The organism is Streptomyces sp. NPDC006207, from assembly GCF_040613835.1.
Taxonomy (GTDB): Bacteria; Actinomycetota; Actinomycetes; order Streptomycetales; family Streptomycetaceae; genus Actinacidiphila.
The window spans coordinates 113246-170217 of sequence record NZ_JBEXSX010000013.1; the positions used below are offsets into that span (position 1 = coordinate 113246).

The 56972-nt window shown below is 72.5% G+C and carries 47 protein-coding genes and 2 tRNA genes (1 of these 49 cut by a window edge); 21 read left to right on the top strand and 28 right to left on the bottom strand.

The genetic code is table 11. The features are described 5' to 3' along the window. Positions 1-115: 115 nt before the first annotated feature. From ABZ312_RS13435 to ABZ312_RS13465, 7 genes are all read right to left on the bottom strand, one after another. Entirely contained in the window at positions 116-1132 is a 1017-nt protein-coding gene (locus tag ABZ312_RS13435; protein ID WP_500322875.1) for an N-acetylglucosamine kinase, read from the bottom strand. Beyond that, the gene (locus ABZ312_RS13440) at positions 1123-2385 is read right to left on the bottom strand and encodes a 6-phospho-beta-glucosidase (protein WP_500437654.1); all 1263 of its coding nucleotides are present in this window, start codon (positions 2383-2385) and stop codon (positions 1123-1125) included. The genes ABZ312_RS13435 and ABZ312_RS13440 overlap by 10 nt, the downstream gene beginning before the upstream one ends. Continuing rightward, positions 2382-3287 (bottom strand): carbohydrate ABC transporter permease, encoded by a 906-nt coding sequence (locus tag ABZ312_RS13445; protein ID WP_500322877.1) that lies wholly within the window; start codon positions 3285-3287, stop codon positions 2382-2384. Before ABZ312_RS13445 ends, ABZ312_RS13440 begins: the two co-directional genes overlap by 4 nt. Positions 3288-3292: 5 nt before the next feature. Continuing rightward, positions 3293-4240 carry a carbohydrate ABC transporter permease gene (locus ABZ312_RS13450; RefSeq protein ID WP_500322878.1) on the bottom strand — a complete coding sequence of 316 codons (948 nt, stop codon included), beginning with the start codon at positions 4238-4240 and terminating at the stop codon, positions 3293-3295. Beyond that, positions 4240-5577, bottom strand: coding sequence for an ABC transporter substrate-binding protein (locus ABZ312_RS13455; RefSeq protein ID WP_500322879.1), 1338 nt, complete (start codon positions 5575-5577; stop codon positions 4240-4242). Before ABZ312_RS13455 ends, ABZ312_RS13450 begins: the two co-directional genes overlap by 1 nt. A 110-nt stretch (positions 5578-5687) precedes the next feature. Next, on the bottom strand, positions 5688-6854 hold the full coding sequence (locus tag ABZ312_RS13460; protein WP_500322881.1) for an ROK family transcriptional regulator: 1167 nt from the start codon (positions 6852-6854) through the stop codon (positions 5688-5690). A gap of 322 nt (positions 6855-7176) precedes the next feature. Then, complete coding sequence (locus ABZ312_RS13465; RefSeq protein ID WP_500437656.1) at positions 7177-8235, bottom strand: mechanosensitive ion channel family protein; 1059 nt, start codon at positions 8233-8235, stop codon at positions 7177-7179. Between the two features lie 233 nt (positions 8236-8468). Between ABZ312_RS13465 and ABZ312_RS13470 the strand changes: the two genes are divergently transcribed. Next, a complete protein-coding gene (locus ABZ312_RS13470; protein WP_499511921.1) occupies positions 8469-9005 on the top strand; it encodes an HNH endonuclease in 537 nt (178 codons plus the stop codon). 102 nt (positions 9006-9107) lie between these two features. Here the strand turns inward: ABZ312_RS13470 and ABZ312_RS13475 are convergent, their stop codons facing one another. The 4 genes from ABZ312_RS13475 to ABZ312_RS13490 form a co-directional block, all read right to left on the bottom strand. Then, positions 9108-10496, bottom strand: coding sequence for an FtsX-like permease family protein (locus tag ABZ312_RS13475; protein WP_500437658.1), 1389 nt, complete (start codon positions 10494-10496; stop codon positions 9108-9110). Beyond that, entirely contained in the window at positions 10493-11203 is a 711-nt protein-coding gene (locus ABZ312_RS13480; protein WP_500360833.1) for an ABC transporter ATP-binding protein, read from the bottom strand. The genes ABZ312_RS13475 and ABZ312_RS13480 overlap by 4 nt, the downstream gene beginning before the upstream one ends. Beyond that, positions 11200-11739 carry a PadR family transcriptional regulator gene (locus tag ABZ312_RS13485; RefSeq protein WP_499511918.1) on the bottom strand — a complete coding sequence of 180 codons (540 nt, stop codon included), beginning with the start codon at positions 11737-11739 and terminating at the stop codon, positions 11200-11202. Before ABZ312_RS13485 ends, ABZ312_RS13480 begins: the two co-directional genes overlap by 4 nt. 142 nt (positions 11740-11881) lie before the next feature. Continuing rightward, positions 11882-15292, bottom strand: coding sequence for a beta-N-acetylglucosaminidase domain-containing protein (locus ABZ312_RS13490; protein WP_500360503.1), 3411 nt, complete (start codon positions 15290-15292; stop codon positions 11882-11884). 195 nt (positions 15293-15487) lie between these two features. On the opposite strand from ABZ312_RS13490, the gene pepN (ABZ312_RS13495) reads away from it, so the two are divergent. Further along, entirely contained in the window at positions 15488-18058 is a 2571-nt protein-coding gene (gene pepN, locus ABZ312_RS13495; protein ID WP_500360501.1) for an aminopeptidase N, read from the top strand. A gap of 336 nt (positions 18059-18394) precedes the next feature. On the opposite strand, the gene ABZ312_RS13500 is transcribed toward pepN (ABZ312_RS13495), so the two are convergent. From ABZ312_RS13500 to ABZ312_RS13510, 3 genes are all read right to left on the bottom strand, one after another. After that, on the bottom strand, positions 18395-18631 hold the full coding sequence (locus ABZ312_RS13500; RefSeq protein ID WP_499517072.1) for a hypothetical protein: 237 nt from the start codon (positions 18629-18631) through the stop codon (positions 18395-18397). A 48-nt stretch (positions 18632-18679) separates the two neighbouring features. Beyond that, the gene (malQ, locus tag ABZ312_RS13505; protein WP_500322893.1) at positions 18680-20764 is read right to left on the bottom strand and encodes a 4-alpha-glucanotransferase; all 2085 of its coding nucleotides are present in this window, start codon (positions 20762-20764) and stop codon (positions 18680-18682) included. Between the two features lie 402 nt (positions 20765-21166). Continuing rightward, entirely contained in the window at positions 21167-22591 is a 1425-nt protein-coding gene (locus tag ABZ312_RS13510) for an amidase (protein ID WP_500322895.1), read from the bottom strand. Between the two features lie 111 nt (positions 22592-22702). Between ABZ312_RS13510 and ABZ312_RS13515 the strand changes: the two genes are divergently transcribed. The 3 genes from ABZ312_RS13515 to ABZ312_RS13525 are packed head-to-tail and all read left to right on the top strand — an operon-like array spanning position 22703 to position 24401. After that, positions 22703-23227: a sigma-70 family RNA polymerase sigma factor gene (locus ABZ312_RS13515; protein WP_500323053.1), complete on the top strand. Its 525-nt coding sequence runs from the start codon at positions 22703-22705 to the stop codon at positions 23225-23227. 2 nt (positions 23228-23229) lie between these two features. Continuing rightward, positions 23230-23922, top strand: coding sequence for a hypothetical protein (locus ABZ312_RS13520; protein WP_500322896.1), 693 nt, complete (start codon positions 23230-23232; stop codon positions 23920-23922). Between the two features lie 14 nt (positions 23923-23936). Beyond that, complete coding sequence (locus tag ABZ312_RS13525) at positions 23937-24401, top strand: hypothetical protein (RefSeq protein WP_500322897.1); 465 nt, start codon at positions 23937-23939, stop codon at positions 24399-24401. 61 nt (positions 24402-24462) lie between these two features. Here the strand turns inward: ABZ312_RS13525 and ABZ312_RS13530 are convergent, their stop codons facing one another. Then, entirely contained in the window at positions 24463-27762 is a 3300-nt protein-coding gene (locus ABZ312_RS13530) for a S8 family serine peptidase (RefSeq protein ID WP_500437660.1), read from the bottom strand. 411 nt (positions 27763-28173) lie between these two features. On the opposite strand from ABZ312_RS13530, the gene ABZ312_RS13535 reads away from it, so the two are divergent. Continuing rightward, entirely contained in the window at positions 28174-29913 is a 1740-nt protein-coding gene (locus ABZ312_RS13535) for a TIGR03767 family metallophosphoesterase (protein WP_500322899.1), read from the top strand. A 9-nt stretch (positions 29914-29922) separates the two neighbouring features. Here the strand turns inward: ABZ312_RS13535 and ABZ312_RS13540 are convergent, their stop codons facing one another. Together ABZ312_RS13540 and pepN (ABZ312_RS13545) are read right to left on the bottom strand one after the other, a co-directional pair. After that, positions 29923-30897, bottom strand: a complete 975-nt coding sequence (locus ABZ312_RS13540) for a hypothetical protein (RefSeq protein ID WP_500322900.1) — start codon at positions 30895-30897, stop codon at positions 29923-29925. Positions 30898-31142: 245 nt separating this feature from the next. After that, on the bottom strand, positions 31143-33716 hold the full coding sequence (pepN, locus tag ABZ312_RS13545) for an aminopeptidase N (protein ID WP_500437662.1): 2574 nt from the start codon (positions 33714-33716) through the stop codon (positions 31143-31145). 160 nt (positions 33717-33876) lie between these two features. Between pepN (ABZ312_RS13545) and ABZ312_RS13550 the strand changes: the two genes are divergently transcribed. Then, positions 33877-34518 carry a mycothiol-dependent nitroreductase Rv2466c family protein gene (locus tag ABZ312_RS13550; RefSeq protein WP_499511907.1) on the top strand — a complete coding sequence of 214 codons (642 nt, stop codon included), beginning with the start codon at positions 33877-33879 and terminating at the stop codon, positions 34516-34518. 15 nt (positions 34519-34533) lie between these two features. On the opposite strand, the gene ABZ312_RS13555 is transcribed toward ABZ312_RS13550, so the two are convergent. Together ABZ312_RS13555 and ABZ312_RS13560 are read right to left on the bottom strand one after the other, a co-directional pair. After that, complete coding sequence (locus ABZ312_RS13555) at positions 34534-35235, bottom strand: HAD family hydrolase (protein WP_500437663.1); 702 nt, start codon at positions 35233-35235, stop codon at positions 34534-34536. 54 nt (positions 35236-35289) lie between these two features. Beyond that, the gene (locus ABZ312_RS13560) at positions 35290-36219 is read right to left on the bottom strand and encodes a carbohydrate kinase family protein (RefSeq protein WP_500322905.1); all 930 of its coding nucleotides are present in this window, start codon (positions 36217-36219) and stop codon (positions 35290-35292) included. A gap of 263 nt (positions 36220-36482) precedes the next feature. Here ABZ312_RS13560 and ABZ312_RS13565 point away from each other — a divergent pair, with 263 nt between their 5' ends. Continuing rightward, the gene (locus ABZ312_RS13565; protein WP_500322907.1) at positions 36483-37076 is read left to right on the top strand and encodes a biotin transporter BioY; all 594 of its coding nucleotides are present in this window, start codon (positions 36483-36485) and stop codon (positions 37074-37076) included. A 66-nt stretch (positions 37077-37142) separates the two neighbouring features. Here the strand turns inward: ABZ312_RS13565 and ABZ312_RS13570 are convergent, their stop codons facing one another. Continuing rightward, positions 37143-37667, bottom strand: a complete 525-nt coding sequence (locus tag ABZ312_RS13570) for a hypothetical protein (protein ID WP_500322908.1) — start codon at positions 37665-37667, stop codon at positions 37143-37145. Between the two features lie 31 nt (positions 37668-37698). On the opposite strand from ABZ312_RS13570, the gene ABZ312_RS13575 reads away from it, so the two are divergent. Further along, a complete protein-coding gene (locus ABZ312_RS13575; protein WP_500322910.1) occupies positions 37699-38190 on the top strand; it encodes a serine/threonine kinase C-terminal domain-containing protein in 492 nt (163 codons plus the stop codon). On the opposite strand, the gene ABZ312_RS13580 is transcribed toward ABZ312_RS13575, so the two are convergent. Continuing rightward, a complete protein-coding gene (locus ABZ312_RS13580; RefSeq protein WP_500437665.1) occupies positions 38154-39617 on the bottom strand; it encodes an amino acid permease in 1464 nt (487 codons plus the stop codon). The genes ABZ312_RS13575 and ABZ312_RS13580 overlap by 37 nt on opposite strands. Before the next feature lie 140 nt (positions 39618-39757). On the opposite strand from ABZ312_RS13580, the gene ABZ312_RS13585 reads away from it, so the two are divergent. Further along, on the top strand, positions 39758-40246 hold the full coding sequence (locus ABZ312_RS13585) for a ribose-5-phosphate isomerase (RefSeq protein WP_500322912.1): 489 nt from the start codon (positions 39758-39760) through the stop codon (positions 40244-40246). Positions 40247-40253: 7 nt separating this feature from the next. Continuing rightward, positions 40254-41069 carry an Fpg/Nei family DNA glycosylase gene (locus ABZ312_RS13590; RefSeq protein ID WP_500437667.1) on the top strand — a complete coding sequence of 272 codons (816 nt, stop codon included), beginning with the start codon at positions 40254-40256 and terminating at the stop codon, positions 41067-41069. Positions 41070-41149: 80 nt separating this feature from the next. On the opposite strand, the gene ABZ312_RS13595 is transcribed toward ABZ312_RS13590, so the two are convergent. Further along, positions 41150-42379 carry a GNAT family N-acetyltransferase gene (locus ABZ312_RS13595; protein ID WP_500322915.1) on the bottom strand — a complete coding sequence of 410 codons (1230 nt, stop codon included), beginning with the start codon at positions 42377-42379 and terminating at the stop codon, positions 41150-41152. Positions 42380-42507: 128 nt separating this feature from the next. Between ABZ312_RS13595 and ABZ312_RS13600 the strand changes: the two genes are divergently transcribed. After that, positions 42508-43650, top strand: a complete 1143-nt coding sequence (locus tag ABZ312_RS13600) for a PP2C family protein-serine/threonine phosphatase (RefSeq protein ID WP_500322916.1) — start codon at positions 42508-42510, stop codon at positions 43648-43650. Here the strand turns inward: ABZ312_RS13600 and ABZ312_RS13605 are convergent. Then, positions 43631-44797, bottom strand: coding sequence for an acyltransferase family protein (locus tag ABZ312_RS13605; protein ID WP_500322917.1), 1167 nt, complete (start codon positions 44795-44797; stop codon positions 43631-43633). The two genes, ABZ312_RS13600 and ABZ312_RS13605, sit on opposite strands and share 20 nt — an antisense overlap. Before the next feature lie 451 nt (positions 44798-45248). Between ABZ312_RS13605 and ABZ312_RS13610 the strand changes: the two genes are divergently transcribed. Further along, positions 45249-45443 carry a hypothetical protein gene (locus ABZ312_RS13610; protein ID WP_361795409.1) on the top strand — a complete coding sequence of 65 codons (195 nt, stop codon included), beginning with the start codon at positions 45249-45251 and terminating at the stop codon, positions 45441-45443. Positions 45444-45510: 67 nt separating this feature from the next. Here the strand turns inward: ABZ312_RS13610 and ABZ312_RS13615 are convergent, their stop codons facing one another. Beyond that, positions 45511-46515 carry an asparaginase gene (locus ABZ312_RS13615; protein WP_500359001.1) on the bottom strand — a complete coding sequence of 335 codons (1005 nt, stop codon included), beginning with the start codon at positions 46513-46515 and terminating at the stop codon, positions 45511-45513. A 117-nt stretch (positions 46516-46632) separates the two neighbouring features. On the opposite strand from ABZ312_RS13615, the gene ABZ312_RS13620 reads away from it, so the two are divergent. Further along, positions 46633-47085 carry an Lrp/AsnC family transcriptional regulator gene (locus tag ABZ312_RS13620; protein WP_499511894.1) on the top strand — a complete coding sequence of 151 codons (453 nt, stop codon included), beginning with the start codon at positions 46633-46635 and terminating at the stop codon, positions 47083-47085. 36 nt (positions 47086-47121) lie between these two features. Then, complete coding sequence (locus tag ABZ312_RS13625) at positions 47122-48033, top strand: glutaminase (RefSeq protein ID WP_500437669.1); 912 nt, start codon at positions 47122-47124, stop codon at positions 48031-48033. On the opposite strand, the gene ABZ312_RS13630 is transcribed toward ABZ312_RS13625, so the two are convergent. Both ABZ312_RS13630 and ABZ312_RS13635 read right to left on the bottom strand, forming a co-directional pair. Beyond that, positions 48030-48404 (bottom strand): arsenate reductase family protein, encoded by a 375-nt coding sequence (locus ABZ312_RS13630; protein ID WP_500322922.1) that lies wholly within the window; start codon positions 48402-48404, stop codon positions 48030-48032. The genes ABZ312_RS13625 and ABZ312_RS13630 overlap by 4 nt on opposite strands. A gap of 21 nt (positions 48405-48425) precedes the next feature. Further along, complete coding sequence (locus ABZ312_RS13635; RefSeq protein ID WP_500437671.1) at positions 48426-49412, bottom strand: magnesium transporter CorA family protein; 987 nt, start codon at positions 49410-49412, stop codon at positions 48426-48428. 303 nt (positions 49413-49715) lie between these two features. Here ABZ312_RS13635 and ABZ312_RS13640 point away from each other — a divergent pair, with 303 nt between their 5' ends. From ABZ312_RS13640 to ABZ312_RS13650, 3 genes are all read left to right on the top strand, one after another. Next, positions 49716-50078 carry a hypothetical protein gene (locus tag ABZ312_RS13640; protein WP_500437673.1) on the top strand — a complete coding sequence of 121 codons (363 nt, stop codon included), beginning with the start codon at positions 49716-49718 and terminating at the stop codon, positions 50076-50078. Between the two features lie 352 nt (positions 50079-50430). Further along, the gene (locus ABZ312_RS13645) at positions 50431-50754 is read left to right on the top strand and encodes a Ku protein (protein ID WP_500359004.1); all 324 of its coding nucleotides are present in this window, start codon (positions 50431-50433) and stop codon (positions 50752-50754) included. Between the two features lie 611 nt (positions 50755-51365). After that, positions 51366-52673, top strand: a complete 1308-nt coding sequence (locus ABZ312_RS13650; protein ID WP_500437675.1) for an ice-binding family protein — start codon at positions 51366-51368, stop codon at positions 52671-52673. A gap of 384 nt (positions 52674-53057) precedes the next feature. Here ABZ312_RS13650 and ABZ312_RS13655 read toward each other — a convergent pair whose 3' ends face one another. Both ABZ312_RS13655 and ABZ312_RS13660 read right to left on the bottom strand, forming a co-directional pair. Further along, complete coding sequence (locus tag ABZ312_RS13655) at positions 53058-53654, bottom strand: DUF5994 family protein (RefSeq protein WP_500437677.1); 597 nt, start codon at positions 53652-53654, stop codon at positions 53058-53060. Positions 53655-54379: 725 nt separating this feature from the next. Next, positions 54380-54450: transfer RNA gene (locus tag ABZ312_RS13660), tRNA-Gly, on the bottom strand. 111 nt (positions 54451-54561) lie between these two features. On the opposite strand from ABZ312_RS13660, the gene ABZ312_RS13665 reads away from it, so the two are divergent. The 3 genes from ABZ312_RS13665 to ABZ312_RS13675 all read left to right on the top strand — a co-directional run. After that, a tRNA-Pro gene (locus ABZ312_RS13665) sits at positions 54562-54638 on the top strand. 165 nt (positions 54639-54803) lie between these two features. After that, positions 54804-56198 (top strand): trigger factor, encoded by a 1395-nt coding sequence (gene tig / locus ABZ312_RS13670; RefSeq protein WP_500322930.1) that lies wholly within the window; start codon positions 54804-54806, stop codon positions 56196-56198. Positions 56199-56439: 241 nt separating this feature from the next. Then, on the top strand, positions 56440-56972 hold the 5' portion of the coding sequence (locus tag ABZ312_RS13675; RefSeq protein WP_319156002.1) for an ATP-dependent Clp protease proteolytic subunit. It continues 70 nt past the right edge of the window; only the first 533 of its 603 coding nucleotides appear in the window; its start codon is at positions 56440-56442; the stop codon falls past the right edge of the window.

The window sequence follows — 56972 nt, forward strand, 5'->3', positions numbered from 1 at the left end:
TGGATCTTGCCGTCCGTACAGCCCGTCCGCCGCCCGCCTGGTCCCCCCGCGCGCCGCCCCCTCGCAGCTCACCACGCACGGGGAGGGCGTTCGGTTCCCCCGGCGTGCGCGCCGGTTATGACACGGAGCCCACCGATGCGTAGTGCGCCCGCAGCCGGGCGTGCGCCTGCGCCGCCGCGCCGGTGGCGTCCAGGCCCAGCAGGGCGGCGCCCAGCACCGGCGGGGAGGTCACCACCTTGGGGACGGCCTTGGGCGCCGCGGCGGCCAGCAGAGAGATCACGGAGTCCATCAGCAAGGGGTGGCGGGCGGCCAGCACTCCGCCGCCGAGGACGACGTCGGTCTCCTCGTCGAGCAGGTCGAGCCGGCGCAGCGCGACCGTGGCCATGACCACGATCTCCTCGGCCTGCCGCTCCACGATGGCCCGGGCGACCGGGTCGCCGGCCTGCGCGGTCGCGAAGAGGACGGGGGTCAGCTCGTGCTTGCGGGAGATCGCGAGGTGGCCCAGGTGCAGGGCCTCGATCAGGGCGTACATCGAGGTCAGCCCGAAGTGCCCGGGCAGCGCGGCGGCGAGCGCGGTGGCGCCGCCGCGGCCGTCCTCGGCGCGCGCCGCCCACCACAGGGCCTCGTCGGCCAGGCCCGCCCCGCCGCCCCAGTCGCCGGACAGGTGGCCGATGGCCGGGAAGCGGGCCGTGCGCCCGTCCGGGAGCATGCCCGCGCAGTTGATGCCGGCGCCGCACACCACGGCGACCCCGCGCGGCCCGTCGACGCCCGCGCGCAGGAGGGCGAAGGTGTCGTTGGCGACACGGGTGGTCCCGCCCCAGCCCCGGGCGTGGACGGCAAGTTCGAGCTGCTGCTCCTCCACGGGGAGGTCGGCGTTGGCCAGGCACGCGGAGACGTGCCGCACCAGCGGCTCCCCGGGACGCGGGGCGAGGCCGGCGGCGTCGGCGGCCCGCTCGACGATGCGCGCGATCACCTCGACCGCCGCCTCGGTGCCGACGATCTGCGGCTGGAACCCGCCGCCGCGGGCGGTGCCCAACACCGTCCCGTCGGCGGCGACGAGGGTGACGTCGGTCTTGCTGTTGCCCGCGTCGACGGCGAGCACCCCGTCGACGACGAGAGGGTTCAGGCCCACGCGAGGTGCTCCCGGTTGTGCGCGATCAGACGGTCGGTCAGGGCCTCGGCGTACTCGTACTGGCCGACGAGGGGGTGCGAGAGCAGGGCCTTGAAGACCCGGTCGCGCCCGCCGTGCACGGCGGCGCTCAGCGCCAGGTCCTCGTAGGCGGTGACGTTCGCGACCAGACCGCCGAACAGCGGGTCCAGGGGCGGGACGGGCAGCGGGTGCGTCCCGTTCGCGTCCACGGTGGCCGGGACCTCGATGACGGCGTCGTCGGGGAGGAGGGGGAGGGTGCCGTTGTTCAGGGTGTTGACGACCTGGACGTCGCCGGTGTCCCGCAGGAGGGAGGAGGCGAGGGCCACGGCGGCCTCGGAGTAGTAGGCCCCACCGCGCCGGGAGAGCAGCTCCGGCTTCTCGTCGAGGGTCTCGTCCCCGTACATCCCCAGCAGTTCCGCCTCGATGGCGGCCACCTCGGCGGCCCGGGACGGCTTGGTCCGCATCTCCCTCACGACCTCGTCGTGTGCGTAGTAGTAGCGCAGGTAGTACGAGGGCACCACGCTCAGCCGGTCCAGCACCGGGCGGGGCAGGTGGAGGTCGGCGGCGATGGCGTCGGCGTGCTCGGCGAGCAGCTTCGGCAGGACGTCCTCGCCGGCGGGACCGCCGAGCCGGACGCCGCGTTCCCAGGTGAGGTGGTTGAGGCCCACGTGGTCCAGGTGGACGTCCTCGGGCGCCACGCCGAGGAGCCCGGCGAACTTCCGCTGGAAGCCGATGGCGACGTTGCACAGTCCGACGGCCTTGTGACCGGCCTGCAGCAGGGCGCGGGTGACGATGCCGACCGGGTTGGTGAAGTCGATGATCCAGGCACCGGGGGCGGCCCGGCGGACCCGCTCGGCGATGTCCAGCACCACCGGCACCGTGCGCAGCGCCTTGGCCAGCCCGCCCGCGCCGGTGGTCTCCTGGCCGACGCAGCCGCACTCCAGCGGCCACGCCTCGTCCTGCGCCCGGGCGGCCTGGCCGCCCACGCGCAGTTGCAGCAGCACGGCGTCGGCCCCGGCCACGCCCGCGTCCAGGTCCGAGGTGGTGGTCACGGTGCCGGGGTGGCCCTGCCTGGCGAAGATCCGCCGGGCGAGCCCGCCGACCAGCCGCAGCCGGTCCTCGGCGGGGTCGACCAGGACCAGCTCCTCGACCGGCAGGGTCTCCCGCAACCGGGCGAAACCGTCGATGAGTTCCGGGGTGTACGTGGACCCGCCGCCCACGACCGCCAGCTTCATCCTTTGACTCCCGTCAACGTCACGCCTTCGATGAAGGCCTTTTGCGCGAAGAAGAAGACGACGATCACGGGTGCCATGACCAGCACCGTGGCGGCCATCGTCAGGTTCCAGTTGGTGTGGTGGGCGCCCTTGAAGGACTCCAGGCCGTAGCTCAGGGTCCAGGCGGCCGGGTTCTCGCTCGCGTAGATCTGCGGGCCGAAGTAGTCGTTCCAGCAGTAGAAGAACTGGAACAGCGCCACCGCGGCGATGGCGGGCTTGGCCATCGGGAGCACGACGCTCAGCATCGTGCGCAGTTCGCCGCAGCCGTCGACCTTCGCCGCGTCCGTGTACTCCTTGGGGATGGTGAGCAGGAACTGCCGCAGCAGGAAGATGGTGAACGCGTCGCCGAAGGCCATCGGGATGATCAGCGGCCACAGCGTGCCCGACAGGTGCAGCTGCTTCGCCCAGAACAGGTACATGGGCACGATGACGACCTGCGGGGGCAGCATCATCGTGGAGATCACCAGCATCATCGACAGGTTCCGCCCGCGGAAGCGGAACTTGGCCAGCGCGTAGGCGACCGGCGTGCTGGACACGACGGTCAGCACGGTCCCGAGGCCCGCGTACAGCAGGGTGTTGCGCCACCAGGTGAGGAAACCCGGGGCGTCCCAGACGGTGCCGAAGTTGCCCCACTCCCAGGTCCTGGGCCACAGGTCGCGGGTGAGGGCCTGGTTGTCGCTCATCACCGCGGTGAGGAAGACGAAGACGAACGGCAGGACGAAGAAGAGCGCGGCGGCGATGCCGAGGGCGTGCACCGCGATCCAGTGCAGCGCCGCCTTGCGGGCCGCGGTGCGCCGCGCACCGGAGGGGAGTCCGGTGGCGGACGCCGGGGCGGAGGGGGCGAGGGTCGCGTGGGTCGTCATGGGTGTCAGTCCTCCGCCGTCAGGAAGCCGCTGCGGCGGCGCATCAGGAGCGCGGTGAAGGCCATGGAGAGCGCGAAGAGCACGAGGGCGATCACACAGGCCGAGCCGGTGTCGAAGCGCTGGAAGCCGAGGTTGTAGACCAGTTGCGGCAGGGTCAGCGTGGACTTCTCCGGGTAGCCGGGTTCGAACTGCTGGCCGGAGCCGCCGATGATGCCGCTGGCGACCTTCCCGGCGACCAGGGGCTGTGTGTAGTACTGCATCGTCTGGATCACCCCGGTCACGACGGCGAACATCACGATGGGCGAGATGTTCGGCAGCGTGACGTAGCGGAACCGCGACCAGGGGCCGGCGCCGTCCAGCTCGGCGGCCTCGTACTGCTCCTTGGGCACGTCGAGCAGCGCCGCCATGAAGATGACCATGAGGTCGCCGATGCCCCACAGGGCCAGCAGCGTGAGGGCGGGCTTGGACCAGGACGGGTCGTTGAACCAGCCGGGCGTCGGCAGCCCGGCGCTGCCCAGCAGGTGGTTGACCGGCCCGGTGCCGGGGTTGAGCAGGAAGGCGAAGGCCATGGTCGCGGCCACCGGCGGGGCCAGGTAGGGCAGGTAGAAGGCGGTGCGGAACAGCCCCGCACCCGTCTTGATCTTCGTGATCAGCAGCCCGATCCCGAGCCCGAACACGACCCGCAGGCTGACCATGACGACGACCAGCCACAGGGTGTTGCGCAGCGCCGGCCAGAAGAACGGGTAGTCGTTGAAGACGTACGACCAGTTCTTGAGGCCGTTCCAGGTGGGGGCGGTGAAGCCGTCGTACCGCATGAAGGAGAAGTAGACGGTCGAGACCAGCGGGTAGGCGAAGAAGACGCTGAAGCCGATCAACCAGGGCGAGAGGAAGGCGAGGGTGCGAAGCGCCTCGCGGCGGCGCTTCGCCCTCAGCATCGGGTGGACGGTGCTCATCAGCGGGCCTGCGCGATGTCCTTGTCGACCTGCTCGTCGACGCCCTTGAGGCCGGCGGCCAGGTCGGTCTGCTTGCCCGCCTCGTAGGCGTAGCCGAAGTCCTGCAGCGTCAGCTGGTAGGTGCCGCCGTTGACGCTCGCGGGGGTGGTGGTGCTGTTGGGGTTCTGCGCGATCTCCACGAAGGTGCGGAAGAGGGGATCGGCGTCTAGCTCCGGGGACTTCAGCGCGGCCAGCGTGGACGGCACGTTGTGGATGGCGTTGGCGAAGCTCACCACCGCGTGGGTGTCGGTGGTCATGTACTTCACCAGCTCCCAGGCGGCGTTCTTCTTGGCGCTGGTGTTGGCGACGCCGATGATCGTGCCCGACAGGTAGCCCTTGCCGTAGGTGTCGGCCTGGTCGTCCGGCACGGGGAAGGGGGCGACGCCGATCTCGAACTTCGTGCCCGCCTCCCCGGCCATGCCGGCCCGCCACTCGCCGTCGATGGCCATGGCCACCTGGCCGGTGTGGAAGGGGTTCTTGGCGCCCCACTCGTCACCGAAGCCCGACCGGTACTTCTCCAGCTTCTTGAAGCCGCCGAGCGCCTTCACCATGTCCTGCTGCCAGGTGAACATGGCCGCGAAGCCCGGGTCCTTGGCGACGCCGGACTTGCCGTCGGCGTCGAAGTACTTCGCGCCCCACTGCGCGGCCAGGTGCGTGGTGGTGGACTCGTAGCCGTGGAAGTTCGGCATGAATCCGAGCTGGGAGTAGGAGTCGCCCTTGCTCTTGGTGAGCTTGACCGCGTCGGCCTTGAACTCCGAGAGGGTCTTCGGCGGGGAGGTGATCCCGGCGGCCTTGAAGGCGTCCTTGTTGTAGTACAGCCCGTAGGCGTCGCCGAGCAGCGGCAGCGTGCAGCGCTTCCCCTCGAACTGGGTGTACTCCAGCATCGGCTTGGGGAAGGTCGCGGCCGGGTCGATGCCGGACTTCTTCAGGAACGGGTCCAGGTCGGCGAAGGCGTTGGACGAGCAGAACTTGCCGACGTTGTCGGTGGTGAAGGAGGAGACGACGTCCGGGGCGTTGGGGCCGCCGGCCCGCAGCGCCTGGTTGATCTTGTCGTCGGTGATGTTGCCCTGCACCTTGACGTGGATGTTGGGGTGGGCCTTCTCGAACGCCTTGACGTTGGCGTCGATCGCCTTCACCTCGCTCGGCGCGGACCAGCCGTGCCAGAAGGTGATGGTCACGTCCTTGCTGGGGTCGTCGCCTGCGGTGTTGTTGCCGGAGCCCGTGCACGCGCTCGTCAGCAGGGTTATCGCGGCGGCGGCTGCGACGGCGGCCGCGGCCGTCTTGGTGGAACCGGACACTTCGCTTCCTCCGGGGGACTTCGGGCGGTTCGAGGGTGTGCGAGACCGGCGGAGGGACCCGCGGGGGGTCCGTCCGCTGCGTGTGCGGGTGGGTGGATGGGCCGGTGCGTTCAGCGCGAGGTGTCGAACACCTCGTCGCGGGTGGTGGCGAGGGCGCTCTGCAGCGCCCCGGACAGGACGGGGTCGTTCGGTACGCCGCCGAGCACCAGCCGGGGCCGGGGCACGGCCAGGTCGGCCAGTTCGGACTGGACCAGGCAGCGCAGCGGCTCCCCGCCCGCGGCGATCACCCCGCCGGCCAGGACGATCAGTTCGGGGTCGAGGACGGTCACCAGCGAGGCCAGCCCGATGGCGAGCCCGGTGGCGAAGCGCCGCAGCAGCTCCGCGTGCGCGTCGTCGCCGGTCCCCGCCGCCGCGGCGAGCAGCGCCGAGGCGCCCTCGGCCTGGGTGCCCCGTGGCACGGCGAGTCCCAGTTCCCGCGCGATGCGCAGCACCGCGTTGCAGCCGGCCAGTTCCTGGAAGCCGCCGGCGTTGGCCTTGGCGACGTGCCGGACCAGGGGGGTCCCCGGCACCGGCATGAAGCCGACCTCGCCGGCACCGCCGGTCCAGCCGCGGTGCAGCCGGCCGCCGATCACGATGGCCGCGCCGATGCCCTCCTCGTTCCACAGCAGGACGAAGTCGTCGTGGTCCCGGGCCGCGCCGAGCCGCTGCTCGGCGACGGCGGCGAGGTTCACGTCGTTGTCGTACTCCAGGGGGACGGGCAGGGCGGCGGCCAGCTCGTCCAGGAGGGTGGGGGAGTGCCAGCCGGGGAGGTGGCTGGCGTAGCGCAGCCGGCCGGTGCTGGGGTCGAAGGCGCCGGGGGTGCCGACGACGATCCGGTGCAGGTCGGTGCGGTGCAGCCCGGCCGCCTTCACCGCGCCGTCGACGGCCTGGACGACCTGCTCGACGGCGCCGCCCTGGGCGCGCCGGCCGCGGCCGGGGGCGGCGAGCTCGAACACGCCGGTCACCCGGCCGGTGATGTCGGCGACGGCGGCACGGATGCGCTCGGTCGTCACGTCGAGGCCGGCGACGTGCGCGGCCGCGGGGTTGACCGCGTACAGCTGGGCGTTGGGCCCCGGGCGCCCGGCCGTCGTGCCGGTTGCGAGGACCAGCCCGGCCGCTTCGAGACGGGCGAGCAGCTGGGAGGCGGTGGGCTTCGACAGGCCGGTGAGCTTGCCGATCCGGGTACGGGAGAGCGGGCCGTGTTCGATGAGCAGGTCGAGCGCGGCGCGGTCGTTCATCGCCCGCAGTACGCGCGGTGTGCCGGGGGTACCAGGTGTGCCTGGGCTTCCGGGGGTACCGGCCACGGTCTCGTCCTCCCTCGTCGTGACGGCTCGCGCCGCAGGCTACGGCACGGGGCTGATGGGCTGGGTGGGGTCAGGGGGGCTGGTGTGCCCGGTGGTGGTAGTTAGGAAACTTTCCTGTTGGTGAAAGGCAAGGTAGGCGCCCGTGGCCGGAGCGTCAAGGGCGGTTCGCGAGGTCGGCGCCAAAGCGTTACCGGCCGCACCGCGGCACGCAAAAGGGGCGCCGGGCGGTGCCCGGCGCCCCTGGTGGGCGGTGTCGCTACTTGACGGTGCTCGGCTGGGACGGCGCCGGGGCCGTGGCCAGCGGCTGGGCCGCCAGGGCCTGCGGGGAGGCGGGGTTGGCCAGTGCGGACGGCGGGGCGACGGCGGACGAGGGGTCGGCCGGTTCGGCCTCCTCCGCCGCCTGCGGGGTTCCGCCGACGATCGCGATCCCGGCCGCGTCGAAGGCCCGCTTGATCCTCCAGCGCAGTTCCCGGGCGACCGCCGCCGACTTGCCCGGCATCGTCTTGACCTGCGCCTGGATCAGCACCGAGTCCGAGGTCACCGCCTCCAGGCCCAGCACCTCGACCGGCTCCCAGAGCACCTCGTCCCACGGCTGGTCCTTGGCCATGGCGGCGGCGGCCTCCTCGATCACCGTGCGGGCCCGGTCCAGGTCCTCCCCGTAGCCGACCTGGACGTCCACCACGGCCGTCGCCCAGCCCTGGCTGAGGTTGCCGATCCGCTTGACCTCGCCGTTGCGGATGTACCAGATCTCGCCGTTGTCGCCGCGCAGCTTGGTCACCCGCAGTCCGACCTCGACCACGGTGCCGCTGGCGACGCCCGCGTCGATGACGTCGCCGACGCCGTACTGGTCCTCCAGGATCATGAAGACCCCGGAGAGGAAGTCGGTCACCAGGTTCCGCGCGCCGAAGCCGATCGCCACACCGGCCACCCCCGCGCTGGCCAGCAGCGGAGCCAGGTTGATCTTCAGCACGGACAGCACCGTCAGTGCCGCCGTCCCCATGATCACGAACGAGGCCACGCTGCGCAGCACCGAGCCGATCGCCTCGCTGCGCTGCCGCCGCCGCTCGGCGTTGACCAGCAGCCCGCCCAGTGCGCTCGTCGCCGCGACCTCGGCGCCGCGGTTCATGCGCTCGATGAACTTGGTGATCATGCGGCGGACGACGGACCGCAGCACCAGCGCGATCACCATGATCAGCAGGATGCGCAGCCCGGCGGAGAGCCAGTCCGCCCAGTTCTGGCTGATGTAGTCGGCGGCGTCGGTCGCGCTCTTCTGGGCGTCGTCGATCGTCGTGACGGTGGACGGCGAGGGGGACACGGGCGGAAACCTCCGGGTTGGGCAGGCTTCCCACACTAACGGGGGAGGCGAAGTGTCCCGTTGTGTTGTTCGAGCGCGACGTGCGGTGATTCAGGGCATGTAAAAGGGGTGTGGTTGAAAACACCCTCGCTCCGTTACCCGGTCATGGTGGCGCCGTGACCGGGCTTCCGGAGAGACTGTGGGCAGATCGTCCCGGCGCGAGCCACGCGCCGCCGGCGTAAAAGGAGGCACCCGTGCCGCATGTCCTGGTCCTCAACGCGTCGTACGAGCCGCTCGGCGTCGTACCGCTCCGCCGCGCGCTCATCCTCGTGCTGAACAAGAAGGCCGTGTGCCTCGAGGAGTCCGGCGCCTATATGCACAGCGCGACCTGTACTGTCCCCGCTCCGAGTGTCGTCAAGCTCACCAAATTCGTCCGAGTCCCCTTTCGCGGCCCCGTGCCCCTGACCCGGCGGGCGCTGTTCGCGCGGGACGGCGGCCGGTGCGCGTACTGCGGAGGCGTCGCAACCAGCGTCGACCACGTGATCCCGCGCAGCCGCGGAGGCCAGCACACGTGGGACAACGTGGTCGCGGCATGCCGCCGGTGCAACCACCTCAAGGCCGACCGCCATGTCGCCGAGCTCGGCTGGCGGATGCGTAACCAGCCCGCCCCGCCGTCCGGTCTCGCCTGGCGGATCATCGGGACGGGGCATAGGGACCCGCGCTGGCTGCCATACCTGCAGCCATTCGGCGCGGAGGACGCCATGGCCCGGATCGACGGCATATCCGCCTGAGACCGGGCCTTCGTGTTGTCCTGAACCGTCCCGGACCGGGCTCAGGGCCCCGGACCGCACCCCCGTGCCGGTCCGGGGCCCCTTCCCGCGCCCGCCGGCCCCCTACTCGTGGCGCAACTGCGCCGGGTGCACGGTGCGGCGCAGCAGCGGCAGGGAGGTGGCGGTGGCCAGCAGGGCGGCGGCCAGCAGGCCGCCCGTGAGCAGCGCCGGCTCCAGCAGCGGCAGAGGGCGCCGCTCGTGGTGGAGCACGACGGGGAAGACGAGCGCCAGGCCGCAGCCGGCGCCGAGCAGCAGCGCCGGGACGAGGGGCAGCGCCGTCTCCAGCAGCGTGGCGCGCCACAGCACCTTCCGGGGCGTGCCCGCCGCGGCCAGGGCGGCCAGGGTCCGGCGGCGGGTCATGAGCGACTCCACGACGCCCACCGCGACGCCGCTCACGGTGACCGCACTGCCGATCAGGATGGCGAGCCCCGCCAGGTTCCAGCCGCCGATGTAGAAGGCCAGGTCGTCGGCGCTGTAGCCCGGATCCGCGCGCAGTCCGTCCAGCGTCACCCGGCGCATGGCCACCCAGCCCGCCCCCACCAGCGCCGCGAGCATCAGCACCGAGTGGGCCCGGGCCGCGGCCCAGGGGTCGTTGCGCAGCCGTTCCCCGGCGATCAGCAGCACCGGACGGCCCGACCGGGCGGCGAGCCGTCCAGTGAGCAGTGCCAGCCCCGCGCTGCTGTGGAGGAGCCCGTAGACGTACAGGACCACGAACGCCGGCACGACCACTGCGGTCGGCGCGCGGTCCAGCGCCACCCGCGTCCCCGCCAGCATCAGCGCGGTCCCCGCGAGCAGCGCCACCGGGCCCAGCAGCCAGCGGATCGCCCCGCTGCGCGGCGGGCGTCGCTTCGCGACCACGCCCAGCGGGTCGTGCGCCGACCGGCGGAGGGCGAACCGTGCCTCCAAGGTGGCCAGCACCGGCACCCCCAGGACGACCAGGACGGCGGGAAGCCACGGCACCGGCGCGTCGGTGGGCCAGGTCAGCGTCCCGCGGTCGTCCTGCACCGCCGCGACCACGGCCCGCAGCGCGAGGAAGCCCACCAGTCCGGCCACCGCCCCCAGGCCGCCGGCGGCGCCCGCCTCCAGTGCGGCGATCCGCCGGACCTGCCGCGGGGTGGCCCCGGACAGGCGGAGCGCGGCAAGCCGCCGCTCGCGCCGCAGCGCGCCGATGCGGGTGCACTGGCCGAGGAAGGCGACCACCGGGACCAGGAGCAGCAGGAGCACGGCGACGACCCCCGGCCGCAGCCCGGCGAGGTTGAGCAGGTCGTTGGTATAGCGGGGCGGCCCGTCCGCGTACCGGGTGCCGATCACGGCCACGACGGCGGCCGCCAGGGCGAAGCCCGTGCCGATGGCGGCGCCGAGCGCGGTGAGCGCCAGGCGCCACCACTCGCTGCGCGGGGAGCCCCGCAGTAGTGCCCAGGCCAGCAGGGCGTCCCCCCGAAGGCCCCTCACCGGGTCACCTCGGCGGCGGGCTCGTCCTCTGACTCGACGACGCCGTCCCGCACCGTCGCCTCGCGGTCGGCGTACGCCGCGACCTGGGCGTCGTGCGTGATCAGGAGCACGGCGGTACCGGACTCGCGGGCGGCGTGGACCAGGGCGGTCATGACCTGCTCACCGGCGAGGGAGTCCAGGGCCCCGGTCGGCTCGTCCGCGAAGACCGCCTTCGGGCCGGTGACCATCGCACGGGCCAGGGCGACGCGCTGTGCCTGCCCGCCCGACATCTCGCCCGGGCGCAGGGCGGCCTGACCGCGCACGCCGAAGCGCTCCAGCCAGGTGCCCGCACGGTCGTGGGCGGCGGCGCGGGAGGTCCCGGCCAGCAGCAGGGGCAGGGCCACGTTGTCCAGGGCGGTCAGTTCGCCGACCAGTTGGCCGAACTGGAAGACGACGCCGAAGTCGGTGCGCCGCAGCGTGGAGCGGCGGGTCTCCCCGGCCTGGTCGAGCCGCTCCGCGCCGGCCTCGCCGCCCGTGTAGCGGACCTCGCCCTCCTCCGGCCGGACGATGCCCGACATGCAGTGCAGCAGCGTGGACTTCCCGCTGCCGCTCGGGCCGGTGACGGCCAGGACCTCCCCGGGCAGCAGGCGCAGCGAGGCGCCGCGCAGGGCGTCGGTGGTGCCGTACCGCTTGACGAGGCCGCGGGCCTCGATCAGGGATGTGGTCATGCTGAGGTGACCTCCTCGGCCAGGGCGCCGAGGCGCTGCGCGGCGTTGTCGATCCAGCGCAGGTCGGCGTCGAGATGGGTGAGGGCGTAGTCGGCGGAGAGCACGGCCGACAGCGGGGCGCCGGGCGCGGTCTTCACCGCGGTGAGCTCGCGCATCCGGGCGAGGTGGGCTGCGCGCTGCAGGCGCAGGAACGCGGCGGGGTCGCCGTGGCCGGAGGCCATGATCGCCGTGACCTTGGCGAAGATCTCGTTGGCCGCACTGACGGGCGCGGGCGGTACGGGCTCGCCGAGCCAGCTCCGCAGTGCCAGCGAGCCCTGTTCGGTGAGCCGGTAGGTGGTGCGCTCCGGGCCGCCGTCGCTCTCGGTGGCGTCGACCTCGGCGAGGCCGTCGCGCACCAGGCGCTGCAGGCTGGTGTAGACCTGGCCGTAGGCGAGGGGGCGGGCCTGGGGGAAGCGTTCGTCGTGCCGCCGCTTCAGGTCGTAGCCGTGGCCGGGACCGGCGGCGAGCAGCCCCAGCAGGACGTTGCCGGTGCTCATGCGACGCGACCCCCCCTCTCTTCACTCAATACATGTACTCAGTGAATAGTGGCAGACGTGCGACCACCCCGCAACGGTCCGCAACGGTCCGCGGGCGCACGGCGGGCGGCAGGGGTGGGCTGCGGGGGTGGGCGGTCCCGGGTCAGTCGGTGACGGCGTACGCCTGCAACGAGTACAGCGAGTAGCCGTACTTCGTGCCGCGCTCCAACCCCTGCACGCGCAGGAAACGCGTGTCGGAGGGGGCGTCCAGCCGTACGGACTCGGTGCCGCCGCGGCCGTCGGAGATCACCGCCGCGGTGTGCCAGCTCTGCCCGTCGGCCGAGGTCAGGATTGTGTAGCGGGAGGCGTACGCGTCCTGCCAGCGCAGCACCACCCGGCCGATCCTGGCGGCCCGCGGGAGCTCGGCCTGCACCCAGGCGTCGTCCCGCACGGGGGAGGACCAGCGCGTCCCGGGGTCACCGTCGGTCAGCGCCGAGGCCGGGAAGTCGGCGGTCTCGTCACCGGAGGAGGTGGCCGGGGCGCCCGCGGCGAGGTCGGGGCCGCCGGTGCGCGGATAGGCGTGCACCGTGACGGTCTGCCGCACGGTGCGGCCCTCGGCGCGGAACGCCAGCGGCACCTCGTACAGGCCCGGCACCCCGTCCGCGGGCAGGGACAACCGCACCGGCACCACGACCTTGCCGCCGCGCGGCAGTTCCACCTCACCGGGCGTGACGGCCTCGACGCCCTCCGGGGCCTCGGCGGTCAGCGACACCCTGGCGGCGGCGGGCGAGGCGTCGGTCAGCTCCGCGGTGACGGTCGCGGGGGCGCCGCCGAGTTCCAGGTCGGTCTCGGTGCGGTCCAGGGTCATCCGGGCCGCCGGCCGGTCGGCGTACCAGGGCACGATCTCGTGGACGACCGGCGGGTGGGCCCCCGCCGACGGGGTGACCCGCACCGCGTCCGCCCGCAGGCCCTGCGCCGGCAGTTCGGTCCAGCCGCCGCCCAGCGAACCGAGCCGGTGCCAGCCCTGGCCGGGCACCCGCACCTCCACCGACCCGGCGGTACCCGGCCCGGTGTCGGTGAGCACGGTCAGCGCCTCCAGCGGGCGGGCCGAGCCGTACTCCAGGGTCAGCCCCCCGGCGGGCACGCGGACGGTGGTCGTGGCGTCGCCGTCGGCGGCCGCCAGGGACGCGGGGTCGGCGGCGAGGACACCGGAGGTGCCGTCGTCCTCCGTGCCGACGGTGAACTCCCGCACCGTCACGGCGTTCTCCTGAGCGGCGGTCGCGCGCAGCCGCACGTACCGGGCCCGGGTGCCCTCGGGCAGCCGCACGGTCACGCTCCGGTCGTCGTGCACCGTGGCGACGGTCCGCCAGCCGCCCTCGTCGCCCGCTGAGTACTCCAGCACCGCCTCGCGCAGGTAGTCGTCCCGCTCGGGGCCGCGCTGCGCGGCCCCCATGGCGACGCGCACGCTGCGGATCGTGCGGGTGCCGCCCAGGTCGACCCCGAAGGCGTCGTCCTGCTGGGGAGGGGCGTCGCTGGCCCAGGCGGTGCCGTCCTTGCCGTCGGTCATCAGCGACGGGTCGGTGGACCGGGCCGAACCCAGGGTGGCGGTGGCCTTGCGGCCAGCGGTGCGCACGCCGGTCCACGCGTCCGCCGTGGCGAGCGTCTTCGCCAGGAACGGGTCGAGCACCCCGTGGCCCACGGTGGCCGGGCTGTTCGCTATCCGCCGGCGGGCCCGCTCCAGCGCCAGCCGGTCCCGCCACGCGCCGGTGCCGTCACCCGCGCGCAGCGCCACCAGCATGTCGACGGCGTGCTCGCCCGCCGAACCGTACCGGGCCAGCTGGCTCAGCCACGGCCGCACCTCGCCGCCGAAGGAGCCGTCCGCCAGGCCGTCCAGGCGCTCCGGGGCGCCGCGCATCGTGGTGAACGCCCCGCGCAGCCGCCCGGCCGCCTTCTCCAGGCGCTCCCGGCCGCCGTTCGCGTAGGCGTCCAGGAACTCCGCGATGAGCGGCCGCAGATACGCCGACTCGCCCTCGTCCAGCGCCGAGGAGGCCTCGTTGCCCGCGAGGGCGCGCAGGGCGTCACGGGCTCCGGGATCGCGGCCCGCCAGGTCGTCGACGGCCGCGCGCCAGGAGGCCGCACGGTCGTACCCACGCGGGTTCCACGCGTAGTCGGCCACCGTGAACAGTGCGATCCGGGAGGCGGCGGGCTGGCGCATCGCCGTCGCCAGCAGTCCGGCGGACGCCGTCGCGACCGCGGGCTCACGTCCGGTGTAGGGGCCGAGGAAGATCCGGTCCTCGGCGAAGTCGTTGACCGGGTAGTCGTCCATCGTCAGCAGCGGGTGCTGCAGCGCCGCCCGGGCGTCGGCGATCTGCCGCCCGGTGATCTCCCCCGGGACGACGCCGACGCCCGTCCACGCCACCTCCACGCCCCGGTCGAGCACCCGGGCCAGCTCGCCCCGGAAGTCGGTGGCGCCGTCCTGGTAGTACTCCGTCGGCAGCAGCGACAGCGGTACGGCGGCCCCGTGGCGCTCCGCCAGGTGGGCGGCGAGCGCGTTGGCCACGTCGGCCTGCGCCCGGGCCGCGGCCTGCGGGCCGTCGCCGTACGCGTCCGCATCGGCGTCGCAGTGCCACTCGCTGTAGCTCACGTCCTGGAACTGCAACTGGAAGCCGCGCACGCCCAGCGCCCACATCGCGTCGGCCTTGCGCAGCAGCGCACTGCGGTCCTCCTGCGAGGAGAAGCACAGCGCCTGGCCCGGCGACACCGCCCACGCCAGCGTCACGTGGTTGGCCCGGGCCCGCTCGGCCAGGGCGCGGAACTCCGCGCGGCGCGCGGCGGGGTAGGGCTCGCGCCACCGCTCCTGGCGGTAGGGGTCGTCGCCGGGGGCGTACAAGTAGCGGTTCTGCTTGGTGCGGCCGAGGAAGTCCAGCTGGGCGAGCCGCTGCTCCTGGGTCCACGGCTCGCCGTAGAAGCTCTCGGTGACGCCGCGCGTCGCCGCCGCGGGCCAGTCGCGGACGACGACGCCCGCCAGGCCGCGCGCGGTCGTCAACTGCCGCAGCGTCTGCGCCGCGTGGAACAGCCCGTCCTCGCCCGCCCCGTCCATCGCCACGACGGTGCGGCCGCCGGTGCGTCCCACGGCGAGCCGGTAGCCGCCGGAGGGCAGGTCCCCGGTGGGCGCGGCGCCCAGGGCGCGCAGCGCGGTGTCGGCCCGCGCGCCGCCGGCGTAGACCACCAGCCCCCGCGGGTCCGCAGCCCCCTCGTGGAGCGCGGTCACGCCCGCGCCGCGCAGGATGGCGCGGAGGGCGTCCAGGGCGTGGGGGTCGGCCCCGGGCCCGGCGACCAGGGTCGCCGTGTCCGGTACGGCGAGGGTGCCGCCGCGACTGCGCAGCGACTGCGGCTTGGGGTGGACGGCGGGCGCGGCGTCCGCCGTCACGGTGCCGTCCGTGGTGCCGGGCGCCGTCGTCGGGACGAGGGGCGGAGCGGCCAGGGCGGCCGGCGTGGTCCCGAGCACCCCGCCGACGACGGCGGCGACGAGCGCTGCCGTGTGGGTCGCGGCGGTTCTCCTGCCCGGGGTCATGGTCCGACAGCCCATCACCCGCACGGAGCGCGTGTCAACGCAGCGACGCGCCCCTTCCGGCCGGTGCCCGCGGGCCGTACCGCCGGTAGCCGGCGGCGCTCGGGGACACGACCGGCCGGTCGAGGGAAAACCCCCGGCCGTCCCACCCCTCCCGCGTGCGAGGATGGCCGAAAACCCGACGAAGGAGACGGACACGTGCCCGGCACCAACCTCACCCGTGAGGAGGCGCGGCAGCGAGCGCGCCTGCTCACCGTGGACGCGTACGACATCGAGCTCGACCTGAGCGGGGCCCAGGAGGGCGGCACCTTCCGGTCGGTGACCACGGTGCGCTTCGACTCCGCCGAGGCGGGTGCCTCGACCTTCATCGACCTGGTCGCCCCCACGGTCCACGAGGTGGTGCTCAACGGCACCGCGCTGGACCCGGCCGAGGTCTTCGCGGACAGCCGCATCGCCCTGCCGTCGCTGCAGGCCGGCGCCAACGACCTGCGGGTCGTCGCGGACGCGGCGTACACCAACACCGGCGAGGGCCTGCACCGCTTCGTCGACCCGGTCGACAAGCAGGCCTACCTCTACACCCAGTTCGAGGTGCCGGACGCCCGCCGGGTCTTCGCCAACTTCGAGCAGCCCGACCTCAAGGCGAGCTTCACCTTCACCGTGAAGGCCCCGGTCGGCTGGACGGTCATCTCGAACTCCCCGACCCCCGAGCCGGTCGACAACGTCTGGAGCTTCGCGGCCACCCCGCGCATCTCCACGTACATCACCGCGCTGATCGCCGGCCCCTACCACGCCGTGCACAGCACCTGGGAGGGCGAGGGCGGCCGCAGCGTGCCGCTGGGCCTGTACTGCCGTCCCTCACTGACGGAGTTCCTCGACGCCGACGCCATCTTCGAGGTCACCCGGCAGGGCTTCGACTGGTTCGAGGAGAAGTTCGACTTCCCCTACCCCTTCGCCAAGTACGACCAGCTCTTCGTGCCGGAGTTCAACGCCGGCGCGATGGAGAACGCGGGCGCGGTCACCATCCGCGACCAGTACGTCTTCCGCTCCAAGGTGACCGACGCGGCCTACGAGGTGCGCGCCGAGACGATCCTCCACGAGCTGGCCCACATGTGGTTCGGTGACCTGGTCACCATGGAGTGGTGGAACGACCTGTGGCTGAACGAGTCGTTCGCCACCTACACCTCCATCGCCTGCCTGGCCTACGCGCCCGGCAGCCGTTGGCCGCACTCGTGGACCACCTTCGCCAACTCCATGAAGACCTGGGCGTACCGGCAGGACCAGCTGCCGTCCACCCACCCGATCATGGCGGAGATCAACGACCTGCAGGACGTCCAGGTCAACTTCGACGGCATCACCTACGCCAAGGGCGCCTCCGTCCTGAAGCAGCTGGTGGCCTACGTCGGCATGGACGAGTTCTTCACCGGCGTCCAGGCGTACTTCAAGCGCCACGCCTGGAAGAACACCCGTCTGGCCGACCTGCTGTCCGCCCTGGAGGAGACCTCCGGCCGCGACCTGAAGACCTGGTCGAAGAAGTGGCTGGAGACCGCCGGCATCAACATCCTCCGCCCGGAGATCGAGACCGCCGCCGACGGCACCATCACCTCCTTCGCCGTGCGCCAGGAGGCCCCGGCGCTGCCGGCCGGCGCCAAGGGCGAGTCGATCCTGCGGCCGCACCGCATCGCGATCGGCGCCTACGAGCTCCAGGACGGCAAGCTGGTCCGCGTCCAGCGCGTCGAGCTCGACGTCGACGGCGAGCTGACCGCGGTGCCCGAGTTCGTCGGCGTCACGCGCCCGGCGGTCGTGCTGCTCAACGACGACGACCTGTCGTACGCCAAGGTGCGGCTCGACGAGGTCTCGCTGGACACCGTCCGCGAGCACCTCGGCGACTTCACCGAGTCGCTGCCGCGCGCGCTGGTGTGGGCCTCGGCGTGGGACATGACCCGCGACGGCGAACTCGCCACCCGTGACTACCTGGAGCTGGTGCTCTCCGGCATCGGCAAGGAGTCCGACATCGGCGTGGTGCAGTCCCTGCACCGCCAGGTGAAGACGGCGCTGGAGCTGTACGCCGCGCCCGAGTGGCGCGAGACCGGCCTCGCCCGCTGGACCGAGGCGACGCTGGAGCACCTGCGCGCGGCAGCCCCCGGCAGCGACCACCAGCTCGCCTGGGCCCGCGCGTTCACCGCGACGGCCCGCACCAAGGACCAGCTGGACCTGATCGCCGGGCTGCTCGGCGGTACGGAGACGATCGAGGGCCTGGCCGTCGACACCGAGCTGCGCTGGTCCCTCCTGGAGCGGCTGGCCGCCACGGGCCGCGCCGACGAGGAGGCCATCGCCGCCGAGCTCGGCCGGGACGCCACGGCGGCCGGTGAGCGGCACGCGGCGACCGCGCGCGCCGCGCGTCCGACGGCGGAGGCGAAGGCCGGCGCGTGGGCCTCGGTCGTCGAGGCGGAGACGCTCACCAACGCCGTCCAGGAGGCGGTCATCGCCGGCTTCCACGAGCCGGACCAGCGCGAGCTGCTGGCGCCGTACACGCAGCGGTACTTCGCGGCGGTCTCGGACGTCTTCGCCTCCCGGAGCCACGAGATGGCCCAGCAGATCATCGTCGGGCTCTACCCGGCGCTCCAGGTCTCCCAGGACACCCTGGACGCCACCGACGCCTGGCTGGCGGCGGCCGATCCGGCGCCGGCGCTGCGGCGCATGGTGACGGAGTGCCGGGCCGGGGTCGAGCGTGCGCTGAAGGCCCAGGCCGCGGACGCGGCGGCCGGCTGACCGGCGGGCACAGCACTGTGAGGGCCCCCGCGGCGCACCGCCGCGGGGGCCCTCGGGTCTTCCGGGAGTCCTCCGCGCTCTGACCCGGGGGCGCGCGGGGCGCCGCGGGGGCTGCCGCCTCGCGACGTGCCGAGGAACGCTGGGCCGTTCGGGGAGCGCTACGCGCCGTCGCGGGGCCGGTCGCCGGCGATGCGGATGCCTGACGACGGGGGCGCGCCGGGGCCGCCGGACGGGCCGGAACGCTCCCGCGGGCGGTACGACCGGCACGAGGTGCCGGGGAACACCTGAAGCCGGGCCGCGGTGCTCCGCGGCCCGGTCAGCGAGGTGGGAAGGGGATCAGCCCTGGGCCTTGCGGGACTTGTCGGTCGCGACGACCAGACCCGCGATGACGAGGAACAGGGCGATCGGCAGGGCGACGTACAGGCCCAGCGTCTGGAGCACGCTCAGACCGGAACCCGGGTCGTCGCCGTCGTCGCGGGTGTTCGCGAACGCGGGGGACGACATCAGCAGCATCAGCGCCGTACCGGCCGTGACGGCACCGGCGCGCAGGGCGTTCTTGTTGAGCTTGTCCACGCTCTCAAAGTAGCGAACGCTCCGGCGGCCCGCGCGTCCGGGGTGGTGTTACAGCCCGCCGGGCGCCGCCATCGCGGTCCGCACCTCGTGCGCCAGCGCGTGCAGCCGGGGCGAGGCGGTCAGCTGCTCCAGGGTGAGCGGCCGGCCCTCGGCGTCCGCCACCGGCAGCCGCCAGTTGGGGTACTGGTCCCAGGTGCCCGGCAGGTTCTGCGGACGGCGGTCGCCGACCCCGTCCGGCAGCCAGACGCCGACCATGCGGGCCGGCGTCCGCGCCAGGAAGCGGTGGACGGCCTTGACGACCGCCTCCTCGTCGCGGGTGCCCTCCGGTAGCATCCCCAGCCGGCCGAGCAGCGCGAGCCACTCCGCGACCTCCACGGCGTCCTCGGCCTGCTCCACCTCCAGCGGCCGGGTCAGCAGGCCCAGCCGGTGCCGCAGCCCGACGTGCTCCCCGGTCAGCCGGGCCGCCGTCGTCGGCAGGTCGTGGGTGGTCACCGTCGCCAGCGCGTCCGCCCGCCAGGCCGCGGGCGGCAGCGGACGGGCGTGCGCGGAGCCGTGCGCCCCCTCCCAGTCGCGCTCGAACCAGAGCACCGACGTGCCGAGGATGCCCCGGTCGGCCAGTTCCTCGCGGACGCCCGGCTCGACCGTGCCGAGGTCCTCCCCTATGACGACGGCACCGGCGCGCTGCGCCTCCAGCGCGAGGACGCCGAGCATCGCCTCGGCGTCGTAACGGACGTACGCGCCCCGCGTCGGCGGCTCGCCCTCGGGCACCCACCACAGGCGGAAGAGCCCCATCACATGGTCGATGCGCAGGCCTCCCGCGTGCCGCAGCACGTTGCGCAGCAGGTCGCGGTAAGGCGCGTACCCCGTGGCGGCCAGGGCGTCCGGACGCCACGGCGGCAGGCCCCAGTCCTGGCCGTGGGCGTTGAAGGCGTCCGGCGGCGCGCCGACCGACATCCCGTGGGCGAGGGCGTCCTGCAGCGCCCAGGCGTCGGAACCGGAGGGGTGCACGCCGACCGCGAGGTCGTGGACGATGCCGACCGCCATGCCGGCGTCCCGCGCCGAACGCTGGGCTGCGGCCAGTTGCGCGTCCGTCAGCCAGGCCAGCCAGCAGTGGAAGTCGACCTGGTCCAGCCGCTCGCCGCGGAGCCGCGCGACCTGCCCCGAGCGCGGGTCGCGCAGCCCCGCCGGCCAGCCGCGCCACTGCGGGCCGTGCAGCTCGGCCAGCATCGACCAGGTGGCGTGGTCGTCCAGTGCCTGCCCCTGGTCCGCGAGGAAGTCGCAGTACGCGGCCCGCCGTCCCGGCGACAGCGGCACCTTGCGGACCAGCGCCAGCGCCTCGCGCTTCAGCTCCCACACCGCGTCACGGTCGATCAGGGCGTCCTTCAGCAGCACCGAGTCGCGCAGCACGGCCGCCTTGCGCAGCAGGTCCGCGGCCCGCTCGCGGTCGTCGGGGTCGAGGTAGGCGTACTCCGGGATCTCCTCCACCCGCAGGTACACCGGATCGGGGAAGCGCCGAGAGGACGGGCGGTACGGCGACGGGTCCGTGGGATGCCCTGGCACGGCCACGTGCAACGGGTTGACCTGCAGGAAGCCCGCGTGCAGCGCCCGGCCCGTCCAGGCCGCGAGGTCCGCGAGGTCGCCGAGGTCGCCCATGCCCCAGGACCGCGAGGACAGCACGGAGTACAGCTGCGCCATGAAGCCCAGGACCCGCTCCGGGGGCCCGGGCAGCCGTTCCGGCGCCACGACGAGCTGCGCCTGCGCCGTACGCCCGTCGGGGGCCTGCGCGCGCAGCACGTGCCGCCCCACGGGCAGCGGCGTGCCGCCGTCCCAGGTGGTCCCGCCGCCGTCCTCCGTCGTCAGCCGCAGCGCGGTGCCCTCGGGCAGCTGGTGCCGGAGCGGACGTCCCCTGCGCATCACGATGCTGCGGGGGAGCAGCCGCCGCCCCGCACGGTGATCGTGCTCCGCCAGCGCGTTCCGCACCGCCGCCGGGGTCGAGGCGTCGACGCCCAGCGCGGCCAGCACCGCCACGACCGTCCCGTCCGGCACGCGCACCTCGCGGTCCGGCGACGGACGGTAGGTGACGTCCACGCCGTGCAGCGCGGCGAGTCTGTCCCGGTCGGCGGCTTCGGTCATGGGATGCCCTCCTGGGGCGTCATCGCGGGTGCGCTTTCTCCGGACAGCCTCAGCCATACCCACTGCGTGGCCGCACAGTCGCATTCCGTGCACGTGCTCCCACCCAGGAGTGGCGGCACGTCGTGATCCCGGGTTGTGCCGCGAAGCCGCCCGCCCTCACCTACCTCCTCCGTCGGTACCCGTCATGCGCCCATACGACGGGAGGGGGTGTGTCGGGGCGCTCCCCCGGCCGAAGGCTGGGGGAGCGCGCCGGCGCAGCCCCGACTCAGGCACACGGTGCGAGGCCCGCACCGACCGACCGGGGCACTGGGCGGGCGGGCGGGAAATCCGCCCGCCGCAGGCGCAACGGACCCGCACACGAACAACCGGCCCGTACCCGAACGCACCCCGGGCCGCCGCTGCTCACGTGGGTGGCACGTCGAACGCGCGGGCCGTGCGGGCCCGCCAGGGGGAAGCGGCCTCCAGCTGGGCGGAGAGTGCGAGCAGGGGGCCCTCCTCGCCGTGCCGGGCGCCGAGCATCATGCCGATGGGCAACCCCGCCGGGGACCATTCCAGCGGCAGCGACACCGCGGGCAGCCCGGCGATGTTCCAGGGCGCGGTGAACGGCGTGAACGCCAGCTGCGCCGCGAAGTCGGCCTCCGGGTCGGCGTCGTCGCGCAGGGCGCCCACCGGGGCGGGGAGCTGCGCCAGCGTCGGGGTGAGCACCGCGTCGTACGGCTCGGCGGCCTCGGCCAGTTTGCGGCCCACGCCCTGCATCACCCCCAGCGTGCGGGCGTAGTCGAGGCCGCCCACGTCCTGCCCCTGGGCACGCAGCCAGCGGGTGAGCGGCAGCATGTCCCGCTCCCGTTCCGGTGACACGGGCGTCAGCGCCGCCAGTACGGCCCACACCGGGGTGAAAGCGTCGCGGTCGCCGGGGGCGAGCGGCTGCGGCACGTCCACGACCTCGTGACCGAGCCCGGCCAGCAGCGCCGAGGTGCGTTCGTACGCCGCCAGCACCTGAGGGTCGACCCGTACGCCCGCGACGTCCGGCACCGCCCAGCGGGCGATCCGCAGCCGGCGCGGCTCCCGCTCGCACCACTGCAGGAACGACCGCTCCGGCGGCGGCAGCCGGAAGGGGTCTCCGGGCGCGGGCACCGCCAGCACGTCGAGCAGGGCGGCGGTGTCGCGGACCGTGCGCGCGATGGGCCCGTTGACGGCCAGTCCGCTCCCGTCGCCCCACGGCGCGGGGCTGACCCGGCCCCGGCTGGGCTTCAGCCCGACGACCCCGCAGCAGCTCGCCGGGATGCGGATCGAGCCGCCCCCGTCGCTGCCGTGCGCCGCCGCCGCGAGCCCGGCCGCCACGGCCGCAGCCGCGCCGCCGCTGCTGCCGCCGGCGCCGCGCGCGAGGTCGTACGGGGTACGGGCGGGCGGGCCCACGGCGCCCTCGGTGTAGGCGGGCAGCCCGAATTCGGGGGTGCTGGTCTTCCCCGTCAGGACGGTCCCCGCGTCCCGCAGCAGACGGACGAGGTGGGCGTCCTGGTCGGCGACCCGGTCGGCGAAGACCGCCGATCCGGAGGTGAAGCGCACCCCGGCGACCGGCGTCAGGTCCTTCACCGGCACCGGCACGCCGAGCAGCGGAGGCAGCCGCCCGCCCTTCTTGAGCACGCGTTCGGCGCGCCGCGCGTCGGCCAGGGCCCGTTCGGGCGTGACGGTCAGGTAGGCCCCGAGGACGGGGTCGAGCCGCTCGATCCGGTCGAGGTAGTGGGCCGTCAGCTCCACGGGCGACAACGCACCCGCCCGGATGGCCGCGGCCTGCTCCAGCATCGTCAGTTCATGAGGGGCGGACACCCCGCCAGGTTAGGGCCTGCCCCGGGACCGGACGCGAGGTGAACGGTGAGGTGAACGTTTTCCGCCGCTGCTGCGTCATAGGGGAAATCGCGGAAGGGGAGGGGCGTGGCGCTGCTGAGACGGAGGTCCCGGCCGGGGGAGGGGGAGGACCCCCTCGCGCCGGAGCACCTCGATCGCGTACGGGCGGTCCTGGCCCTCGGCGGGGTGCCGGCGGGGGACCTGCAGGACGGGGTGCAGCAGGTGCGGCTGAAGCTGCTGGAGCACCGGGCGGGCGGCCGCGAGCCGCTGCGGGACCCGGGGGCGTGGGCGGCCGTCGCCGCCTCCAACGTGGCGATGGACTGGCACCGTTCGCGACGCCGTCAGCAGCGGCTCGGCGAACGCCTGGCGGCCCTGGCGCCCCGGGACGAGGCCCGGCACGGCGGGGGAGAGGCGCACGTGCTGGCCCTGGCGGTCGCCGACGGCCTGCAGGAACTCCCGCCGCAGCAGCGGCAGGTGCTGACGCTGCGCTTCTACGCGGATCTGCCCGTGGCGCAGATCGCCACGGCGCTCGGTGTCCCGGAGGGCACGGTCAAGAGCCGTTTGCACGCCGCCGTCCGCGCGCTGCGCGGCCGGCTGCACACCAAGGAGGTGGTGTGACGATGAGCGGGAACGAGCACAGGGCATACGCGGCGGATCAGACGGACGAGGCACTGTCGGCCGCCCTCGCGGACGTGCCGCCGGAGGTGTCCGCCGACAGCGAGGCGTACCGGGCGTACGACGCCGCGCGCGCCGACGTGGCCCTGCTGCGCACGCAAGTGCGGCTGATCGGCGACGCCCTCGCCGCACGGCCCGCACCGGCCGTGGAACGACGCCCCCGCGGGCGCAGGGCGCTCGCGCTGTGCCTGGCCGCGGTCGTGGCGGGCGTGGTGGCGGTCACCGGGGTCGTCCTGGCGAGGAACGCGGCCGTGGGCGACCGCTCGGCGGCGGGCGACGCGAAGCCCACGCCGGAGGGCATCGTCGCCTGCGCGCGCGACATCGCCGAGGGCACCGTGCGCGAGGTGACGCCCACCGGGGGGCCGGGGGACCTGCGCGTGGTGATGGACGTCGACCGCCGCCTCAAGCCCGCCGTGGGCGACCCCCGGCTGACGTTCACGATCCACGTCGACGACGACCACGACGACGTGGCCCCGCCCCCCGGACCCGGCTCCCGGGTCCTGGCGATGGTCTCCGTCCTCCCCGGCGAGCCGGTGGACCTGTACGAGGGCGCCGCGGACATCGCCTCCGCCCGCGCCTGGATGGAGAAGGCACTTGCGGCCTCCCGGGGCCTGCCGTGCGAGAGCGACACCGGATGAGAGGGGTGAAGGACATGGGACGCAGGACGGGACCGGCCCTCACTGCGGCGGCGCTGCTCGCGCTCGCCGCGCTCGCCGGCTGCGGGGCCGGCAGCGGCGAGACCGGCTCCGAGTCGGTCCGCAGCACCGACGCGGAAGTGCTGGCCTGCACCGAACTCGTCGCCGAGGGGACGGTGCTGCGGGTGACGCCCGCGGAGGGACCGGACCGGGTGTCGGTGCGGATGGAGGTGGACCGCTACCTCAAGGGGGAGCGAGCAGACCGCCGGCTGACCTTCCCCGTCGACCGCGACGAGGAGGGGGAGCCCGAGATGGCCGTGGGGAGTCGGCTGCTCGTCAGCGTGATGCTGCGGCCCGCGGGCTACACCTTCGTCCGCCAGGGCGAGGACATCGCCCCTGCGCGGGAGTGGATGGAGCGGGCGCTGCCCCGCTCGCGCACGCTGCGCTGCGGGGAGCAGGAGTACGAGTGGCGGCAGAGCTGAAGGGGCGGGCGCTCCGGGGAGCGCCCGCCCCTTCAGGCGGTGATCAGGCCGTGGCCGCGGGTCAGCCCGCGTTGACCTTGTTGATCAGCACGCTGCCGGTGCCGGCGGCGGTGCCGTCGGCGTTGAGCAGCTGGACCTCGCCGAAGAACTGACGTCCCTCGGGAGCCGGGGCCGCGACCAGGACGTTCGCCGCGACGTTCGCGGAGGCGCCGTTGGCCAGCGGCACGGTCGCCGCCTCGTCCACGGACACCGAGCCCAGCGTCGTCGAGTAGAAGACGTCGCGGTAGTCGTACTCGGTGGTGCCGGCCGGGACCGAGTAGCCGTCCACCGTGATGGTGTACGTGCCGGCCGCCGGGTTGGCGATGCTCACGGCCTCCTCCGAGTCGCCGTCCGCGGACTGGCCGACCACCGCGCCGTTGAGGGACACGGTCAGGTCGAGGTCCGCGGAGGTGTCGGAGGTGCCGCCGATGGCGACGTCCAGCCGGGACGCGCCCGCGGGGACGACGACCGTGCTGGTGACGCTGTCACCGTCGGCGATCGTCTTGCGCGCCGCCGCGGCGGAGCCGAGCGCACCGCCCTTCAGCTTGCCCTGCACCGGGGCGTAGCCGTTGGTGACCTTCCACGAGACCGGGGCGGCGGTGCCGACCGTGGCCTCCTCGACGGTCTGGACCTCGGGGTCGAAGGAGACGCCGAGCGCGGTCGCGGTCAGGTTGTACGGGTTGTTCAGCACCGGCGAGGTACGGCGCGCCTCGACCTCGATCTCCCACACGCCCGGGATCGGGTTGGCGTAGGAGCGCAGGTCGGGACGGCACCCGTTGGTGGTGGTGTAGTTCGGGTAGCAGAACGTCGTCGTGGTGTTGTCCGCCGGGACGCCCCACGGGGTGATCGCGATGAAGCGCGTCTGGCTGCCGGTGGCCAGGCCGCCCATCTTGACCTCGAGCGTCTTGGCGCCCTCGGGGACGGTCACGAAGTAGGACTTGGTGCCGTTGCGCTGCACCGAGCCCGACGCCTTGACCGCGAACGACGGCTTGGCCTGCGCGGAGGCCACGACCACGGTGTTGAGGATCTGCTGGTCGGTGCCGCGCGTCGAGGGGTCGTCGACCGTCAGGATCGCGCTGTGCAGACCGTTGGAACCGGGCTTGGCCTTGACGCGTACGGTCACCGGCTTGTTCAGCGGCAGCCGCACGTCGTCGCCGTCGGCGAAGCGGAAGGTGCCGTCGTTGTTCACCCAGTCCAGGTCGTGCCGGACGGAGCGGTCCGGACCGGTGGTGCGGGTGATGGTGACGTCGTACGTCCTGCTCTGACCGGCCTTCAGGCCGCCCTCGCGGTCGTAGATGCCGGTGCCGTAGCCCGGGGTCGCCAGGAACTGCGACAGGGCCGTGGAGACCGGGGCCTTGACCGTGTAGGTGTGGGCGCCGGCACCGGCCCTGATCAGCCGCCAGGCGTCCTCGATGTCGATCAGGCCGGAGCCCTGGGCGTACGCCGGGACGTCCTTGATCTTGTGCGCCGTGCTGGTCAGCGCCGTGCGCAGGGCCGCCGGGGTCAGCGCGATGCGGGCCTGCTTGGCCGCGGACAGCAGCAGCGCGGAGGCACCGGCCGCCTGCGGGGAGGCCATCGACGTGCCCTGCAGCATGGCGTAGCCGGGCGGCAGGGTGTAGCCGGCCTCGGCGACCGGGCCACCGGGCTCCCAGGTCGGGATGGTGTTGATGGAGGCACCCGGCGCGGAGATGATCGGCGCGAAGCCGCCGTCCTCACGCGGACCGCGCGAGGAGAAGGGCATCATGTCGTACGCCTTGGTCACCTGCGAGCCGTAGTTGGCCGCCCAGGTCTCCTTGGAGATGGTGGCGCCGACGCTCAGGACCTTGTCGGCCAGGCCGGGGTCGCCGATGGTGTTGGCGCCGGGGCCGCTGTTGCCGGCCGAGATGACCAGCTGCACGCCGAAGTCGTCGATGAGGCGGGTGTACAGCTGCGCGCGGACGTTGTTGCCGTCGTTCAGCGCGGGCAGGCCGCCGATGGACATGTTGACGATGTCCACACCGCGGTTGACCACCAGGTCGATCATGCCCTCGGTCAGCGCCACGTTGGTGCAGCCGCCGGACCAGGTGCAGGCGCGCGACGAGACGATCTTCGCGCCCGGCGCCGCGCCGTTCATCTTGCCGCCGAACAGGCCGTTGGCGGAGGTGATGCCCGCGACGTGGGTGCCGTGCTCGGACTCGATGACGCCGATGTTGACGAAGTCGGCCTTCTTGCCGACCCAGGTGCCGCCGTACGGGTCCGTGGGGACGTCCTTGCGGACCTGCACCACGAAGGGGATCCGCTCGGAGATGGCGGTGGCGGGGTTGTCGGTGCCGAAGTAGCCGATCTGGAAGCCGTCCTTGTACGGCTTCATCTCGGTGTCGTCGGTGAAGTCCCCGTTGTCGTTCAGGTCGAGGCGGACGGTGCCCTTCGCCGGGTCGTACAGCACGCCCCAGTAGTCGGTGGTGTCGCCGTCGCGGTTGAGGTCACCGGCCATGTCGCCGCCGACGGTGGCGGACTCGAAGAAGACCGTGACCTGCTGCGTCGCCTCGGGGGCGGTCCAGGTGCGGCCCTGGTAGGTGACGCGCGGACCGTTGGTCATGCGGCGCCAGGTGGCGTCGCCGTCGGTGATCGGGTCGGTCGCGGTGACCCAGTCGACGATCTTGCGCTCGCCGGTCGTGGTCTTCTGCAGCGCCGGGTGGCCGAGGTCGACGCCCGAGTCGAGGATGCCGATGGTGACGCCGCGGCCGTCGGCCTTCGGGTTGTCCTTGACGAAGTCCACCGCGCCGGTCTCGAAGGCCGGCTGGTAGGGGTTCTTCGCCGGGGTCTTCGCGTCGGGACCCGGGTAGGTGGTGGAGCCGTGGCCGTGACCCTTCGAGGACCCCTTGTCGCCGTCGGCCGACGGGGACGGGTCGTCGAGGACGATCTCCTGCTTGAGGTCGATCGCCTGCACCGACGAGAGCTTCTGCGCCGCCGCGATCGCCGCGTCCGCCTTGCCCGTCGGGACCGTGGCGCGGACGTAGCCGAGGTTGTCGTAGGTCCGGTCCACCGACGCGCCCTTGAGCGCGCCGAGCTCGTCCGAGACCTGCTCGGTGGAGCCCTTCTTGGTGGCGATCATGAGGGTGACGTTCTTGTCGCCACCGGCCTTGGCCTCGGCGAGCAGTTCGGCGTCGGCCGTTCCGAGCTTGTTGTGCGCGGTCTTGACCGCCGCGTCCGCCGGGTCGCCGGTCGCGTCGGCGAAAGCGGTGGAGGCGGAGATTCCGGTCGTCGTCAGCGCGGCCACCAGGCCCGCCGCGAGCGCGACACGGACCACGCGTCTCTTCCCGCGTATGTGATCGAGAGACATGGGCATCCTGTTCAAGATTTGGGCGCCAGTTGACCGACACATTGCGCCATCCGCGGGGTTGTTGGGGAGTGCCGTAGATGGCGTAAGACCGACATGACGCGAATACGTCAAGAAGCCGGGACCCGTCACGGGGCGCGAAGCATCCCGAACCGGCCCATTGCGTCCGGCCGTCCGATGATCCGGGGCTCGCGACGGCGCGCGGCGCCGGGGCGGTCGGTGAACACCGGATGAGCGTCCGGCCGCCTGCGGACCGGCCGCCGGTGACCGGCGGGAGGACTGCTGATCCATGTCCGTAGATGGGTGCCGGACGTTCCGTTTCCGTTGCACCGCAGGCCATCCCGGGTGCCAACGATCCGGTGAGGAGCGGCACCGCGGTGCCGCCGCAGCCACCGTCAACCGGGGGAACCCGCCATGTCTGGTCCCGTGTCCGCTGCCGTCCTCAGCCGCCGCAACGTCCTGATCGCCTCGGGTGCGACCGCCCTGGGTGCGGGGCTCGGTTTCGCCCTCGTCCCCGGTTCGGGCGACGCGAAGGCACAGCCGCCCGCCGAACCCGGCGCCGAACCCGTCGACGGTGCCGCCCCGTCAGCACCGTCCGCTCCGGCCGCCGCCGAGCCCTTCACCGCCGGCACGACCCTCCAGTCCGTCGCCTCGCCGCTCGGCGGCGGGGGCTATCGCCGGCTCGGCGACGGCCCGGGGTGGCAGCGGGTCGTCCGCACCGAACTGGGCGCCGCCAAGAGCGGCCGCGCCGCGCGCCGTACGCCCCTGTCTTGTTTCGTGCACTTCACCGACCTGCACCTCACGGACGTGCAGAACCCGCAGCGTTACGAGTTCCTGCGCTCCGCCGCCTCCACGGGCTGGCGTCCCCAGGAGGCCCTCACCAACGCCGGCGCCGTCTCCCTGGTCGAGCGGGTCAACGCCCTGCGGCACGGGCCCGCCACCGGCACGCCCATCGGTTTCGTCATGACCACCGGCGACAACACCGACAACAACTCGCGGATCGAACTGGACTGGTTCCTCACGGTGATGAGCGGTGGCCGCTTCACCCCCGACTCCGGCGACCCGGGCCACTACGAGGGCGTCCAGGACTCCGGCCTGAAGGGTTTCTGGCAGCCGGACGGCGCCCTGCGCGACGTCGACAAGGCGCTCGGCTACCCCCGCCTGCCCGGTTTCCTGGCGGCCGCGGTCCGCGAGCTCAACAGCCCCGGGCTGAACGTCCCCTGGTACTCCACCATCGGCAACCACGACCAGCTGTACGGGGGTTCGTACGCCGCCTCGTCCTTCTTCCACGACCTCGCGCTCGGCTCACGCAAGTTGTTCTCGCTGCCCCCGGCCGAGGCCGAAGCCGTCAACGCGTTCCTGCGCGAGGGGCCCGACCCCCAGGGCACCCGCTTCCGCCAGGCCTGGAACCGCTACAAGTCCGGCGCCCGCACCGTCACCCCCGACGAACGCCGGGCACCGGTCACCCCGCGCGGGTACATCGCCGCCCACCTGGACCCGGCGCACGCCGGCGCGGGTCCCGTCGGCCACGGCTACACGACGGCCGAACTCGACTCCGGCCTGCTCCACTACACGTTCCGGATCTCCGGCGGCGTGCTCGGCGTCAGCCTCGACACCACCGACCGGGGCGGCGACTACCGCGGCTCCCTCGGCACGGCCCAGATGGACTGGCTGGACCGGACGCTCACCACGCACGCCGACGACACCGTCCTGGTCTTCAGCCACCACGCCAGCTGGTCGATGACCAACCTGGTCCGCGACCCCGCCCGCCCCAGCGAGCGACGGCACGGTGGCGACGAGGTGCTCGCGCTGCTCCGCAGGCACCGCAACGTCGCCGCCTGGATCAACGGGCACAGCCACAAGAACAAGATCGTCCCGCACGGCACCTTCTGGGAGGTCTCCACCGCCTCCCACGTCGACCACCCGCAGCTGGCCCGGATCGTCGAGCTGACCGACAACCACGACGGCACGCTCTCGCTGCTCTGCACGCTCGTGGAGTCCGCGGCCCCCTACCGCACCGACTTCACCGACCTGTCGCAGACCGGACTCGCCGCCCTCTACCGCGAGCTCGCGTTCAACTCCCCGGGAGCCCGCGCGACGCTCTCCGGCGAGCCGGGCGACCGCAACGTGGAGCTGCTGCTGAAGAAGCGCTGACCGCCGCGCTCACCGCGGGAGCACCACCACCCACGACGCGGGGTTGCGGTCGGCCGCGGCCATCAGGGCCGTACGGACGACGGTGGCCTGCTGCTCCAGGGACTCCCGCAGCTTGCGCGGCGTGATGTGCACGACCGAGATGCCGAGCCGCTCCAGATGCTCGCGCTTGCGGGCGTACTCGCCCCACAGGGCGTCGTCCTCCTGCCGGGGCACGCGGGCGTCGAGCTCCACCGCGACCGCGTGCTCCGGCCAGTACGCGTCCACGCCGCCCAGGTGCGGGCCGCCCGGCAGCCGCAGGTCGACGTTCCACAGCGGATCGGGCAGCCCGAAGCAGCGCACCATCGTGTACAGCCGGTTCTCGGCGATCGCCCGGCCCTCGGCCACCAGCGCGTCGACCGCCTCCACCACGTGCGGCCGGGACAGCAGACGGGCCCGGCTCAGCTCCCCGACCAGCGCCGTCGCCTCGCAGTGGCCGCCGCGCACCGCCTCGGTCAGCACCTGGCGGACCGCCCGGGCGTCGTCCAGCTCCTCCACCGCGTCCGCCAGCGCCCGGGGCAGCGGCGCGCACGGCATGCCCTGCACCTCCCGCGGCCGGGGCAGCGCGGTGGTGCGCACCAGCCCCACGTCGCCCACGGCGCGCAGCCTGCGCTGCCGGGTCACCAGCAGGTCGATCCGGTCCAGGCCGACCAGCGGCGGCACCGAGGAGAAGCGGTGCAGGGCGAGCGCCGCGAGGCCCGTGACCATCGCCTCGCGGCCCGCGTAGAGCAGCGCCGCCCGGACCCGCTCGTCGCCGGTGGGCCGCCCGCGGTGCAGGACGTACACCCGGGGCAGCACCTCCTGCCAGGGGCCGCCGGGGCGGCAGCGCTCGGCCAGCGTCTCGGGGGTGACGCCGTGCTCCCGCAACTGCCGGGCCGACAGCACCGTCGGCCGGGTACGGGAGAGGTGGTCGAGGGGGCGGGGGCTGAGGGGGATGTTGTGGTTCATGCCGGGTGGATTCCCGCATCCCTCAGGGAGCCTAACGGCTGTTACCGTACCGTCGACAAATGCGGACATCCCCGCACTAAAGTTCAGACGTTCGGTTGCCGAGCGGCATTTTTCACCTATTCGAGTGACCGGCCTTGCCTCACCTGCCCCCGGCCCTGGCGATGCTGCCGCACCACCGGGGCCGGGCGGTACCCCACGTACGCCATTGGGGTGACCGGTCACCTGTTCCCTTCCGGGAGGGGGTCTCAGACCGCCGCCGCGTCCCGCTCCTGGGCCCGCAGCGCCCGGGCGAGGTCGTCACGGCACTCGGCGACCAGCCGGCGCAGCGCCGGCGGCGCGTCCGCGTGCCCGCCCAGCCAGGCGTCGGCGGCGTCGAGGGTGGCGGGCCGGTCCTGGTGGTGCGGGAAGAGCCCGCGGACGACGGCCATGCCGATCTCGATCGAGCGCTCCTTCCAGACCCTCCCGATCACGTCGAAGTAGCGGTCCGCGTAGGGGGCGAGCAGCTCGCGCTGGCCCGCCTGGTCGAAGCCCGCGATGGTGGCCTCGACGAGCGCGTTGGACAGCGCGTCGGACTCCACGACCGACGCCCAGCACTGCTCCTTGACGGCCGCGGAGGGCCGCGCCGCCAGGCAGCGCACCTGGTGCCGCTTGCCCGAGGCGGTGTCGTCGCGGGCGAGCTCCGCCGCGACGGCGGCCTCGTCGGCCGCGCCGCCGGCGGCCAGCGCTTCCAGGAAGGTCCAGCGCAGCTCCTGGTCCACCTCGAGCCCGTCGATCTTCCCGGTGCCGTCGAGCAGCCCGCGCAGCACGTCCGCCCCGGCGTCCCCGGAGGCGACGGCCGCGTAGAAGCGGGCCCAGGCCAGCTGGTGGCCGCTGCCCGGGGCCGCCGCGCGCAGCTCGCGCAGCGCGCCGTCCGCCAGCTCCCGCCCGCCCTGCCCGCGCCAGGCGGGTGCCGCGTAGTCGTTCAGGGCCGTACGGGCCTGCATGTGCAGCCCCTGCAGGACGCCGATGTCGGTCTCGGCGCCGGCGAAGCGCAGCACAAGGCCGAGGTAGTCGCGGGCGGGCATCAGGCCGTCGCGGGTCATGTTCCACACCGCGGACCACGCCAGGGCGCGGGCCATGGGGTCGGTGAGCGAGCCCAGGTGCTCCCGGACCGTGGTCAGGGAGTCCTCGTCGAAGCGGATCTTGCAGTAGGTCAGGTCGTCGTCGTTGACCAGCACCAGGTCGGGCCGCTCCGCCCCGGCCAGCTCGCCCACCACCGTGCGCGGGCCCGCGACGTCGGTCTCGGCGCGTGCGTAGCGCTCCACGGTGCCGTCCGGGGTGTGCCGGTAGAGCCCCACCACGACCCGGTGCGGGCGCAGCTCGGGGTGCGAGGGCGCGGCCTCCTGCACCACGGCCAGCTCGGCGATCCGCCCGTCGGCGTCGTACGTCACCTGCGGGGTCAGCGAGTTGACGCCCGCGGTCTGCAGCCAGGACCGGGACCACCCGGCCATGTCGCGCCCCGAGGTCTCGGCCAGCACCGACAGCAGGTCGCCCAGCTCGGTGTTGCCGTAGGCGTGGCGCTGGAAGTAGCGGCGCGCGCCCTCCAGGAAGGCGTCCCGTCCGACGTAGGCGACCAGTTGCTTGAGCACGCTGGCGCCCTTGGCGTAGGTGATGCCGTCGAAGTTGAGCTTGGCGTCCTCCAGGTCGCGGATGTCGGCCGTGACCGGGTGGGTGGAGGGCAGCTGGTCGGCGCGGTAGGCCCAGGCCTTGCGGCGGTTGGCGAAGGTGATCCAGCCCTCCTTGTAGCGGGTGGCCTCCACCAGCGAGAACGCGCCCATGAAGTCGGCGAAGGACTCCTTCAGCCACAGGTCGTCCCACCACCGCATGGTGACCAGGTCGCCGAACCACATGTGCGCCATCTCGTGCAGGATGACGTTCGCCCGGCCCTCGTAGGACGCCTGGGTGACCTTGCCGCGGAAGACGTACTCCTCGCGGAAGGTGACCAGCCCCGGGTTCTCCATCGCGCCGATGTTGTACTCGGGCACGAAGGCCTGGTCGTACTTCCCGAAGGGGTACGGGTAGCCGAAGTGGTCGTGGAAGAAGTCCAGGCCCTGCTTGGTGACGGTGAAGATCTCCTCGGCGTCGAAGTGCCGGGCGAGGCCCTTGCGGCACAGCGCCCCCAGCGGGATCTCCAGCTCGGAACCGTCCGGCAGCGCGCGCCGGTAGGTGTCGTGGACCATGTGGTACGGCCCGGCGACGACGGCCGTGATGTACGTGGAGATCGGGCGGGTCGGCGCGAAGTGCCGGGTCTCGCCGCCGTCGCGGACCTCGGTGACACGCTCGTTGCCCAGCACCACCCAGGACTCGGGCGCCGTGACGGAGAAGGTGAACGGCGCCTTCAGGTCGGGCTGCTCGAAGTCGGCGAAGACCCGGCGGGCGTCGGCGGGCTCGTACTGCGTGTAGAGGTAGACCTCGCCGTCCTCGGGGTCGGTGAAGCGGTGCATGCCCTCGCCCGTCCGGCTGTAGGCGCACTGCGCGTCCACGACCAGGACGTTCTCGGCGGCCAGGTCGTCCAGCGCGATCCGTGTCCCGTCGAAGACCACCGCGGGGTCCAGTTCCCGGCCGTTGAGCGTCACCGACGTGACGGAGGGCGCCAGCAGGTCCGCGAAGCTGGACGCGCCGGGCTCCGTGCAGCGGAACCTGACGGTGGTCACGGACCGGAACGTCGGCTCCTGCGGACGCAGCGCCGACCGCAGGTCGAGGGCGACCTCGTAACCGTCCACGGCCAGCAGCCGTGCCCGCTCTCGGGCCTCGTCACGCGTGAGGTTCTCACCGGGCACGGGGTCTCCATCCTTCGCACGCCGTCGTGGGATCTGTCTTGTGGACGCCACGCATCTTCGCACGTCGGCCCTGACGGCGGCGCACGGGAATGGGGATGGCACCGAGGGCGTTGCGCGTTGCGGACCACGTGTCACCGCATCATGCCCAGAGGAGAGAACCGTGACCGAGACCACGACCACCCCCACCCCGGTGGACTTCTGGTTCGACCCCGCCTGCCCTTGGGCGTGGATGACCTCACGCTGGATGCTGGAGGTGGAGAAGGTGCGCCCCGTCGAGGTGCGCTGGCACGTGATGAGCCTCGCGGTGCTCAACGAGAACCGTGACGAGCTGCCCGAGCAGTACCGGGAGTTCCTGACCACGGCCTGGGGCCCGGTCCGCGTCTGCATCGCCGCCGAGCAGAAGTACGGCAGCAAGGTGCTCGGCCCCCTCTACACCGCGCTGGGCACGCGTATCCACAACCAGGGCCTGGGACACAAGGACCACGACGTCATCGTCGCCGCGCTGGAGGAGGCGGGCCTGCCCGCCGACCTCGCCGACTTCGCCCGCAGCGACGCCTACGACGAGGAGCTGCGCGCCTCCCACCAGGAGGGCATCTCCAAGGTCGGCCAGGACGTCGGCACCCCGGTCATCGCGGTGCCCGGCGCCGACGGCGAGCAGATCGCCTTCTTCGGTCCGGTCGTCACCCCGGCGCCCAAGGGCGAGGCCGCGGCTCGCCTGTGGGACGGCACCCTGCTCGTCGCGTCGACCCCCGGCTTCTACGAGATCAAGCGGACCCGCGACCAGGGCCCGGTCTTCGACTGAGGCTGCCGGTCCGGTTCAAAAGTGCCGGAGCAGTTCGGGAAAGGCCGTCAGCCGCAGCACCCGCCCGTCGGCCGGGTCGAGCTCGGACTGCTCCAGCACCCAGGTGTTCTCGTTGGGGATGAACACCGCGCTCATCCCCGCCTCGCGCGCGGGCAGGATGTCCGACTTCGGGGAGTTCCCGATCATCCAGCTCCTGCCTGGCGCGTAGCCGTACTCCGCCAGCAGGGCGCGGTAGGTGTCCGCGGCCTTCTCCGGCACGATGTGCACCCCGCGGAAGCGGTCGGCCAGCCCCGAGGCGGCCACCTTGCGCGCCTGCTCATCCTCGTCACCCTTGGTGAGCAGCAGCAGCTCGTGGCGGGTGCCCAGCTCCTCCAGCGTGCTCGCCACGCCGGGCATCAGCTCCACCCGGTGCTCCACGAAGGCCACCGCCAGCTCGTCCACCCGCCGGAGCTCGGCCTGCGTGACGGGCCGCTCCCGCAGCCGCTCCAGGAGCTCGCCGAGGCTGCGCAGGAAGACCTTGCTGCCGTAGCCGTGGACGACCGCGTTCGCCGCCTCGATCTCGTTGAGCAGCGCCCTGATCTGCGCGCGGTCCAGGAGGGGATGGTCCACCCAGTCCAGGAAGTCCTCTATCACCCGCTCGAAGACCACGTTGTTCTCCCACAACGTGTCGTCCGCGTCGAAGACCAGTACCTGTCCGGTCAGCCGTGCCTCGTCCATCCCGCGAGCGTATCCAGCACCTGCCGCCGGGGGCCGCGCATTTTCCGCGCGGCGCTACGCGTGCCGTCCGGCGAGGGCCGCGTCCAGCTCCGCGCGGGACGGCGGATCGGCGCCCACTCGCGTGCAGTTGAGCGCCGCGGCCGTGACGCAGCGCTCCAGTACCGCGGCGAGCTCCTCCCGCGAGGCCGGGACGCCTTCGCCGGCGATCGCGTCGAGCAGCGCCGCCTGGAAGGCGTCGCCCGCGCCGATGGTGTCGACGACGTCGACCTCGGGCGCGGCCACCCGTACCAGGGCGCCGTCGGTCACCGCGAACGCGCCGTCCGGACCCAGCGTGACGACCGCGAGCCGCGGCCCCTCGGCGAGCAGCGCCCGGGCGGCCTCCTCCGGGGCGAGCCGCGGGAAGAGCCAGGCCAGGTCGGCGTCACTGGCCTTGACCACGTCCGTGACCCCGGCCAGCCGCAGGCACGCCCGGCGGTAGGCGAGCCGGTCGGGCTGGACGGCCGGCCGCACGTTGAGGTCGGCGACGACGGTGCGCCCCGGCAGGGCGTGCAGGTCGCGGCAGAGTTCCAGCACCCGCGTCGCACCCGGTTCGACCACCGCGGCGAGCGAACCGGTGTGCAGCACCGCGGTGTCCGCGGGCAGCGGCAGCCGCTCCGGGTCCCATGCGGCCAGGAAGTCGTAGGAGGCGGAGCCGTCCCGGTCCAGGTAGGCCATCGCCAGTGTGGTGCGCCCGGCCGGGCTCGTGGCGCGGACGACCTCGACCCCGGTGGACTCCAGGTGCGCCCGCACCAGCTCGCCGGGCGGGTCGTCGCCCCACGTGGTGACCAGGGTGGTGGGCCGCCCGAGCCGGTGCAGGCCGACCGCGACGTTGGCCGGGCTGCCGCCCGGCACGGGGGTGACCTGCCGCTCCCCGGAACGCCACAGCAGGTCGACGAGGACCTCGCCGACGACGCCGACGCGGGAGGGGGAGGACGGAGCGCTCATGCGGGCAGCATAGGAGGCCGTCGTACGGGCGCCGGAGCGGTGTCGGAGCGGTGCCGGACCCGGCCGGTGGCGCTGCTCCGGCGGCGATTGGAGAAACCCCACTAAGGCCCGGGTGACGAAGCTCACGCCCGGCGCCGCATCCTTGTAGGAAGCCGACCAACGCCGTGATCAGGCCTTTGTGATCGGCGGACGATGATCGGCGGGGGCGACGCGGGTTAACGTCACGGTGTCCCGAACCGACCCTCACCCCGCGGAGTCACCCGATGGCCAGCGCAGTTCCCGCCGCTTCCGCCGTACGGACCCACCCGGTCCTCGCCGACCTCATCCCCGCTTCGCGGTTGCGCGACGCGGCCCTCGTCACCGGTGGCGCCGTACTGACCGGTCTGGCCGCGCAGTTGTCGGTCCCGGTTCCCGGGTCGCCGGTGCCCGTGACGGGCCAGACCTTCGCCGCGCTGCTGGTGGGCACCGCCCTCGGGGCTCGCCGCGGCTTCCTGGCGCTCGCGCTGTACGCGGTCGCCGGTGTCGCCGGCGTGCCGTGGTTCGCGGAGGGTTCGTCGGGCGCGGCGGCGCCGAGCTTCGGTTACATCCTCGGCATGGCGCTGGCGTCGGCGCTCGTGGGCGCGCTGGCCCGGCGGGGCGCGGACCGCAGCGTGTGGCGGATGGCCGGCGTCATGGTGGCCGGCAGCGCCGTCACCTACGCCGTGGGCGTCCCCTACCTCGCGCTGGCCGCGCACCTGACGCTGGGCCAGGCCGTGGCGCTGGGCCTGACGCCGTACCTGATCGGCGACGCGGTGAAGGCCGCCCTCGCCATGGGCGCGCTGCCCGCCGCCTGGAAGCTGGTCGGCCGGCGCGGCTGACCCGCTACGACCTGCGGCGCACCCGGGTGGGGGCGGGGCGAAGGCCCCGCCCCCACCCGTTCTCCGTCAGTGCCGCGGTGCCGGCCCGCGCCGGGTCAGCCACAGGCCCGCGCCGCCCGCCGCCAGCAACAGGCCGCCGCCCAGCAGGAGGACGGCCGTGCGGCCGGGAGCGCCGGTGTCCGGCAGCGTGCCGGGCGCGGAGGGACTGGCGCCCGCGGAGGTGTCGGGGCCGAAGGGCACGTTGTCGGTGCCCAGCAGCAGCGGGGTGTCGGGTGCGTTCGGCGTGGGCTTGCTGGTGCCGAACGGGACCGGTCCCTGCTGCCACAGCAGGGTGCCGGTGTCGCCGAGCATCACGGGCAGGCAGATCTTGCCCTTGCCCTGGAGGTCGTAGGTCGCGGACACGGTGTATGTCTTGCTCTTCCCCGCGGCCAGTTTTCCGACGGCGCAGCTGAATCCGCTGTTCGAACCGTCCGGGAGTTGTGCCTTCGGAATCGGGTCGCAGCCCTGCACGGCGGTCACCGCGAGGGCGTCGAAACCGACCACCGCGGGAGCGGCCGCCGCGGCCGTCGCCGTCACCGTCGTTCTGCTCACCGCGCCGCGCACCGGCCATCGCGAGGGCCCCGTGGTCGCGGGCACCAGCCGTCCCCCGTCCACCGGAGCCACCTCGTCCACGGGGACGTCCACCGGCGCGCCCGCCCCCGGGGAGCGCAACGAGACCGGCTTCGCCTGGGAGCCGCCGCGGGGCTGGACGCGCAGCGCCAAGAGCCCGTCCAACGTCCACTACCACGCCCCGGACGGACAGCAGGAGATCGCCGCCTCGTACGCACTCGCACGGGGCGGCGATCTCCTGGAGCAGTGGCGCGCCTTCGAGGCCGGTTCCCACGACGTGCCCGGCTACCGGAAGACCCGGCTGGAGCGGACGTCGTTCCGCGGTCGTCCCGCCGTCGTGTGGGAGTACGCCTTCACCCAGGCCGGCGCGCCCTGGCGGGCACGGCAGCTCGGCTTCACCGAGGGGGGCAAGTCGTACCAGCTGAACGTCTGGTACGCGGCTTCGGCCGGGTCCGCCGCGCTGGCCGCCTACGACCGGGTGGGGGAGTCCTTCCGGCCCTTGTGAAGCAGTTGGCGCACCACCGCGACGGCGACCACGCCGAGCCCCACCAGCACCGAGACGACCACCTGGTCCCGGCCGCCGCCGTCGGCGGTGTCGGTGAGCATGTAGCCGAGCACGAACACGATCATCGCGATCGTCGCCCAGGTCAGGTACGGGTACAGCCACATCCGCACCCGCAGCCGCTCCGGGGCCTCCTTCAGGATGATCTTCCGCATGCGCAGCTGCGAGAAGCAGATCACCAGCCACACGAACAGCGCGATCGCACCGGAGGCGTTGAGCAGGAAGAGGAAGACGGTGTCGGGGTACTTGTAGTTGAAGAAGACCGCGACGAAGCCGAAGACGACCGAGCCCAGGATCGCCGCCTGCGGCACACCGCGCCTGGTGGTGCGGGCGAACGCCTTGGGCGCGTCACCGCGCCGGCCCAGCGAGAAGGCCATGCGCGAGGCCGTGTAGAGGCCGGAGTTGAGGCAGGACAGCACGGCCGTGAGCACGATCACGTTCATGATCTGTCCGGCGTGCGCGATGCCGATCGAGTTCAGCGCGGCGACGTAGGAGCCGTCCTTGATGATCGACGGGTCGTTCCACGGCAGCAGCGACACCACGATGAAGATCGAGCCGAGGTAGAAGACGCCGATCCGCCAGATCACGCTGTTGGTGGCCTTGGTGACCGCGCGCTCCGGGTCGGCGGACTCGCCGGCCGCCAGTGTGACGATCTCGCTGCCCATGAAGGAGAACACGACCAGCAGCACACCGGTGAGGATCTTGCCGGGGCCGTTGGGGAGGAAGCCGCCGTGCGCGGTGAGGTTGTCCAGCCCCGCGGCGTCGTCGTGGCTGCCGGGCAGCACGCCGAGGACCGCGAGCGCGCCGAGCACGATGAAGCCGGCGATGGCCACGACCTTGATCCCGGCGAACCAGAACTCGAACTCGCCGTAGGAGGCCACCGAGGCCAGGTTGGTCGCGGTGAGCACGACCATCACGATCAGCGCCCAGCCCCACTGCGGCACGGCCGGGACCCAGCCCTCCAGGATCTTGGCCCCGGCGGTCGCCTCGACCGCCAGCACCACGACCCAGAAGAACCAGTACAGCCAGCCGATGGAGAAGCCCGCCCAGCGGCCCAGCGCGCGGTCGGCGTAGGCGGAGAAGGAGCCGGAGGTGGGGTTCGCGGCCGCCATTTCGCCAAGCATGCGCATGACGAAGACGACCATGGTGCCGACGAGGGCGTACGACAGGAGGATGCCGGGACCGGCGGCGGCGATGCCGGACGCGGAGCCGACGAAGAGGCCGGCGCCGATCACGCCGCCGATCGCGATCATCGACAGGTGGCGGTTCTTGAGCCCGGCCTTCAGGCCCGAGCCGTCCTGCGGTTCCGTCGTGGCCTCGTGGGCCGCAGCGGTGGAGCCGGCCACTGGGGTGGGGGGACGTGTACTCATGGGGTGGCATGAAACAGGGCCCGGCGCGGCCGGGGAACCTTTGATTCCGTTTTGTTGTCTTATCCTCAAGCCACCCTCAAATCCCCCTCACGCAGCACCCACGGCATGTCGCCCAGCGTGCCCGTGCGACACTCGTCCGTATGCGCGTGTACCTCGGTTCCGACCATGCCGGCTTTGAACTCAAGAACCACCTCGTGGAGTGGCTCGAGGCCAACGGGCACGAGCCCGTCGACTGCGGCCCGCACATCTACGACGCCCAGGACGACTACCCGCCGTTCTGCCTGCGCGCCGCGGAGCGCACCGCCGCGGACCCCGGCTCCCTCGGCATCGTGATCGGCGGCTCGGGCAACGGCGAGGCCATCGCGGCCAACAAGGTCAAGGGCGTCCGGGCCGCGCTCGCCTGGAGCCAGGAGACCGCGACCCTCGGCCGCGAGCACAACGACGCCAACGTCATCAGCGTCGGCGCCCGCATGCACACCACCGACGAGGCCACCAAGTTCGTCGAGGTCTTCCTCGGCACGCCCTACTCGGGTGAGCCGCGCCACACCCGCCGCATCGACATGCTCACCGCGTACGAGACCACCGGCGAGCTGCCCCCGATCCCGCCGCACCACCCGCAGGAGGGCTGATCCGGGCATGCCCGAGGGGCATACGATCCACCGCCTCGCCGCGGACCACGAGGCACGCTTCGCCGGCCGGGTGGTCCGCGCGAGCAGTCCGCAGGGCAAGTTCTCCGACGGCGCCGCCCTCCTGGACGGCGCCGTGATGGAGTCCGCGGAGGCCCACGGCAAGCACCTCTTCCTGGGGTTCGGCCCGGTCGGCTGGGTCCACGTCCACCTCGGGCTGTATGGGAAGTCCGGTTTCGGCACCGGGCCGGGCGGGGCCCCCGTCGGCCAGGTCAGGCTGCGCCTGGCCACCGACGAGCACCACGCCGACCTGCGCGGGCCGACCGCCTGCGAGCTGATCACCGGGGCCGAGAAGCAGGCCATACACGACCGGCTCGGCCCTGACCCGCTGCGGCCCGCCAACACCGGGGAGCGCGCCTGGGCCCGCATAGCACGCAGCCGCACCAGCATCGCCGCACTGCTGATGGACCAGAAGGTCGTCGCGGGCGTCGGCAACGTCTACCGCGCCGAGGTCCTCTTCCGCCACGGCGTCGACCCGTACCTGGCGGGACGCGACCTGGACCGCGCGCGGTGGGACGCGATCTGGGCCGATCTGGTGGCCCTGATGCGCGAGGGCGTGCGGAACAACCGCATCGACACCGTCCGCCCCGAGCACACCCCCGAGGCCATGGGCCGTCCGCCGCGCATCGACGACCACGGCGGCGAGGTCTACGTCTACCGCCGTGCGGGGATGCCGTGCCACGTCTGCGGCACCGAGGTGCGCGCCGCCTCCCTGGTGGCGCGCAACCTCTTCTGGTGCCCCGTCTGCCAGCCCGTCCGGGGCTGACGCCCCGCTCGGACCAGGGGCCGGCCGGGGACACGCCCAAGGGAGCGCCCCGGCCGGTGGACACGGGCCCGAGCGGGGACCTAGAAGCCGTGCGGCAGCCAGGGGGCGACGTCGCCGCCGAAAGCCACCGTGGCCTCCCGCAGCGCGCCCTGCCGCAGTTCCCGCACGCGTCCCGCCCGCGCCAGTGCGGTCAGCGAGACGTCGCCCAGGTAGGCCGCGCCCAGCTCGCGCACCGACAGCGCCAGGTCCGCGGTGTCCGTCGTCCGCTCGCACGTGGCGCCCTTGGCGTCGCCGCCGAGCCGCCAGCGGCCCTCGTTCCAGGGGCAGAACGGGTCCGAGACCTCCAGTACGACGTCCAGCGGGGCAGCGTAGGTACGGGCCGACAGGGCCGCGCCCACCTCGACCGGGCGCAGCAGCAGGCCGTCCCTGACGCGCACGCCGCAGCGGCGCACGTCGTCGACCAGGTGCAGGACCGGGTCGTCGGCGGGACGGTTGCGCGCGGTGATGCGGCAGGTGAGGTCGATGCCGAACAGGTAGTGCCACAGGGCGGCGTATGTGTCCGGATCCAGTGCCTCCAGGTCGCGCAGCACCACCGTTCCGTCCGGTCCGGCCGCATTCCAGGCGGACTTCACCGCGTAGCGCGTGTAGCCCCGCACCTCCCCGTCGCGCTCGGCGACCACGCAGAGCAGTTTCGACGCGCCGTCCCGGAACGCCTCCGGGTCGAGCACGCCCTTGCGCTCCCAGTTAGGCCGCCGCTCCAGCATGCCCGGCCGGGTGGGCACCTGCCGCGCGTAGACTTCCTCGCAGGCCGCCAGGGCCTCCTGCGGGTCGGCGAAGCGCAAGGTGACCCCGTCGGCGCCCGCGGGCACGGTGAGGCCGGCGCGCAGGGTGTCGACCTCCAAGGTCGTCTGGCGGGTGGCGACCTCGTAGCCGTACCGGCCGTAGATCGCCGGCTCGGACGCCGTGAGCACCGCAAGGGGCTCGCCCCGTTCGTGCACCTCGTCCAGCTGCCGCCGCATCATCGAGGTCAGCAGCCCGCGGCGGCGGTGCGTCGAGGCGACGCTGACCATGGTGACGCCCGCCGCCGGGACCACGGCGCCGCCCGGCACCGCCATGCGGAAGGAGAACGCCCCCGCGGTGCCGACGACCTCCGCGCCGTCCCAGGCCGCGATCGACCGGGAGAACTCGGTCACCCCGCGGTCGAACTCCCGCTCCTCCGCCGGCCAGACCGCGCTGCCGAACGCGCGTTCCAGCGTGCTGAACCACTCGTCCCACTGTTCGGACTCGAGAACCCGCAACTCCACCGTCATGTGCCCTGCCTACCAGTCGCCCCAAGGGCGGGCGAACGGTTTTCGCCGGTCGTGGCGGCGAATCGGCGCACCATGAGGGGCACCTCCGATGCGGAGAACGGGTGAGGGTGGATAGGGTCGCCGGGAACATGGCACGACGCCCGGTAGGAGACGGATTCGGGGCCCGGTGGCGCAGGACGGTCCACCGGGCCCGCGTAGGCCTGCGCAAATCCGCCGTGGACTACTTCCGCGGCGACGCGGCCGACTGGCTCGCCCTGACCGTCCTGACGATCAGTGTCCCGCTGATCGCCTGGGCCACGGTGCTGGCGCCGCAATGGTGCCCGCCCACCACCCTGGTGCTGCCCGTCCTCGTCGGCGGCCTGCTGCTGCGCCCCTCCAGCCTTCTGCTGCTGTACGGGGCGAGTGCCGCCGCGATGGTCGTGGAGTCCGCCGTCCTCGGCCCGTACCGCGACGGCGTCGGCCGGGTGACCCCGGGCACCGTGCTGGTGGTGGCGGCCGTGGCCCTGGCCGGGCTGATCGTCGCGCAGTTCCGCGCCCGGGTCGGCGTGCCCTGGATGCGCGGCGGCACGATGCTCTTCGACCTGCGCGAGCGCATCCGGGTGCAGAGCAGGCTGCCGAGGCTGCCCGACGGCTGGCACGCCGAGATGGCGCTGCGGCCGGCCGGCGGCCAGTCCTTCTCCGGCGACTTCGTGGTGGCCACCCGCACCTCGGGCGGGCGGATCCTGGAGGCCGTCCTCACCGACGTGTCGGGCAAGGGCATGGACGCCGGCTCCCGCGCCCTGCTGCTCTCCGGCGCCTTCGGCGGCCTGCTCGGCTCACTGCCGCCGCACGCCTTCCTCACCGCCGCCAACGGCTACCTGCTCCGGCAGAACTGGGACGAGGGCTTCGCCACCTCCGTCCACCTGGTGCTGGACGTGGAGACCGGCGACTACGAGCTGCTCTCCGCGGGCCACCTGCCGGGCATGCAGCTCAGCGCGGGCACCGGCCGCTGGGAGGAGAAGGCGGCCGAGGGGCCGCTGCTGGGGGTGTACGACGGCGCCGAGTTCAACAGCGTGAAGGGCACGCTGCGCTCCGGCGACGTCCTGCTGCTCTTCACCGACGGCCTGGTCGAGGCCGCCGGCCGCGACATCACCGAAGGCATCGACCGGCTCATCGGCGAGGCCGACCGGTACGTCGCCCACGGCTTCCGCGGCGCGGCCTGGCAGCTGATCGAGGCGGTCGCCAAGGACGTCAACGACGACCGCGCCCTGCTCATCGTGTGCCGGGACTAGCCGCCGGCCGGAACGCCCAGGACATCTTCGGCTCCATCGCGAAGCGGAACAGCCGCTGCACCGCAGGGGTGCACAGCGCGGTGACCACCACGACGGCGATCGCGGTGACCACGACCTGGCCCAGCGGGGTGTGGATCCAGGCCTGGTCGTACCAGCTGCCGAAGCGGGAGCCCTTGGCGAGGAAGCCGTGCAGCAGGTACCCGTAGAGCGTGCCGGCGCCGAGGGCCGTGAACCACATGCGGCGGCGCGGCACCCAGGCGAAGAAGCACACCGTCAGCGCCAGGGAGCAGCAGAACAGCGCCAGCGTCATGACGGGCCCCGTCCACCAGGGCGCGCCCAGCTCCTGGGCGCTCGTGCGGTGGTAGAGCCAGGCCCGGTCCATCCGGGGCGCCACCCAGTAGGAGACGACCAGCGCGGCGAGCCCCACCGGAACGGACAGCACGCGCACCACCCGGCGCCGGGCGAGGTGGAAGTGCTCCGCCTTCAGGCACATGCCGAGCACGAAGAAGGGCAGGAACTGCAGGACGCGCTGGAGTTCCAGGTCGTCGCCGATGGTCGGGGTGACGGACGCGAGGGCCGCGATCACCAGGGCGACGGCGACCGGCTGCCGGACGATGCGCCAGATGGGGGCGGTGAGGCGCCAGATGAAGAGGGCGGCGAGGAACCAGGTGAGGTACCAGGGGTCGAGCAGGCTGAGCGGTTGCGGCGCCGCGTCGTCGGCCCAGTTCCTGAAGAGCGAGTAGGCGGCCTCGAAGAGCAGGTACGGGACGGCGATGCCGGTGATCAGTCTCCTGACGCGGTCCGGGCGGGCGTCGAAACTCTTCGAGAAGTAGCCGGAGATGACGATGAAGGCCGGCATGTGGAACGCGTACACGAGGATGTAGAGCGCGCCGGCGGCCCTGCTGTGCCCGGTGAGCGGTTCCCAGGCGTGGCCCATCGCGACCAGGACGATCGCGAGGTACTTGGCGTTGTCGAAGAACGGGTCGCGCCCGGCGGAGGGCGCGGAGGCGGTGGCGGGGGCGGCGGACCCCGCGGGGGCGGCCGGCCCGGGGGCGGGGGCGGCTTCCGTGCGGGGAGCGGGGAGAACGGAATTCCCGGTCTGGGTCCTGCCGGGGGACAGGGTGTTCGTGCGGTGGGGCTGGAACATTTGATGCACCATAGCGGGCGCCTCTGCCTGAGTAAATTCTCGATCGGAATGGCGGTAGCGGCGCTGCTACCCCGGAATGCATGTGTCATGCCACTGCCCGTTCCGTGACGCTATGGGCAGTCATATAAGGGTTGAACGGGGCATATCGGCACACGGGTTGGCGTCTGTGCAGGTTTTTTGATGATCGTTTGTGTGGCAAGTGCATGTGCGGGGAAATAGTTTGGGGGAAATTCACTCGAACGTGCCGTGCAATTGCGAGATTGTCCTCATCCGAAGTGATCAGAAGTGATCGCGATGTCCTGCGTCACAGGTGTGCGACCCCGGCGCGCGGGGAAGAGGTGTCCCGCGGGGTCACGGTGGCAGGTGGCAGGTGGCACGATGGACGTCGCGGGGGTGCGGCTGCGTTGCTCCCCCGGAACGGTGAGGCGTCAGACCGAGGATGTGATCCCCAGTGGCCATCTCCCTGTCCGTGGTGCTGTTGTTGGCGATCATCATGATCGTCCTGATAAGGGGCAAGACGCTCAAGGTTGGTCCGGCCATCGTCGCCGCGCTCTTCGGCTTCTTCCTTGCCTCCACGGGCATGGCGCCGGCGATCAACAAGTTCCTCGACTCGTTGGCGGACACCATCAACCAGATAAACCTCTGAGCGGTCCCCGTCACATGGCACAGGTCACCCGTCACCCGGCGCGGTGGCCGCGCCGAGTGACGGGGAGTCAGGCGACGGCCGGTGTGCGGTCCTCGGCCGTCCCGATGATGCGGCGCAGCGCGGCGGCCCGCTCCTGCGGGTCCCGGGCGGACAGCAACGCCGCCAGTACGGCGATGCGGGCCTGCCCCGCGCGCAGCGTCCCGGCCAGCACACCGCCGGCCGCGGCGAGGTCCACCGCGCCGCCCCCGGTGTACATCGGCGCCACCGGCCCGGCCGCCACCCGGGTGCTCACGGCGACCAGCACCCCGGCGTCGACCGCGCGGCGGACCGCCGCCACGAAATCGGGCGTCGCGTTGCCCGCGCCGGTGCCGACCAGCACGATGCCCTGGGCCCCCGCACCCAGCGCGGCCTCGAAGAGCACGGGGTCGGCGTCCACGTGGTGCATGACGACGTCGACGCGCGGCGCCGTGACGTGTGCGTCCGGCAGCGGCAGCGCCGTGGCACGCGGCCGGGGGGCGCCCCAGGCGATCTCGCCGAACTTCACCCGTCCCAGCGGCCGGCCCGAGGGGTCGGCGAAGGCCTGGACGTCCAGGGTGTGCGCCTTGACCGTGCCCTGGGCGGCGTGCACGAAGCCGCCGAAGGTGATGACCACGCCGATGTCCTCGCCGGTCGCGGCGGTCAGCAGCGCGTCGTAGAGGTTGCCCGCCGCGTCCCCGTCCACGGCGTCCAGCGGGAGCTGGGCGCCGGTGAGGACCACCGGGCGCCGGTCGCCGTGGTGGAGGTCCAGGAGGAAGGCGGACTCCTCCATGGTGTCGGTGCCGTGGGTCACCACGACGCCGTCCACGCCCGGGTCCGCCAGCACCTCGTGGACGGTCCGCAGCAGTTCCAGCTGGTGGGCGGAGGTCAGCCGCGAGCTGTTCACCGTGAACAGGTCGCGCACGGTCACCTCGACGCCCTCGGGGACCGCGCCCGCCGCCAGCACCTCGTGGCCGGCGGCCTCGGCCGCGTACCCGGCCCCCTGCCACCGGCTGGCGATCGTGCCGCCGGTGCCGATCACGACGATGTGCTTCACGTGTCCCTCACTCGCGTGTTCGTCTGACTCCTCCGCGGCAAGGATATGCGGTGAACCCCGGCATCGGATTGCCAATCAGCCCGCGTAGATCGCCCAAGCGTGGTATCTATCGCCCTCATGGATGCCATCGACAGAAGAATCTTGCGTGAGCTCCAGGCCGACGGCCGGCTCACCAACCAGGAACTGGCCGCCCGCGTCGGCCTCACCCCCTCCCCGTGCCTGCGCAGGGTGCGCCAGCTGGAGGAGGACGGGGTGATCCAGAGCTACCGGGCCGTCGTCGACCCGGCCGCCGTCGGCCGCGGTTTCGAGGTCTTCGCCTCCGTCGAGGTACGGCGGGACCGCGAGTCCGTCGCCGCCTTCGAGGAGCAGGTGCAGGCCATCCCCGACATCGTCGAGGCCTATCGGCTCTACGGCGCGCCCGGCTGCCTGCTGCGGATCGCGGTGGCCGACAGCGACGCCTACGAGCGCTTCTGGACCGAGAAGCTGATCGCCCTGCCGGGCGTGAGCGAGGTGAACTCGCAGATGATCATGAAGCGGATCAAGGGCCCGCAGGGCGTGCCGGTCGGCTAGGGCCGGGGTTCGCCGGGGTCCGGGTTCAATGGGCCGGTGGACTACCAGCGTTTCCTCGAACAGGCCATGGCCGCGGCCCTTCCGGAGCTCGGCCGCGGCAAGGTCGCCGACTACATCCCCGCCCTCGCGGCCGCCGAGGCCGGTGCCTTCGGCATGGCCCTGGCCACCGTCGGGGGCGAGGTCCACGGCGTCGGGGACTTCGCCGAGCCGTTCTCCGTCCAGAGCGTCTCCAAGCTCTTCACGCTCGCCCTGGCGCTCCACCACGGCGGCGACGCCCTGTGGCGCCGTGTCGGCCGCGAGCCCTCCGGCAACCCCTTCAACTCGCTCATCCAGCTGGAGACCGAGCAGGGCATCCCGCGCAATCCCTTCATCAACGCCGGAGCCCTGGTCGTCACCGACGCCCTGCTGACCCTCACCGGCGACGCCTCGGGCGCGGTACGCGAACTGCTGCGCGCCGAGTCGGGCAACCCGGCCCTGACCACCGCCCTGGCGGTCGCCGCCTCCGAGGCCGCCCACGGCCACCGCAACGCCGCCCTGGCGCACTTCCTCGCGCACTTCGGCAACCTGCACAACCCCGTGGACACCGTCCTGGAGCACTACTACGGCCACTGCGCCCTCGAGGCCTCCTGCCGCGACCTCGCCCTTGCGGGCGGCTTCCTCGCCCGGCACGGACTGCGCGCCGACGGCGGCCGGCTGCTGTCCCGCACCGACGCCAAACGCCTCAACGCCGTGCTGCTCACCTGCGGCACCTACGACGCCGCGGGGGAGTTCGCCTACCGCGTGGGCCTGCCCGGCAAGAGCGGCGTCGGCGGGGCCATCCTCGCCGTCCTCCCTGGCCGGGGCGCCCTGTGCGCATGGAGCCCCGGCCTCGACCCGGCCGGCAACTCCGTCGGCGCCATGGCGGCCCTCGACGCGTTCACCACCGCCACCGGGCTGTCGGTGTTCTAGACGGAGCCCGGGGCGCGGCCCAGCGCGTCCCGCACCGCCTCCTCGGAGCGCGCGACCACCGCCGTGCCGTCCTCGGCGGTGATGATGGGACGCTGGATCAGCCGCGGGTGCGCCGCCAGCGCGCCGATCCAGCGGTCCCGCTCACCCGGCCCGCGCGGCCACTCCTTCAGTCCCAGTTCCTTCGCCTCGGCCTCCTGGGTCCGCACGATGTCCCACGGCTCCAGCCCGAGCCGCTCCAGCACCGCCCGGATCTCGTCCGCGTCGGGCGGATCCTCCAGGTAGCGCCGCACGGTGTACTGCGCGCCCTCGTCGTCCAGCAGGTGCAGCGCGGAGCGGCACTTCGAGCACGCGGGGTTGATCCAGATCTCCATGCCGCCAATGTAGTGAGGCGCTCAGCGGTCGTCGCGCCCGTCGTCGCGCAGTCTGCGCCAGATGCGGGTGCGGTGGAGCACGTAGACGGCGACGGACAGGACGAGCGCCTGCAGCCCCACGGCGAGCAGCCAGAAGACGACCTTGCTCTCCAACTCGTCGGTCACGTAGGTGAAGTTCATGCCGAAGAAGCCGGTCAGGAAGGTCAGCGGAAGGAAGATCGTCGACACGATGGCCAGCCGGTTGATCACACCGTTCTGCTCGCCGGACACCAGGGAGGAGTAGCTGGCGAACGCCCGCCGGGCGGCGTCCTGGAGCGACTCGATGCTGGAGAGCACCATCCGCGCGGCCCGCTGGTACGAGGCGGCCAGCCGCTGCCGCTCCTCCGGGAAGCTGCCGCTCATCATCCGCCGGGTGATGGTCTCGTCGGTCGCCTGCAGGTATGGCAGCAGGGCGTGGTGCAGCAGCGCCGCGCGCCGCCGCAGCTGTGCCAGCCGGTACACCTGCTGCGGGTTCCGGCTCTCGAACATCTCGTCCTCGAGGTCCTCCACCTGCAGCAGCGCTTCCAAGGCGGACTTGCGGAAGGTCTCCAGGGCGTCCTCCAGCAGCAGGAAGAGCGCGGCGGTGGTGTCCGCGGGCCGTTCGTGCGGCAGCCGGGGGATGAACCGCCCGACGAGCGTGTTCGGCCCCCGGTGGACCGTGACCAGGTACCGCCCGGTCACGAAGACGTGGAGGTGGGCGACCTCGTCGTCCTCGATGACCGGTACGACGAACCGGGCGTTGTCCCCGTGGAACTCCGCCCGCGCGCTTTCGCCCTCCCTGCCCAGCCACGCCAGGTCCTCGGCCTCCAAGCCGAGTTTGTGGGCGATCGGCGCCTCGTCGGGCCGTCCTTCCCCGGGCACCTCGATGTCCACGAGCAGGAAGCGCGACGCCGCGAGCCGCTCCCGCGCCTCCGACACGGCGGCGCGGGCGACGGTGCCCTCGGGCATCGACACCACCGTAACGATCATCGTTCCTCACCGTGGATCACCGGCACACCTCCCAGCCTGCGCAGACTCCGGCGTCCACGCATGCGGAGGTGCCCGGTCCAGGGGATCCGCGGTACCGGCGGGCCGTCTTCTAACCAGCCCCCGGTCACATGTCAAGCCCCGAAATGCAGCGACGTGACGCGGGCGGAACGCCGGGGCTTACTGGAGTCAAGAGGTCGCGCAATACCGACCGAAAGGAACCACCGGGACATTCCCCCCGGTGCCGGAATACCCGAAAAGGGGTCGTCCGGAATCCCCGCCCCGCATCGCCTGAGGAGAACCGCCATGTCCCGCACCCGCAAGATCGTCATGCTGACCGCCGCCACCACCCTCGCCGCCGGTGGCGCCCTGCTCCCGACCAGCGCGTTCGCGGCCGCCCCCGCCCATGTCAGCGCCGTCCAGGCCGCACCCCAGCAGCACAGCCTTCACGTCAGTGACGGCGGCGGGGTGAACAACAACATCCCCCTCTTCAACAACACCGGTGGCTTCTTCGGGGGCCAGGTGAACAACAACATCCCGGTCTTCAACAACGGTGGCGGTGGTCTCTTCGGGGGCCAGGTGAACAACAACATCCCGGTCTTCAACAACGGCGGTGGCGGTCTCTTCGGGGGAGGGGTGAACAACAACATCCCGGTCTTCAACAACTGACCCCTGAGCTCACCCCCCTGGCGCGGCCGGCCCTCCACCCCGGCCGCGCCACTCCGTTGGGGTGGCCCGGCAAGTGGCCCGCGCGTCCAGGGGCTTCGTCCGGGCGGTCCCATCCCGATCCCCGCTGGTCGCGGCTGCCAGTCGAGGGAGCCGGGCGGGCGGCAGGGGCGAACCCGGGAGCAGGCCGGTCGGATGGCCGGGGGTGACGGACTTGGCCGGGCCCGCCCGCAGTCTTGGAGACGAACGTGTGAGCGCCGGGGCGTGATGCGGTGGAGGTGCCGCCCGGGGAGCCTCCCGTATACGTCGAGCCCATCCCGGAGTACCGGCGGCAGGGTGGCCGTGGTGCTCCTCGATGAGGACCCGGCTGTACTCCCCTTCCGACGAAGCGCAACGTCGGCGTCCTCGGCTTCGTCGACGAGCGCGACGCCGATCCGGTGCTTGCTCGGCACGGGACGGGGCGGTCGCGAGGGTCACCTTGCGCACCCGGGAGCGGCCGGCGGTGCTGAGGCCGTGCCGAGGGATGCTCGTACTGCACACGCTGCTGTGGCCGGAGGAGATCCGCGAGCCAGGTGACCTGTCCTCGGCGGCCCCGGTGACCGAGCGGGAGCTGGAGCTCGCAGAACTGCTGACGGACCAGCTGGCAGGGGTCAAAATCGGCGATCTACCCGACGGTTAGGCGGCAGCGCTTGAGCAGCTGGGAGCCGCGAAGCTGACCGTCGCGGGGCTGCAGGAGCCGGAAGAGCCGGTATCAGCGGTGGATTTGATGGCGGCGCTGGAGGAGAGCCCGGGAGGCGTGCTTGTGCCAGCGCCGCCACGCACGGCAGAGCAGTTAACCCTTGGCCGGCGGCCCACCGTGCCCGTTCGATGTCCGGCCACGCCGGCAGAGGACAACCGCGGTGCCCGGGCTCCCGTCTGCCGGGCCTGGCCCAATGCCCCCGGTTGCGCGTAGACGCCACCAGCAGAGTGAACCAGGCGCGCCCCATAACTCCTTTGGCTCTCCGCGCATATGCCCTTTATAGGATCATTGCTAGCTTTTGGCTGGTGAGCAGCGGTTTGTCGCTTCCTTCGGTGAGCACTTGCTCGCCGGCCCCCTTTGGTTTGGGACCGCTGATTTGGCACGCGACTGAGGTTCGGCGACCGGAGCTCACTACCCAAGTTCGAAGTCCCCTCGCAGGGGTGGCCGGGCTCGGCCACAAGAAAGGGTCTCTCCCTATGTCAGAGGATTCCGTCCTGGCCTCTCCGCCAGGCAGGCGACGTATACGCCTACACAAGGGGCTCAAGGCGCCAATGCTCCTGATCCCCATCGCTGTGCTGATGGCGACGCTCACCATGATCACGACCCTCGCCCACGCCGTATCACCTCCGGCGGTGGGACTGGGAACCGCCAAGACCTACGGGGTCCTGGCCGGATCAACGGTCACCAACACGCTCGGAACCATCATCATCGGGGATCTGGGGCTCAGCCCCGGCACCTCGGTGACGGGCTTTCCGCCCGGACGTGTCATCGGAGCGACGCACGTAGCCGACGCTGTCGCCGGTCAGGCGAAGTCAGACTTGGTCACCGCCTACAACGACGCGGCCGGCAGGCCGTCCGACGGCGTCGCGGGACCCCAGCTCGACACCCAAGCCTATTTTCCCGGCGTCTACTCCGCCGGGACGGCGCTGGATCTCGCCGTCAACGGGACTGTCACTCTCGACGCACAGGGCGACCCCAACGCCGTCTTCATCTTCCAGGTCGGCTCCACCCTGGTCATGAACGTGGGGAGCACCGTCCGGCTCATCAACGGAGCGCAGGCCTGCAACGTGTTCTGGCAGGTGGGCAGCTCCGCCACCATCGGGACCAATGCCGACTTCAAGGGCACCATCATGGCCCTGACGGACATCTCCGTGGGCGCCGACGCGGCGATCGCGGGCCGGTTGCTGGCGCGAAATGGCCAGGTCACCCTGATCAGGGACAACATCACGGTCCCGACCTGCGGTGTGGCTGGTCCGACCGGACCCACCGGCCCGACCGGACCCACCGGCCCTGCCGGACCCACTGGTCCGTCCGGTCCTGCCGGACCCTCTGGTCCTCCCGGTGACACCGGCCCGACCGGCCCTGCCGGACCCACTGGTCCCTCGGGTCCTGCCGGACCCTCTGGTCCTCCCGGTGACACCGGCCCGACCGGTCCTGCCGGTCCTGGTGGTCCTGCCGGCCCGTCCGGTCCTGCCGGTCCTGGTGGTCCTGCCGGCCCGTCCGGCCCTGCCGGTCCTGGTGGTCCTGCCGGGCCGAGTGGTCCCGCCGGCCCGACCGGTCCTGAAGGTCCTGAAGGTCCAGCCGGTCCTCCCGGGCGTCCCGGCTACCCCGGTTACCCCGGCTACCCCGGTTACCCCGGCTACCCCGGCTACCCCGGCTACCCCGGCTACCCCGGCGGTCCTGGCCCTCACGACCACCGCGGTGACCACGGCAAGTACGACGACCACGGCAAGTACGACGATGACCATGGCAAGTACGACGATGACGAGCACGGCAGCAACTGCCACGCCAAGCCGCCGTGGAAGGAACCGGACGACGACGAGATGGCATGGAGCTTCCAGATGACGTGCCAGGACTGAAACAAGCCCCATCCTCATCGCCTTGAGGAAGCAAGACTTCCAGGGGGCGCCCCGAACAAGGGGCGCCCCCTGGGGGATCTGCGGCTTCGGCGACGTCCGCGAACCATTCGCCTGCCGAGGCCGATGCTTCTCACACCCGTGCTCGGCGGGACCGGCGGCGCCGTGGCGGGCGCAGTCGCCCACGGCCCCCGTCACGGTGGTCACGGCGGTCGTGCCTGACGAGAGGCGGTGCCGGCGCCGCCGGTGTGGTCGGACCGGTCCCGACCGGGAGGCGCGGGCCGTAACCGTATGTTCCCCCGTGCTGTGTGTCGCGCAGATTCATGAGTGCTCCCAGGGTGCTCGCCGCATCAGCGAGGGCAGCGGTGACGGGGGCGTCCGAGACCCTCATATGGTTCCTGCGACGTGCGAGCGCTCCACTGCCAACAAGCGGCCGGCGGTGGCGGTGATGCGGGGATCGGCCGCGGCGGACAACAGGCGGGCGGCGGTGGCGGAGTCCGTCTCCGGCGGAATGACCAGAAGGTCCCAGCGTCCGGTGTCGCGGGAGAGCAGCAGGAGCTTGTGAGGGTCCTGGTCCGCTGTGAACCAATCGACGGGCACCACATGTCCGGCCACGGCGACCCTCCGGGGGACGGCCGGCCAGAAGTGCGGGTTCACGGCGACACGGGCGATCCGCCCCCATGGGGCGTCCGGAGTGGCCGTAAGTGCCGAGAGTTCCGCCGCCAGATCGCGTGAGCGGGGCCACCAGGCTCCGTCGAGGGGACCCGGGGCGGCCGTGACCGGCTTCAGGGAGAGTCGTACGCCGTCAGGGCCGAGGGATTCATCGTGCGTCGTGTGATCAAGGATCAAGCCCATGCGTTCACTGGCCCGGCTAGGCATTCGCCGAAAACGACGCCGGCACGGAAGCCGGGGTTCGGAATGCCTTCGGTGTGTCCAACGTACTCCGCTGAGGAGCCTTCCGTGCTTGCCGCAGCCGGCACCCATGTGTCATCGCCCCTTGTGGGCGGTGTGCGCGCTCTTCCACAGCCCCGGACAACCCGGGAGGGCGCTCGCACTGTGGGGACGACCGCGTCGCAGCCCTGATGGTCATGGCCGTTGACGGTACTCAGCCGGTCATCTCGACCACCACGAGCCGTCGTTGACCATGCGTCGCCCCCCGCTCCGATGACATTTCGCGCGGAGCGGGAGGCCGGCGACTGGCCGGCGGACTGGCGCTACCCCGATACGGGCAAGGCGCTTTTCGCGAGTTACGCCGCTGCAGGGTGCGCGAGCGTCCGCTCGCCTCCGTACGGCGGAGCTCTATTCGTCACTCCTTCGACTGCATCATGGCCACGGCGGTGGATCACGATCTGATCCGCGGTCCATACCCCTGAGCTGAATCGGTCTGTCCCGTCAGGATGTCGACCTCGACCACGGGACGATTCGCGTACGCGGTTCCATTGCGGAGCTCACCAGCGACCGGCGGGGGTCCGCGATTCCACGATCTTCGGCATACGGGCGACACGCTGGCGTCGCCGATTTACCAGCCCGGCAACCGGGAACGGGAGCGCGAGATCGCCGACGCGATCGACGTCATGATCATAAAGGGCTCCGGGACACGGTTCCCGCCGGAACAGGCACGCGGCCGGCACACCGCCCGGGACCGCTGCCGGGAACACGAAGACCCAGGCTCGGGGATACATCCCCTGACCTGGGCCTTCGTCCTGCAGAGCGGGCGACGGGAATCGAACCCGCGTAGCCAGTTTGGAAGACTGGGGCTCTACCATTGAGCTACGCCCGCAACGGCCAGTCATTCTGGCACATCAGATCGTAGCCGATCGACCCGGCTCCCGCGCACGGCACATATGGCCGTCAGGGTGTGCGGAGGCATGTACTCTACGTGTCGCACCGACGGGGTGTGGCGCAGCTTGGTAGCGCGTCCGCTTTGGGAGCGGAAGGTCGTCGGTTCGAATCCGGCCACCCCGACCAGTGCTCGGCCGCCCTGTGCCGAGCAGGGCCCGGCCGCAGGATTGTGGTACCGGTAGGATGGGTCGTCGGCCACTGAAACGCGGAAAAGCCAGGTCGAACACCAGCCGCCCCGCACGATCGCCGAGCGGCCGCCCATCAACGTAAAGCCCCCAAGGAGACCCAACCGTGAAGAGCGCCGTCGAGACTCTGAACCCGACCCGGGTTCGACTCACTGTCGAGGTGCCCTTCGAGGAGCTCAAGCCCAGCCTCGACGCGGCGTACAAGAAGATCAACCAGCAGGTCACGGTGCCGGGCTTCCGTAAGGGCAAGATCCCCGCGCGCGTCATCGACCAGCGGTTCGGCCGTGGCGCGGTCCTCGAAGAGGCCATCAACGACGCACTGCCGAAGTTCTACACGGAGGCGGTCAACGAGGGCGAGCTCAACGTCCTCGGCCAGCCCGAGGTGGACATCACCGAGTTCAACGACGGCCAGGAGCTGAAGTTCACCGCCGAGGTGGACATCCGCCCGGTCATCGAGATCCCGGACTACTCCGGCATCGAGGTCACCGTCGACGCCGTCGAGGTGTCCGACGAGGACGTCGACAAGGCCCTGGAGCAGCTGCGGGAGCGCTTCGCCTCCACCACCGTCGTGGAGCGTGCCGCCGCCGACGGCGACGTCGTCGTCGTGGACCTGGAGGCCTCGGTCGAGGGCGAGGTGCTGGAGGACGGCGTCGCCAGCGGCGTCACCTACACCATCGGCTCCGGCCAGCTGCTCGACGGCATCGACGAGGCCGTCACCGGCCTGGAGGCCGGCGGTTCGGCCACCTTCACCTCCGAGCTCAAGGGCGGCTCCGCCGCCGGCAAGCAGGCCCAGGTCAAGGTGGACGTCACCACCGTCCAGGCCCGTGAGCTGCCCGAGCTGGACGACGACTTCGCCCAGCTGGCGAGCGAGTTCGACACCCTCGAGGAGCTCCGCGCCGACGCCGTGAAGCGCCAGGAGCGCATCAAGCAGTACGACCAGGCCACCCAGGCGCAGGAGAAGGTGCTGGACGCCCTCCTGGAGCTGGTCGACATCCCGCTGCCGGAGAAGCTGCTCAAGGACGAGATCGAGACCCGCGTCCACAACCTGGAGCACCACCAGTTCCCGGCCATGGGCCTGGACTGGGACTCCTTCCTGGAGAACGAGGGCAAGACCCGCGAGGAGTACGACCAGGAGATCGAGGGGCAGGCGAAGAAGGGCATCAAGACCCAGTTCGTCCTGGACGAGCTCGTCTCCACCGAGAAGCTCTCGGTCAACCAGGAGGAGCTCACCGAGCACCTCATGCGCCGTGCCGCCTCCTCCGGCATGAGCCCGGACCAGTTCGCCCAGGCGGTCGTCGAGGGCGGCCAGGTGCCGCTGCTCGTCGGTGAGGTCGCCCGCGGCAAGGCGCTGGCCCTGGTCGTCGAGGCCGCCACGGTCAAGGACACCAACGGCGAGGTCGTCGACCTGGAGGACGAGGAGGACGAGACCGGCGAGACGGTCGAGGCCACCTCCGAGGACACGGACGCCGAGACCGCCAAGGGTGAGGGCTCCGAGGCCTGAGCCTCGCCCCGCAGCACCATCCGACGGGCCCGGACGACCAGTTCGTCCGGGCCCGTTCTGTTCGGTTTCGCTCTCCGCTTACACCCTGCCTGCGCTGACAGCGAACAGTTCCGCGTGGGGGATTGCTGGGCCCCACCTGCGCGTTAGGGTCCGTAAGTACGAGGGCCCGTGCCCTACGAGAAGACCCTGTGACGGCGTCCGCGCCGTCCGACAACGAGCAGGTGGATACGTGACGACTCCGATGCCTTCCGCCGCCGGCGAGCCGACCATCGGTGGCCTCGGCGACCAGGTCTACAACCGGCTGCTCGGCGAGCGGATCATCTTCCTCGGCCAGCCGGTGGACGACGACATCGCCAACAAGATCACCGCGCAGCTGCTCCTCCTTGCCGCCGAGCCGGACAAGGACATCTACCTCTACATCAACAGCCCCGGCGGTTCCGTGACGGCCGGCATGGCGATCTACGACACCATGCAGTTCATCAAGAACGACGTGGTCACCATCGCCATGGGCCTCGCGGCTTCCATGGGCCAGTTCCTGCTGACGGCCGGCACCCCCGGCAAGCGCTTCTCGCTGCCGAACACCGACATCCTGATGCACCAGCCCTCCGCCGGCCTCGCCGGCTCGGCCTCCGACATCAAGATCCACGCCGAGCAGCTGCTGCGCACGAAGAAGCGCATGGCCGAGCTCATCGCGGAGCACTCCGGCCAGAGCGTCGAGGCGATCACCCGTGACTCCGACCGCGACCGCTGGTTCTCCGCCGAGGCGGCCAAGGA

Bases quoted from the DNA above. Each gene is read 5' to 3' on its own strand.
- ABZ312_RS13440 (WP_500437654.1), bottom strand. From the start codon at position 2,385: ATGAAGCTGGCGGTCGTGGGCGGCGGGTCCACGTACACCCCGGAACTC.
- ABZ312_RS13445 (WP_500322877.1), bottom strand. From the start codon at position 3,287: ATGACGACCCACGCGACCCTCGCCCCCTCCGCCCCGGCGTCCGCCACC.
- ABZ312_RS13450 (WP_500322878.1), bottom strand. From the start codon at position 4,240: ATGAGCACCGTCCACCCGATGCTGAGGGCGAAGCGCCGCCGCGAGGCG.
- ABZ312_RS13460 (WP_500322881.1), bottom strand. From the start codon at position 6,854: ATGAACGACCGCGCCGCGCTCGACCTGCTCATCGAACACGGCCCGCTC.
- ABZ312_RS13480 (WP_500360833.1), bottom strand. From the start codon at position 11,203: ATGACCACATCCCTGATCGAGGCCCGCGGCCTCGTCAAGCGGTACGGC.
- ABZ312_RS13485 (WP_499511918.1), bottom strand. From the start codon at position 11,739: ATGAGCACCGGCAACGTCCTGCTGGGGCTGCTCGCCGCCGGTCCCGGC.
- ABZ312_RS13490 (WP_500360503.1), bottom strand. From the start codon at position 15,292: ATGACCCCGGGCAGGAGAACCGCCGCGACCCACACGGCAGCGCTCGTC.
- malQ (WP_500322893.1), bottom strand. From the start codon at position 20,764: ATGACCGAAGCCGCCGACCGGGACAGACTCGCCGCGCTGCACGGCGTG.
- ABZ312_RS13520 (WP_500322896.1), top strand. From the start codon at position 23,230: ATGAGCGGGAACGAGCACAGGGCATACGCGGCGGATCAGACGGACGAG.
- ABZ312_RS13525 (WP_500322897.1), top strand. From the start codon at position 23,937: ATGGGACGCAGGACGGGACCGGCCCTCACTGCGGCGGCGCTGCTCGCG.
- ABZ312_RS13530 (WP_500437660.1), bottom strand. From the start codon at position 27,762: ATGTCTCTCGATCACATACGCGGGAAGAGACGCGTGGTCCGTGTCGCG.
- ABZ312_RS13535 (WP_500322899.1), top strand. From the start codon at position 28,174: ATGTCTGGTCCCGTGTCCGCTGCCGTCCTCAGCCGCCGCAACGTCCTG.
- ABZ312_RS13540 (WP_500322900.1), bottom strand. From the start codon at position 30,897: ATGAACCACAACATCCCCCTCAGCCCCCGCCCCCTCGACCACCTCTCC.
- ABZ312_RS13555 (WP_500437663.1), bottom strand. From the start codon at position 35,235: ATGGACGAGGCACGGCTGACCGGACAGGTACTGGTCTTCGACGCGGAC.
- ABZ312_RS13560 (WP_500322905.1), bottom strand. From the start codon at position 36,219: ATGAGCGCTCCGTCCTCCCCCTCCCGCGTCGGCGTCGTCGGCGAGGTC.
- ABZ312_RS13565 (WP_500322907.1), top strand. From the start codon at position 36,483: ATGGCCAGCGCAGTTCCCGCCGCTTCCGCCGTACGGACCCACCCGGTC.
- ABZ312_RS13580 (WP_500437665.1), bottom strand. From the start codon at position 39,617: ATGAGTACACGTCCCCCCACCCCAGTGGCCGGCTCCACCGCTGCGGCC.
- ABZ312_RS13585 (WP_500322912.1), top strand. From the start codon at position 39,758: ATGCGCGTGTACCTCGGTTCCGACCATGCCGGCTTTGAACTCAAGAAC.
- ABZ312_RS13590 (WP_500437667.1), top strand. From the start codon at position 40,254: ATGCCCGAGGGGCATACGATCCACCGCCTCGCCGCGGACCACGAGGCA.
- ABZ312_RS13595 (WP_500322915.1), bottom strand. From the start codon at position 42,379: ATGACGGTGGAGTTGCGGGTTCTCGAGTCCGAACAGTGGGACGAGTGG.
- ABZ312_RS13600 (WP_500322916.1), top strand. From the start codon at position 42,508: ATGGCACGACGCCCGGTAGGAGACGGATTCGGGGCCCGGTGGCGCAGG.
- ABZ312_RS13605 (WP_500322917.1), bottom strand. From the start codon at position 44,797: ATGTTCCAGCCCCACCGCACGAACACCCTGTCCCCCGGCAGGACCCAG.
- ABZ312_RS13620 (WP_499511894.1), top strand. From the start codon at position 46,633: ATGGATGCCATCGACAGAAGAATCTTGCGTGAGCTCCAGGCCGACGGC.
- ABZ312_RS13630 (WP_500322922.1), bottom strand. From the start codon at position 48,404: ATGGAGATCTGGATCAACCCCGCGTGCTCGAAGTGCCGCTCCGCGCTG.
- ABZ312_RS13635 (WP_500437671.1), bottom strand. From the start codon at position 49,412: ATGATCGTTACGGTGGTGTCGATGCCCGAGGGCACCGTCGCCCGCGCC.
- ABZ312_RS13640 (WP_500437673.1), top strand. From the start codon at position 49,716: ATGTCCCGCACCCGCAAGATCGTCATGCTGACCGCCGCCACCACCCTC.
- ABZ312_RS13645 (WP_500359004.1), top strand. From the start codon at position 50,431: ATGAGGACCCGGCTGTACTCCCCTTCCGACGAAGCGCAACGTCGGCGT.
- ABZ312_RS13650 (WP_500437675.1), top strand. From the start codon at position 51,366: ATGCTCCTGATCCCCATCGCTGTGCTGATGGCGACGCTCACCATGATC.
- ABZ312_RS13655 (WP_500437677.1), bottom strand. From the start codon at position 53,654: ATGGGTGCCGGCTGCGGCAAGCACGGAAGGCTCCTCAGCGGAGTACGT.